Source organism: Neobacillus driksii, from assembly GCF_013409995.1.
In the GTDB taxonomy this organism is placed as follows: domain Bacteria; phylum Bacillota; class Bacilli; order Bacillales; family Cytobacillaceae; genus Neobacillus; species Neobacillus driksii.
Genome location: NZ_JACCBX010000021.1, coordinates 1 through 57,671 on the forward strand (window position 1 = coordinate 1; position 57,671 = coordinate 57,671).

Annotated in this window: 58 protein-coding genes, 1 tRNA gene and 1 rRNA gene (1 of these 60 running past the window's edge); 3 read left to right on the top strand and 57 right to left on the bottom strand. The window is 38.9% G+C overall.

All coding sequences use genetic code 11. The features are described 5' to 3' along the window. The 17 genes from F4694_RS29805 to spoIIE form a co-directional block, all read right to left on the bottom strand. Positions 1-78 (bottom strand): 16S ribosomal RNA (locus tag F4694_RS29805); the annotation flags it as partial. 345 nt (positions 79-423) lie between these two features. Next, positions 424-1,908, bottom strand: a complete 1,485-nt coding sequence (gene lysS / locus F4694_RS29810; protein WP_179603542.1) for a lysine--tRNA ligase — start codon at positions 1,906-1,908, stop codon at positions 424-426. Between the two features lie 208 nt (positions 1,909-2,116). Then, the gene (gene dusB / locus F4694_RS29815; protein ID WP_179603543.1) at positions 2,117-3,115 is read right to left on the bottom strand and encodes a tRNA dihydrouridine synthase DusB; all 999 of its coding nucleotides are present in this window, start codon (positions 3,113-3,115) and stop codon (positions 2,117-2,119) included. Between the two features lie 10 nt (positions 3,116-3,125). After that, positions 3,126-3,332 carry a helix-turn-helix domain-containing protein gene (locus F4694_RS29820; protein ID WP_179603544.1) on the bottom strand — a complete coding sequence of 69 codons (207 nt, stop codon included), beginning with the start codon at positions 3,330-3,332 and terminating at the stop codon, positions 3,126-3,128. Beyond that, positions 3,284-3,811: a 2-amino-4-hydroxy-6-hydroxymethyldihydropteridine diphosphokinase gene (gene folK / locus F4694_RS29825; RefSeq protein ID WP_179603545.1), complete on the bottom strand. Its 528-nt coding sequence runs from the start codon at positions 3,809-3,811 to the stop codon at positions 3,284-3,286. Before folK ends, F4694_RS29820 begins: the two co-directional genes overlap by 49 nt. 2 nt (positions 3,812-3,813) lie before the next feature. Beyond that, positions 3,814-4,173 (bottom strand): dihydroneopterin aldolase, encoded by a 360-nt coding sequence (gene folB / locus F4694_RS29830; protein WP_179603546.1) that lies wholly within the window; start codon positions 4,171-4,173, stop codon positions 3,814-3,816. Further along, positions 4,166-4,939 (bottom strand): dihydropteroate synthase, encoded by a 774-nt coding sequence (gene folP / locus F4694_RS29835; RefSeq protein ID WP_257029498.1) that lies wholly within the window; start codon positions 4,937-4,939, stop codon positions 4,166-4,168. Before folP ends, folB begins: the two co-directional genes overlap by 8 nt. Positions 4,940-5,122: 183 nt before the next feature. Next, positions 5,123-6,049, bottom strand: coding sequence for a cysteine synthase A (gene cysK / locus F4694_RS29840; protein WP_179603547.1), 927 nt, complete (start codon positions 6,047-6,049; stop codon positions 5,123-5,125). 164 nt (positions 6,050-6,213) lie between these two features. Continuing rightward, positions 6,214-7,110 carry a peptidyl-prolyl cis-trans isomerase gene (locus F4694_RS29845; RefSeq protein WP_179603548.1) on the bottom strand — a complete coding sequence of 299 codons (897 nt, stop codon included), beginning with the start codon at positions 7,108-7,110 and terminating at the stop codon, positions 6,214-6,216. A 21-nt stretch (positions 7,111-7,131) separates the two neighbouring features. Continuing rightward, the gene (gene hslO, locus F4694_RS29850; RefSeq protein WP_179603549.1) at positions 7,132-8,010 is read right to left on the bottom strand and encodes an Hsp33 family molecular chaperone HslO; all 879 of its coding nucleotides are present in this window, start codon (positions 8,008-8,010) and stop codon (positions 7,132-7,134) included. Between the two features lie 14 nt (positions 8,011-8,024). Continuing rightward, positions 8,025-8,810, bottom strand: coding sequence for a type III pantothenate kinase (locus F4694_RS29855; protein WP_179603550.1), 786 nt, complete (start codon positions 8,808-8,810; stop codon positions 8,025-8,027). A gap of 112 nt (positions 8,811-8,922) precedes the next feature. Beyond that, positions 8,923-10,869, bottom strand: coding sequence for an ATP-dependent zinc metalloprotease FtsH (ftsH, locus tag F4694_RS29860; protein ID WP_179603551.1), 1,947 nt, complete (start codon positions 10,867-10,869; stop codon positions 8,923-8,925). A 133-nt stretch (positions 10,870-11,002) separates the two neighbouring features. After that, on the bottom strand, positions 11,003-11,548 hold the full coding sequence (hpt, locus tag F4694_RS29865; RefSeq protein ID WP_218895895.1) for a hypoxanthine phosphoribosyltransferase: 546 nt from the start codon (positions 11,546-11,548) through the stop codon (positions 11,003-11,005). Between the two features lie 25 nt (positions 11,549-11,573). Beyond that, positions 11,574-12,962, bottom strand: coding sequence for a tRNA lysidine(34) synthetase TilS (gene tilS, locus F4694_RS29870; protein ID WP_179603552.1), 1,389 nt, complete (start codon positions 12,960-12,962; stop codon positions 11,574-11,576). 149 nt (positions 12,963-13,111) lie between these two features. After that, positions 13,112-14,128 (bottom strand): protein kinase domain-containing protein, encoded by a 1,017-nt coding sequence (locus F4694_RS29875; protein ID WP_179603606.1) that lies wholly within the window; start codon positions 14,126-14,128, stop codon positions 13,112-13,114. Then, on the bottom strand, positions 14,097-14,894 hold the full coding sequence (locus F4694_RS29880; RefSeq protein ID WP_307311682.1) for a vWA domain-containing protein: 798 nt from the start codon (positions 14,892-14,894) through the stop codon (positions 14,097-14,099). The genes F4694_RS29875 and F4694_RS29880 overlap by 32 nt, the downstream gene beginning before the upstream one ends. A 35-nt stretch (positions 14,895-14,929) precedes the next feature. Continuing rightward, positions 14,930-17,410: a stage II sporulation protein E gene (gene spoIIE / locus F4694_RS29885; protein WP_179603554.1), complete on the bottom strand. Its 2,481-nt coding sequence runs from the start codon at positions 17,408-17,410 to the stop codon at positions 14,930-14,932. A gap of 226 nt (positions 17,411-17,636) precedes the next feature. On the opposite strand from spoIIE, the gene F4694_RS29890 reads away from it, so the two are divergent. Next, positions 17,637-17,710, top strand: a tRNA-Met gene (locus F4694_RS29890). A 238-nt stretch (positions 17,711-17,948) separates the two neighbouring features. Here the strand turns inward: F4694_RS29890 and F4694_RS29895 are convergent. The 26 genes from F4694_RS29895 to metG form a co-directional block, all read right to left on the bottom strand. Beyond that, entirely contained in the window at positions 17,949-18,392 is a 444-nt protein-coding gene (locus F4694_RS29895; RefSeq protein WP_179603555.1) for a S1 domain-containing RNA-binding protein, read from the bottom strand. Positions 18,393-18,479: 87 nt separating this feature from the next. Next, on the bottom strand, positions 18,480-18,872 hold the full coding sequence (locus tag F4694_RS29900; RefSeq protein ID WP_179603556.1) for an FtsB family cell division protein: 393 nt from the start codon (positions 18,870-18,872) through the stop codon (positions 18,480-18,482). Between the two features lie 13 nt (positions 18,873-18,885). Then, positions 18,886-19,518, bottom strand: coding sequence for a spore cortex biosynthesis protein YabQ (gene yabQ, locus F4694_RS29905; RefSeq protein ID WP_179603557.1), 633 nt, complete (start codon positions 19,516-19,518; stop codon positions 18,886-18,888). Further along, positions 19,515-19,817, bottom strand: coding sequence for a sporulation protein YabP (gene yabP, locus F4694_RS29910; protein WP_095250671.1), 303 nt, complete (start codon positions 19,815-19,817; stop codon positions 19,515-19,517). Before yabP ends, yabQ begins: the two co-directional genes overlap by 4 nt. A 90-nt stretch (positions 19,818-19,907) precedes the next feature. Further along, on the bottom strand, positions 19,908-20,177 hold the full coding sequence (locus tag F4694_RS29915; RefSeq protein ID WP_090767940.1) for an RNA-binding S4 domain-containing protein: 270 nt from the start codon (positions 20,175-20,177) through the stop codon (positions 19,908-19,910). A 17-nt stretch (positions 20,178-20,194) separates the two neighbouring features. Beyond that, the gene (gene yabN / locus F4694_RS29920) at positions 20,195-21,655 is read right to left on the bottom strand and encodes a bifunctional methyltransferase/pyrophosphohydrolase YabN (RefSeq protein ID WP_179603558.1); all 1,461 of its coding nucleotides are present in this window, start codon (positions 21,653-21,655) and stop codon (positions 20,195-20,197) included. 6 nt (positions 21,656-21,661) lie between these two features. Next, on the bottom strand, positions 21,662-23,284 hold the full coding sequence (locus F4694_RS29925) for a putative polysaccharide biosynthesis protein (RefSeq protein WP_179603559.1): 1,623 nt from the start codon (positions 23,282-23,284) through the stop codon (positions 21,662-21,664). A 469-nt stretch (positions 23,285-23,753) separates the two neighbouring features. Further along, positions 23,754-24,290 (bottom strand): stage V sporulation protein T, encoded by a 537-nt coding sequence (gene spoVT / locus F4694_RS29930; protein WP_179603560.1) that lies wholly within the window; start codon positions 24,288-24,290, stop codon positions 23,754-23,756. Between the two features lie 192 nt (positions 24,291-24,482). Continuing rightward, a complete protein-coding gene (gene mfd / locus F4694_RS29935; protein WP_179603561.1) occupies positions 24,483-28,016 on the bottom strand; it encodes a transcription-repair coupling factor in 3,534 nt (1,177 codons plus the stop codon). 99 nt (positions 28,017-28,115) lie between these two features. Next, a complete protein-coding gene (locus tag F4694_RS29940; RefSeq protein ID WP_179603562.1) occupies positions 28,116-28,346 on the bottom strand; it encodes an anti-sigma-F factor Fin family protein in 231 nt (76 codons plus the stop codon). Between the two features lie 113 nt (positions 28,347-28,459). Further along, positions 28,460-29,020 carry an aminoacyl-tRNA hydrolase gene (pth, locus tag F4694_RS29945; protein WP_179603563.1) on the bottom strand — a complete coding sequence of 187 codons (561 nt, stop codon included), beginning with the start codon at positions 29,018-29,020 and terminating at the stop codon, positions 28,460-28,462. A gap of 137 nt (positions 29,021-29,157) precedes the next feature. Then, on the bottom strand, positions 29,158-29,793 hold the full coding sequence (locus tag F4694_RS29950) for a 50S ribosomal protein L25/general stress protein Ctc (protein ID WP_179603564.1): 636 nt from the start codon (positions 29,791-29,793) through the stop codon (positions 29,158-29,160). Between the two features lie 220 nt (positions 29,794-30,013). Then, positions 30,014-30,970 carry a ribose-phosphate diphosphokinase gene (locus F4694_RS29955; RefSeq protein WP_179603565.1) on the bottom strand — a complete coding sequence of 319 codons (957 nt, stop codon included), beginning with the start codon at positions 30,968-30,970 and terminating at the stop codon, positions 30,014-30,016. Between the two features lie 21 nt (positions 30,971-30,991). Next, positions 30,992-32,365 carry a bifunctional UDP-N-acetylglucosamine diphosphorylase/glucosamine-1-phosphate N-acetyltransferase GlmU gene (glmU, locus tag F4694_RS29960; RefSeq protein WP_179603566.1) on the bottom strand — a complete coding sequence of 458 codons (1,374 nt, stop codon included), beginning with the start codon at positions 32,363-32,365 and terminating at the stop codon, positions 30,992-30,994. Between the two features lie 190 nt (positions 32,366-32,555). Next, positions 32,556-32,846, bottom strand: coding sequence for a septation regulator SpoVG (spoVG, locus tag F4694_RS29965; RefSeq protein ID WP_003347151.1), 291 nt, complete (start codon positions 32,844-32,846; stop codon positions 32,556-32,558). 182 nt (positions 32,847-33,028) lie between these two features. Further along, positions 33,029-33,403, bottom strand: a complete 375-nt coding sequence (gene ridA, locus F4694_RS29970; protein WP_179603567.1) for a 2-iminobutanoate/2-iminopropanoate deaminase — start codon at positions 33,401-33,403, stop codon at positions 33,029-33,031. Between the two features lie 2 nt (positions 33,404-33,405). After that, positions 33,406-34,236 carry a pur operon repressor gene (gene purR, locus F4694_RS29975; protein WP_179603568.1) on the bottom strand — a complete coding sequence of 277 codons (831 nt, stop codon included), beginning with the start codon at positions 34,234-34,236 and terminating at the stop codon, positions 33,406-33,408. 57 nt (positions 34,237-34,293) lie between these two features. Next, positions 34,294-35,163, bottom strand: coding sequence for a 4-(cytidine 5'-diphospho)-2-C-methyl-D-erythritol kinase (gene ispE / locus F4694_RS29980; protein WP_179603569.1), 870 nt, complete (start codon positions 35,161-35,163; stop codon positions 34,294-34,296). A gap of 194 nt (positions 35,164-35,357) precedes the next feature. Next, entirely contained in the window at positions 35,358-35,543 is a 186-nt protein-coding gene (locus tag F4694_RS29985; RefSeq protein ID WP_179603570.1) for a small, acid-soluble spore protein, alpha/beta type, read from the bottom strand. Positions 35,544-35,667: 124 nt separating this feature from the next. Next, positions 35,668-35,931 (bottom strand): biofilm formation stimulator Veg, encoded by a 264-nt coding sequence (gene veg / locus F4694_RS29990; RefSeq protein ID WP_132097037.1) that lies wholly within the window; start codon positions 35,929-35,931, stop codon positions 35,668-35,670. Between the two features lie 204 nt (positions 35,932-36,135). Continuing rightward, complete coding sequence (yabG, locus tag F4694_RS29995; protein ID WP_179603571.1) at positions 36,136-37,020, bottom strand: sporulation peptidase YabG; 885 nt, start codon at positions 37,018-37,020, stop codon at positions 36,136-36,138. Positions 37,021-37,724: 704 nt separating this feature from the next. Continuing rightward, positions 37,725-38,603, bottom strand: a complete 879-nt coding sequence (gene rsmA / locus F4694_RS30000) for a 16S rRNA (adenine(1518)-N(6)/adenine(1519)-N(6))-dimethyltransferase RsmA (RefSeq protein ID WP_179603572.1) — start codon at positions 38,601-38,603, stop codon at positions 37,725-37,727. Beyond that, positions 38,596-39,156 carry a ribonuclease M5 gene (gene rnmV / locus F4694_RS30005; protein WP_179603573.1) on the bottom strand — a complete coding sequence of 187 codons (561 nt, stop codon included), beginning with the start codon at positions 39,154-39,156 and terminating at the stop codon, positions 38,596-38,598. Before rnmV ends, rsmA begins: the two co-directional genes overlap by 8 nt. A gap of 201 nt (positions 39,157-39,357) precedes the next feature. After that, positions 39,358-40,536, bottom strand: coding sequence for a G5 and 3D domain-containing protein (locus tag F4694_RS30010; protein ID WP_179603574.1), 1,179 nt, complete (start codon positions 40,534-40,536; stop codon positions 39,358-39,360). Positions 40,537-40,773: 237 nt separating this feature from the next. After that, complete coding sequence (locus tag F4694_RS30015) at positions 40,774-41,541, bottom strand: TatD family hydrolase (protein ID WP_179603575.1); 768 nt, start codon at positions 41,539-41,541, stop codon at positions 40,774-40,776. A 108-nt stretch (positions 41,542-41,649) separates the two neighbouring features. Beyond that, a complete protein-coding gene (gene metG / locus F4694_RS30020; protein ID WP_179603576.1) occupies positions 41,650-43,617 on the bottom strand; it encodes a methionine--tRNA ligase in 1,968 nt (655 codons plus the stop codon). A gap of 476 nt (positions 43,618-44,093) precedes the next feature. On the opposite strand from metG, the gene F4694_RS30025 reads away from it, so the two are divergent. Further along, entirely contained in the window at positions 44,094-44,384 is a 291-nt protein-coding gene (locus tag F4694_RS30025) for an AbrB/MazE/SpoVT family DNA-binding domain-containing protein (protein WP_174524443.1), read from the top strand. Between the two features lie 42 nt (positions 44,385-44,426). Here F4694_RS30025 and rsmI read toward each other — a convergent pair whose 3' ends face one another. From rsmI to F4694_RS30080, 11 genes are all read right to left on the bottom strand, one after another. Then, on the bottom strand, positions 44,427-45,308 hold the full coding sequence (gene rsmI, locus F4694_RS30030; protein WP_179603577.1) for a 16S rRNA (cytidine(1402)-2'-O)-methyltransferase: 882 nt from the start codon (positions 45,306-45,308) through the stop codon (positions 44,427-44,429). A gap of 12 nt (positions 45,309-45,320) precedes the next feature. After that, a complete protein-coding gene (locus F4694_RS30035; RefSeq protein WP_179603578.1) occupies positions 45,321-46,064 on the bottom strand; it encodes a tRNA1(Val) (adenine(37)-N6)-methyltransferase in 744 nt (247 codons plus the stop codon). A gap of 60 nt (positions 46,065-46,124) precedes the next feature. Beyond that, entirely contained in the window at positions 46,125-46,496 is a 372-nt protein-coding gene (gene yabA, locus F4694_RS30040) for a DNA replication initiation control protein YabA (RefSeq protein ID WP_179603579.1), read from the bottom strand. 12 nt (positions 46,497-46,508) lie between these two features. Continuing rightward, positions 46,509-47,336, bottom strand: a complete 828-nt coding sequence (locus F4694_RS30045; RefSeq protein WP_179603580.1) for a PSP1 domain-containing protein — start codon at positions 47,334-47,336, stop codon at positions 46,509-46,511. Then, the gene (gene holB, locus F4694_RS30050) at positions 47,329-48,336 is read right to left on the bottom strand and encodes a DNA polymerase III subunit delta' (protein ID WP_179603581.1); all 1,008 of its coding nucleotides are present in this window, start codon (positions 48,334-48,336) and stop codon (positions 47,329-47,331) included. The genes F4694_RS30045 and holB overlap by 8 nt, the downstream gene beginning before the upstream one ends. Positions 48,337-48,366: 30 nt before the next feature. Further along, the gene (locus tag F4694_RS30055) at positions 48,367-48,696 is read right to left on the bottom strand and encodes a cyclic-di-AMP receptor (RefSeq protein ID WP_179603582.1); all 330 of its coding nucleotides are present in this window, start codon (positions 48,694-48,696) and stop codon (positions 48,367-48,369) included. Between the two features lie 200 nt (positions 48,697-48,896). Further along, positions 48,897-49,790, bottom strand: a complete 894-nt coding sequence (locus F4694_RS30060) for a carbohydrate ABC transporter permease (RefSeq protein ID WP_179603583.1) — start codon at positions 49,788-49,790, stop codon at positions 48,897-48,899. A gap of 17 nt (positions 49,791-49,807) precedes the next feature. Next, complete coding sequence (locus F4694_RS30065; RefSeq protein ID WP_179603584.1) at positions 49,808-50,683, bottom strand: carbohydrate ABC transporter permease; 876 nt, start codon at positions 50,681-50,683, stop codon at positions 49,808-49,810. A 340-nt stretch (positions 50,684-51,023) separates the two neighbouring features. Further along, positions 51,024-52,316: an extracellular solute-binding protein gene (locus F4694_RS30070; RefSeq protein WP_179603607.1), complete on the bottom strand. Its 1,293-nt coding sequence runs from the start codon at positions 52,314-52,316 to the stop codon at positions 51,024-51,026. Between the two features lie 137 nt (positions 52,317-52,453). Then, positions 52,454-53,239, bottom strand: a complete 786-nt coding sequence (locus F4694_RS30075) for a response regulator transcription factor (protein WP_179603608.1) — start codon at positions 53,237-53,239, stop codon at positions 52,454-52,456. After that, positions 53,208-54,977, bottom strand: a complete 1,770-nt coding sequence (locus F4694_RS30080) for a sensor histidine kinase (protein WP_179603585.1) — start codon at positions 54,975-54,977, stop codon at positions 53,208-53,210. Before F4694_RS30080 ends, F4694_RS30075 begins: the two co-directional genes overlap by 32 nt. A gap of 171 nt (positions 54,978-55,148) precedes the next feature. Here F4694_RS30080 and F4694_RS30085 point away from each other — a divergent pair, with 171 nt between their 5' ends. Beyond that, positions 55,149-55,766 (top strand): YesL family protein, encoded by a 618-nt coding sequence (locus tag F4694_RS30085; RefSeq protein ID WP_179603586.1) that lies wholly within the window; start codon positions 55,149-55,151, stop codon positions 55,764-55,766. Between the two features lie 61 nt (positions 55,767-55,827). Here F4694_RS30085 and F4694_RS30090 read toward each other — a convergent pair whose 3' ends face one another. The 3 genes in view from F4694_RS30090 to F4694_RS30100 are tightly spaced (at most 51 nt apart) and all read right to left on the bottom strand, a layout consistent with a single transcriptional unit that may run on beyond the window. Continuing rightward, entirely contained in the window at positions 55,828-56,391 is a 564-nt protein-coding gene (locus F4694_RS30090; RefSeq protein ID WP_179603609.1) for a polysaccharide deacetylase family protein, read from the bottom strand. A gap of 51 nt (positions 56,392-56,442) precedes the next feature. After that, entirely contained in the window at positions 56,443-57,426 is a 984-nt protein-coding gene (locus tag F4694_RS30095) for an aldo/keto reductase (protein ID WP_179603587.1), read from the bottom strand. A 44-nt stretch (positions 57,427-57,470) separates the two neighbouring features. Continuing rightward, on the bottom strand, positions 57,471-57,671 hold the 3' portion of the coding sequence (locus F4694_RS30100; protein ID WP_179603588.1) for an SGNH/GDSL hydrolase family protein. Its footprint extends 456 nt past the window's final position; the window shows 201 of its 657 coding nt (coding positions 457-657); its start codon lies beyond the right edge, outside the window; its stop codon occupies positions 57,471-57,473.

Here is a 57,671-nt window from a genome sequence, read left to right on the forward strand (position 1 = left end):
CCTTAAGATTCGCTCGACTTGCATGTATTAGGCACGCCGCCAGCGTTCGTCCTGAGCCAGGATCAAACTCTCCAAGAAAGTTGATTAGCTCATTTTGTTACGTTGGCTTAGCTTTTAATAAAAGCTAAAAAATTGTTTGTTGACGTTCTTGTTTGTTTAGTTTTCAAAGAGCAATTATTTACATCGCTCAAAAGCGACTTTATTATCTTACCAAGTTATCAACTTAATGTCAATAACTTTTTCTAAAAACCTTTTTTAGAACTTGTTGTCTCGCAACAACAGATATTAATATACCACCATTAGGGAATGAGCGCAATAGCTTTTCCAAGATATTTATCAAATATACGAAAATAATAATTTTCAAACTATTTGTCTACTACAAACAACAAAGCACCAGTAACCTGGTGCTTTTCCAATTTTATATTAACGATGGCGCATTAACGGGAATAATAATACGTCGCGAATGGATGGCGAGTTGGTTAGCAGCATGACAAGACGATCAATACCGATTCCTAATCCACCTGTAGGCGGCATACCATATTCTAATGCCTCTACAAAGTCTTCATCCATTTCATGTGCTTCATCATTGCCCTGTTCACGCTCTTTTAATTGCGCTTCAAACCGTTCTCTTTGATCAATAGGATCATTTAACTCAGTAAATGCATTCGCATGTTCCCGTGCAACAATAAATAATTCAAACCGATCTGTAAACCTTGGATCTTCCTCGTTTTTCTTAGCAAGTGGAGAAATCTCAACCGGATGACCATAAATAAATGTTGGCTGTATTAACTTTTCTTCAACTTTTTGCTCGAAGAATTCATTCACGATATGCCCATAAAGCATATGTTCAGTGATTTCTACACCATGTTCTTTCGCAAGTGCCCGGGCTTCTTCAACACTCATTTCTTTCCAGAAGTCTACTCCGGTATATTCTTTAATTGCATCCACCATGTGTAATCTTTTCCACTCTGGCTTTAAGTTAACTTCATATTCACCGTATTGGACAGTAGTTGTACCTAGTACCTCTTGCGCAATGTGTGCAATTAAGTTTTCAGTCAGACTCATAATGTCCTGATAATCAGCATAAGCCTCATATAGCTCGATCATTGTAAATTCTGGATTGTGTCGTGTTGAAACACCCTCATTACGGAATACGCGGCCGATTTCATATACTTTTTCAAGTCCGCCAACAATTAGACGCTTTAAGTGGAGCTCAATAGCAATTCGCATATAAAGTTCCATATCAAGTGCATTATGGTGAGTAATAAACGGACGTGCAGACGCACCACCAGCGATAGAGTGCATCATCGGAGTTTCAACTTCTAGATATCCATTGTCATCAAGATAACGGCGCATAGCCTGAATAATTTTACTGCGTGTAATAAAGGTCTCTCTGCTCTCTTGGCTTACAATTAAATCTAGGTAACGCTGACGGTATCGCTGCTCCACATCTTTAAGTCCATGGAATTTATCCGGTAACGGTCGGAGTGCTTTTGTTAGGAACGTATAGTTTTGAACCTTAACGGATAATTCTCCTACCTTTGTTTTAAATAAGGTTCCTGTTACTCCGATGATATCTCCCAAATCAGATGAATCAAATACTTCGTATGCTTCCGCACCAATAGCGTCTACTCTAACGTACACTTGAATTTGCCCAGTTAGATCTTGGATATTAGCAAACCCCGCTTTACCTTTTCCACGCTTCGTCATCATTCGACCTGCAATTGTTACTTCAACATTTTTTGTCTCAAGGTCTTCCTTCTCTAACTCTCCATACTGTTCTACTAGTTCAACAATACTATGACTACGTTCAAAGCGTTTTCCAAATGGGTCTAGTCCATTATCACGCATCGTATTCATTTTTTCCCGTCTGACCCTCAGCTGGTCATTTAATTCTTCTTGACTCATGCTTAATCAACTCCAATTACTTCTTTTTATGTAAACTAACATCTAATCCCTTAAATAGTTCACTTTTTATGCATACTTTATTATTTTACACAATCTCGACAATTCAGACATCAAAAAAGATTAATATAAAAGAAAACTGCCAGTTATTTCACTGGCAGTGCTCATTAAATAAAAACAATTATAGAAAAGCTTATAGTTAAAGTCAAATTTATCCTACGATTACTTGCCTTTCTTCCTCTTCTACTTCTACTGCTAAACTATTTAACACTCCTACTAATTCATCACGAGTATTACATTCGTTAATCGCATTTCTGACACGTGCATTTCCTCGTACACCTTTTAAATACCACGCAGCATGCTTACGCATTTCACGTACAGCAATATACTCATTCTTAAGGGCAATTAGACGATCAAGATGTAAAATACATACATCCATTTTTTCACGAACTGTTGGTTCATCCATCAATCTTCCTGTCTCAAGATATTGTACAGTACGGTAGATCATCCACGGATTTCCCAGAGCAGCTCTTCCTATCATAACTCCATCACAACCGGTTTCTTCAAGCATTCTTTTTGCGTCGTGTGGAGTTTGTACATCACCATTACCGATTAATGGGATGTTTATTGACTGCTTTACCTCTCGGATAATGTCCCAGTTTGCTTTTCCTTCATACATCTGAACGCGGGTACGTCCATGAAGCGCAACTGCCTTACCGCCAGCTCTTTCTACAGCCTGTGCATTTTTGACAGCAAAAATATGATCGTCATCCCAGCCCATACGCATTTTAACCGTTACAGGCTTCTCAACTGCTTCAACAACCGCTGCTACCATTTCATAGATTTTATCTGGGTCTAACAGCCATTTCGCTCCAGCGTCACATTTAGTGATTTTCGGAACAGGACAGCCCATATTGATATCAATAATATCTGCATTTGTATTTTTATCTACAAATTGAGCTGCCTCTACCAGTGTTTTCTTTTCTCCGCCAAATATCTGAAGGCTGAGAGGTTTTTCACGTTCGTCGATATAAAGCATATTCATTGTTTTTTCATTTTTAAGTACAATTCCTTTATCACTAACCATTTCTGCACAAACTAAACCAGCTCCGAACTCTTTAACCGTTAAACGGAAGGCAGAGTTACATACACCAGCCATAGGTGCTAAAACGACCTGATTTTTAATTTCAATGTCGCCGATTTTCAACAATCATACCCCCCTATTCATTAGGTGATAGTTCTTCTATGGTTATATTTAAGGTTTGACCAATTTTCTTTAGCAACTCACCTGTAGGCATACGGTTACCTCTTTCAATCTCACCTATAATTGATACTGATACACCAAGCTCTTTCGAAAAGCTCTCCTGTGTGTAGCCCTTTAGTTTCCGATAGGCTCGAATACGTCTTCCCCATTTTTCCGCTTCCATATTCGGACTCCTTCTTTGTTAGCTAATTCTTTGATCCATGCTTTAAGTGGTTTTTCTATATTTGGTATGATTATGTCAGGTCTTATCTCTGACAATGGAATCATGACAAAATTCCGCTCTAGCATCCGTGGATGCGGTATAATAAGTTTCTCTGATTGTATATTTTCTTGGTTATAGAGAAGAATGTCAAGGTCAATTGTTCTTGGGCCCCATACGATTTCCCTTTTTCTTCCAAGTTCAAGTTCAACTTCCAAGCAAAAGTCTAATAATTCTAACGCGCTCCATTCAGTCTGGATTTCAACCACCATATTTAAAAATAAATCTTGTTCCTCGTAGCCGACAGGATCTGTTTCATAAACAGAGGAGGTTTTTACCAGCTGAATTTTGGGATGTTTTGCTAGGTTTTCAATCGCCTTTGCTAAATAATCATACCTGTTTCCGATATTAGATCCAAGGGCAATAAATGCTGTATTTTCCATATTTATCTTCCCCTCGTAATTTCTACTGCGACGGATTGATAGTGCCCAGGAATTGGCGGATCTGGTTTGATTACCTTTATTGTTACTTCAGAAACAAGAGTAAATTGCCCCAAAACAGTCTCTGCAATTTTTTCAGCAACAACTTCAACAAGCTTATAAGGTTTTCCTTCCACAATTTCTTTACATACCTGAAATAATTCACCATAGTTTACCGAATACTCTAGTTCATCCGTTTGACCAGCTTTTTTTAAATCGACAATCACCATTAAATCTACGACAAAACGTTGTCCAAGTTTCGTTTCTTCAGGAAAAACACCATGATACCCATAGAATTCCATTTGATTGACGAATATCTTATCCACGGCTGACACCCTTCCCCATTAGAATATCCATCATTTTTGCCATTCTGCTCATTTCTTTAACATCGTGTATACGAATGATTTGGCAACCCTTTTGGATACCATAACAAACCGTGGCACCTGTCCCTTCCATTCTTTCCTCTACCGGAAGATTTAAGGCTTGTCCAATCATTGATTTTTTCGAGGTTCCTAAAAGGACGGGGTAGCCGAGTGCAGCCAATGTATCTAAGTTCTGCATCATCAAAATGTTCTCATTCAAGTCTTTAGCAAAACCAATACCTGGGTCAAGAATAATCTGCTCGTTTCGAACACCCGCTTGCTTTACAATGTTAATACTCTCGTAAAGATCATTTAACACATCCCTTATAAAAAAGGAGTAGTTTCGATCATGTCGATTATGCATTAGGATAATAGGAACATTATATTCTGCCGCAACAGCTGCCATTTTGTCATCTGCCTTAGCTCCCCAAATATCATTTATGATATGAGCCCCCGCTTCTATCGCACGTTGTGCAACCTTTGCTTTATATGTATCAATAGAAATAGGAACACTTACATGCTTGGATATGGCTTCTATAACTGGAACAACACGCTCAATTTCTTCGTCTTCAGAAATAACTGTATATCCAGGACGAGTGGACTCACCGCCAATATCAATGATATCAGCTCCATTTTCAACCATTTCTTTTGCATGTTCAATGGCATGTTCCATATTATTATACTTTCCCCCATCTGAGAAAGAATCAGGGGTAGCATTTAAAATACCCATAATATAGGTTTTCTTGCTAAAATCTAACTGATATGGTCCGCATTTAATACTGTATTTCCCAGTTGTATGCACTCTAAATACCTCCCGCGTATTTTTCACTCCTTCTATCATACAAGAAGAATGTTTTTCAAAGCAAAAAAAAAAGAGGCTTAGCACTATGCCAAAACCTCTCCTTAGTATTAATTAGCCTTCATATTGGTATAGAGGTGTACTTAAATAACGTTCTCCATTATCAGGAATAATTGCAAGTACCTTTTTACCTTTTCCAAGTTTCTTCGCAACTTCTAATGCGGCATGGATAGCTGCACCTGAGGAAATTCCACCTAGGATTCCTTCTTCTTTTGCTGCACGGCGTGAAGCAGCAAATGCCTCTTCTGCTTGGACCTGAATTACTTCATCATATACTTCTGTATTTAAAACTGCAGGAACAAATCCTGCTCCAATTCCTTGAATCTTGTGTGGACCTGGGTTACCGCCAGATAATACTGGAGAATCAGTAGGCTCTACCGCGAAAATCTTAACATTTGGGAACTTTTCACGAAGAACTTCACCAGCCCCTGTGATTGTTCCACCAGTACCGATACCAGAAACGAAGGCATCAAGTTGATCCATTTGTTCGACAATTTCCTTACCAGTAGTTCTACGGTGTACTTCAGGATTTGCTTCATTTTCAAATTGCTGTGGAACGAAGTAGCCATTCTCAGCAGCTAGGGCATTCGCTTTCGCAATTGCACCTTTCATTCCTTCAGGTCCTGGAGTAAGTACTAGTTCTGCTCCGTATGCACGAAGTAAGTTTCTTCTTTCCAAGCTCATCGTTTCAGGCATAACAAAAATTGCCTTGTACCCTTTTGCTGCTGCAACCATAGCTAAACCGATACCCGTATTTCCACTAGTAGGCTCAATAATCGTATCCACACCAGGCTTAATTAAACCCTTCTCTTCCGCTGCTTCAATCATTGCTAAAGCAATACGGTCTTTTACACTACTGCCTGGGTTAAAATATTCGAGCTTTAAATAAACCTCTGCACTGTTTTCATCTACTAATCTGTTTAATTTAACAATAGGAGTCTGACCAACTAATTCTGCAACTGAATTTGCTACACGTACCATTTGAGCACCTCTTTCTTAATTCCGAGTAATTTTATTGGTATTACAATAAATTTATCAGCTTTCCACTAGTTTTGTCAACCACTTTGCAGTACAAATTTCCTAAATTTATCAATTACATTATTCTAAATATAAAATAAAAACACAGAAATAATTCTGTGCCTCTCTTAGTTTGCCGACGTTTTCCCATAAAACCATTCTACCTTCGCTTCTTCCCAAAAGGTTGTCGCAGACGCTGATGTTTTCATTTGTTCAAGTGCAATTTCTCGACGAATTTGCTGTTTAACATCGTCATAGTTATACGTTTTACCCTTTATTTTTTCTTCAAGTTTAACAATAGCAAAACCCTGTTCCACTTGGATAGGATCACTCCATGCTCCTTCTTTTAACTTCTTTGCCACTTCTAAATATTCAGAAGGATAGCGTTCTTCCCCTTCTATGAGAAAACCTATATCTCCGCCCACATTTGCAGAAAATTCTTCAATGGATCGTTCCATCGCCAATACCGAGAAACTGGAACCTTGCTCTAGTTCCTTGATGGCATTTTCTGCTTCATTGCTTGATTTCACAATAATATGTGAAACATGGTAAGCGTCAGGAATGGAAAAGAGTTCTTTATTTTTCTCGAAATAGGCTTGCATCTCTTTTTTGGAGACTTTTACATCTCTTGTAAGAATTTCTTCTTGCAAGAGACTGTTTCGAATATGCTCTTTCCATTTCCTCTCGGATGTTTTTTTATTCTCACTTGGTGAGCTATATGTAGTTTGAAGAGTTCTATATTCACGTTCCACATCTTTTTCGGAAACCTCAATGTGGTATTTATCAGCCATTTCCTTAATGACTTTTTGGTCAATCATATCCTTAAGTACATCTTTTCCGTATCTTGCCTCTAATTCATTGAGCCATTGTTGCCTTGTAATGTCACTTTTCCCCACTGATGCGACGACTTCTTCACTGAAAGCAGTCCCGCTTACCTCTTTCACTTTTGCTAGGAAAAAGATAAGCGTTAGACAGTTCAACAGAATAAGCCCTGCAATCACAATCCATAGCTGCTTTCGCCTCAACTACTCCTCCCCCCGAACTGTTTATTTTGCCTGATTCTTTAATTCCTCTAGCTCTTCCCTAGTGAATAGATACTTTTCATTACAAAAATGGCAGTGTGCTTCAGCCTGTCCGTCTTCCGTAATCATATCGTCTATTTCACCTTTGCCTAAACCAACAATCGCATCTGCAAAACGATTCTTTGAGCAGACACACTTAAATTGAACTGGCATTGTCTCTAAAACATTTACCTCATCCTTCCCAAAGAGCTCCTGCAAGATTTCTTCTGGCGTAAGGCCTTGCTTTACTAAAGTTGAAATAGGTGAGATTGTTTTTAAACGTTCCTCTACCGTAGTAATCGTCTCATCCTTAATTCCAGGCATTAGTTGAAAAATAAATCCTCCTGCTGCAAGAATGGTATCATCAGGATTTACCAAGACACCTACTCCAACTGAGGAAGGCACCTGTTCTGAAGTAGCAAAGTAATAAGTGAAGTCCTCACCTAATTCACCAGACACAATTGGTACTAGACCCGAAAAGAAGTCACGAAGACCGGTATCTTTAACCACAGACAGAGTACCCTCAGTGCCAACCGCGCGGCGTACATCTAACTTCCCATGCTCATTCGCCTCAAAGTCAACTTGGGGATTTGATACATACCCACGAACATCACCCTTGGCATTGCTATCTACTAGGATGACGCCAATCGGGCCGCCTCCATCAATTTTAATTGTTAATTTGTCCTCACCCTTCAACATTGCCCCCATCATTACACCAGCTGTCAGGGAACGCCCTAAAGCCGCAGAAGCAGTGCGCCATGTTTGATGACGACGCTGTGCCTCCGAAACCACCTCGGTAGTACGTACTGCATACGCTCTAATTTGACCATCATAGGCCAACGCTTTTACTAAGTAATCACTCATTATGTAACTCCTTTCTAGTTGCTACTTCTTATATTCTCCATATTTCTCTTATAGATTAACTGTAAACCCTTTAAAGTTAAAAATGGATCGACAATATCAATAATCTTTGATTCTTGGGCAATTAGAGAGGATAATCCGCCCGTCGCAATGACAGTAGGCTTTTGGTCACTCTGGTCAATCATCCTTTTAACGATCCCCTCAACTTGACCTACATATCCGTAGACAATTCCTGCCTGCATGGCCGCAACTGTATTTTTACCAATTACACCCTCAGGACGAGCAATTTCAATTCTAGGAAGCTTTGCCGCCTTGGAATACAGCGCTTCTGTTGAGATACCAATCCCAGGTGCAATCGCACCACCCATATATTGACGCTGTTCATTGACATAGCAATAAGTGGTCGCAGTACCAAAATCGACAATAATCAAAGGACTGCCATATTCATGTATGGCTGCAACTGCATTAACAATTCGATCAGCGCCTACTTCTCTAGGGTTTTCATACTTAATATTTAGCCCCGTTTTTATCCCTGGTCCAACTACCAATGGAGTAAGGTTAAAGTATTTTTTACACATTCTTTCTAAAGCAAACATGATTGGTGGAACAACAGACGAAATGATAATTCCATCAATTTGCGAAAACGAGAGGCCTGAAGCATCAAAAAGGGATTTAATTATCATTCCGAACTCATCCTCTGTTCGGTTTCTGTTCGTTTCTACACGCCAGTGATATTTAAGTTCTTCCCCTTTATAAACACCTAAAACAGTATTGGTATTCCCTACATCGAATACAAAGATCAAAAGAATCACTCACTTTTCTGAATTAACTTGTGTCATACTGCAAACATCATATCATAATTACTTTTTATCGTGAAAAAAAGAGTGCTTTTTTGTAAGCACTCTCTTTAAAAAATTACTTGTCTTCTGATTCAGAATTCTGGCTGGAAGGATCTTCATCCTTCTTTTTATTTATAGTTACTTTGACATCATCTGACTTTTTAGGATCAGCTTGAAAGCCTTCTAACTCTGAAGCAGATTCAGGCATACGCCCATTTTTAATTAAGTATTCAATTTGTTCTGCGTTCAATGTTTCAACTTCAAGAAGCGTCTTCGCAATCAGATCCAGTTTATCTCGATTCTCAGTAAGAATGGTTTTAGCTCTTTCATAACATTCTTTAAGAATGCGTTGAATCTCAAGGTCAATTTCAAAGGCAATGGCATCAGAATAGTTTTGCTCATTATGAATGTCACGTCCTAAGAATACCTGACCGCCTGAAGCTTGACCGAACTGTCCAACTCCCAGCTTGTCACTCATACCAAATTCAGTAACCATTTTACGAGCAATTCCAGTTGCACGTTGGAAGTCGTTGTGAGCTCCAGTACTTACCTCACCAAAGACAATCTCTTCTGCAACACGTCCGCCCAATAAACCAACAATTTTATCAAGTAATTCAGGTTTCGTCATAAAATAGCGGTCTTCCCTTGGAAGCATCACTGCATAACCACCTGCTTGACCACGAGGGACAATTGTAACCTTATGAACCATGTCGGCTTCATTTAGGATTAATCCTATTACTGTATGCCCACTTTCATGGAAAGCAACAATATTGCGTTCTTTCTTTGAGATAACACGAGTCTTTTTAGCAGGACCAGCAATTACCCTGTCCGTTGCTTCATCAATATCTTCCATGTCGACTTTTTTCTTATTCTGACGTGCCGCCACTAAGGCCGCCTCATTTAATAAGTTTTCTAAGTCAGCACCTGAAAAACCAGGTGTTCTCATAGCGATATTTTTTAAGTTTACAGATTCATCTAACGGTTTGTTCTTTGCATGCACTTTTAGAACTGCTTCACGACCATTTACATCAGGGCGGTCAACAGTAATTTGACGGTCAAAACGTCCAGGACGTAATAAAGCAGGATCCAGGATATCAGGACGGTTTGTTGCGGCAATAATAATGATTCCTTCATTGGCGCCAAATCCATCCATTTCAACTAATAATTGATTTAAGGTTTGCTCTCTTTCATCGTGACCGCCGCCTAAACCAGCACCACGTTGACGGCCTACTGCGTCAATTTCGTCGATAAAAATAATACACGGAGCATTTTTCTTAGCATTTTCAAATAAATCACGTACACGGGATGCACCGACCCCAACAAACATTTCGACGAAATCAGAACCACTAATTGAGAAGAAAGGAACGCCAGCTTCTCCGGCTACTGCACGTGCTAATAATGTTTTACCTGTTCCTGGAGGCCCTACAAGCAGGACTCCTTTTGGAATACGCGCACCAAGTTCAGCAAACTTCCTCGGATCTTTTAGGAATTCTACCACTTCGACTAATTCTTGTTTCTCTTCATCTGCACCTGCAACATCCTTAAATCGTGCTTTCTTCTTGTCGTCATTATAAAGCTTTGCTTTACTCTTACCGAAGTTCATCACACGGCTGCCGCCGCCTTGAGCTTGGTTTAATAAGAAGAAGAATAAGATAAAGATAATCACAAATGGAATAATGGAGGTGAAGAATGTCACCCAGCCGCTTGTTTCCTTAGCCGGCATTACTTCTACCTTTGAACCAGCTGCATCAATACGCTCTAGAATTTTCTCGCTATTCGGGACATACGTTAAAAAGTTCTTACCGTCTTTTACCCCTTTTTCAAACTGCCCCCGAACTTCAAAGACACCACGTTCAGGCTGCATAGAAAATGAATCCACTTCATTTTTTTCTAAGCTGTCAACAAACTGATTGTAGGAAATGTTATCCGTAGGTTCGTTACTGCCATTAAAGAAACTTACCACGCCAATAATGACTAAAAATATCAATAAATAAAAGATGGTATTACGGAAAATCCGATTCATCTCTTACCTCCTCCCGCGATAAAAACTTTTTTAGATAGTATCATAGAAAATCATTCCAATTCTTAAATTACTGTCTTTAACTGGGTTACACATGTTGACAAATAACTCTTGCAATAGCCTTATTAGTTTACACTTAAAGATTATCGCTATATACTTCTGGTTTTAAAACACCAATATATGGAAGGTTTCGGTATTTTTCGATATAATCTAATCCGTACCCAACCACAAATTCATCTGGGACAATAAAACCAACATAATCTGCTTTTATTGCGCTCTTCCTTCCTGTTGGTTTGTCAAGTAAGGTGACAATCTTAATGGATTTTGCTTTTCGGTAACGGAACAAATCAACAAGATAGCTTAGAGTTAAGCCACTATCGATTATATCCTCAATGATTAAGATGTCTCTTCCTTCAACTGAAGTATCTAAATCCTTTAGGATTTTTACTTCTCCTGAAGAAACCATCGCAGTACCATAACTTGAGACATCCATAAAATCCATTTCCAAATAGCAATCCACACGTTTAAGTAAATCAGCCATAAATGGCATTGCACCTTTTAAAACACCAATTGCGAGAGGGAAGCGATCTTGATACTCTTCTGATAATTGAGCCCCTAACTCCTTGATTTTCTCCTGAATCTCTTCTTCAGAAAATAAGACCTCTTTAATATCCTGTTTCATAATAATTATGCCTCCTAGAAGATCATTACTTATGGTATGTGAGTAGTATATGCTGACTTGTTGAGTGATTAATGCCTTCAAAAGCTGATTTCTTAATTCCAGGAAGCCAAAGAATACAACCATCTTTGTCAGTAATTACAGGCCAAGCATCGCGATCCTGGATTGGAATTTTACTATCAATAAAGATATCTTTTAGCTTTTTTGAGCCTGACATTCCTTTTAGGTTCATGCGATCACCTATTTTTCTGGTTCGAATCTGAATGGGCAGTTTAATCTTGTCAGCAGGAAATAATGCATAAAATCCATTTGTTTCAACGTTTTCCTTATCATCAATGACATCCATTTTTATACTAGCCCCGTTAGGTAATTCAATCTCGCCAGGGTCCATCATTTCGAGAAAATAGGTGTGAGATTCACTAACTTCAAATTGGAAAGAAAGTAGTGAATACGACCGAATAACCTTTAAACCGTTAGGGAAATCAAGTGTTCCAGATGGATGATGATGTCGAATTAAAGATAGAACATGATCAATATGTAAAGCGGAAAGTGACACTGGTATTACTTTGTATAGATAGCTTAATATTAGTTGAATACCTCTTCTTTGTAAAGAAATTGGCATTTCTAAAAAAGGAATTATGTCAATGGTAATTTCATTCTTTTCTCTCTTTTTCATTACTTTATTCATTCTTTGGACAGTTAATTCCTGAAGAAGTATTTCATCATTCTGCAATTCTTCACTAAACCGTTGAAAATGTTCATGAACATGTTGATTCTCCGCTTTTAAAAAGGGAAGAACTTCGTTGCGAAAACGATTCCTGCTATAAATACTTTTTTTATTACTAGGATCAATTCTAGGCACCAAATTTTGTTTCTGACAATATTCCGCAAGCTCTGCCTTCGTTAAAGATAAAAAGGGACGAAAAATGTATCCATTACCGAATGGTCTCATAAACGGAATACCGGCTCTCGCAGCACCGGAACTGCCTCTTGTCAGACGCATTAATATGGTCTCAACCTGGTCATCTCCATGGTGACCTAGGGCTAAATAGTCGTAACCATAATTATTCATTGTTTTTTCAAAAAACTCATATCTGGCATGTCTCGATGCCACTTGCGAGTTTTTCTTTGTTTTCTTAATAATCTCTGGAACATTTATTCGTGCCATTTCAAAAGGAATGCCCTTTTGTTCACAATAGTCTTTCACGAACAAAGCATCTTCCAGTGACTCTTGACCACGAAACATATGATCAACGTGTGCTACAACAATGGATAGATTTTTCTTTTCCTGCTGCGCCCACAAATAGTGAAGCAATGCGAGTGAATCCGGACCGCCCGATACACCTACCACCATTTTTTTATTTTCAATTTCGAATGAGTGGCGATTAAGCAGTGCTGCTACCTTTGCTTCTAACATTCTGCATTCTTCCTTAATAAAGTTTCTATTTATTTGAATATACCTAGCTTACCACTTTTAAGACAAAAGTATCAAAAACAAAGACCTAATTGAATAGGTCTTTTTTTCCTTCCCTCTTATACGTTATAAATGACCATTAGTTTCAAAAATCAAAGAAGTTTTTGAAAAATATACAAAAAGTATAAAAGTGCAATAGACATCGCAATGATGAATGTTTCCGCCAAGCGGCCTTTTTTCTTTTTCTTTCTATAGTTTTGCCGGGTTTTTGGCGGACTTCCTGTATAATTTATCTTTTGTGATTGATTAGTGTCTTTGGGATTTGCTGTGGTTGGTGGTGATTTAGGGACTGATCCGGGATTTTGTCTGCTCAGGGCCAACGACATAAGTTCGGTTCTCATTTGAACTGCATTTGTGTAATGTCCTTCGAGTGCTTTTACGATGACCTTTTCGAAAGGGTGTAAATCTTTTTGTTTTCTAATTGCTTCTCTAAGCTGCAGAATACCACCTGTTGTTTTGTTAAAGCGGTTTGGATAGGCAGTGTTAATCATAATCATAGCAACAGCAAATAAATCATAGGCAGGGTCCGCCTTTCTCGTTCCTAACCCCCAATATCCACGATCATAGAACTCGGTGAATTCTTTAATTGCTCTCCCTTTAATCGTCGTACCGCCAACATCAATGCACCTAATCTTTGGCGATGGACCGGTAACGATTAAGTTTTCTGGCTTTAAATCGCCAAATACCCATCCGTTTTCATGCAGGGTATTCAAGTCATTTAATAATTGAAGAAAGAGGACAGTGGTCCACGACTTCCCCTTATTTTGAATAAAAGAGAGCAAGTCTGCTCCTTGAATATACTCCATCGTATAAAAAGAAATCTGCCCTGTTTTAGTATTCCAATCATCGACATCAAGTAAAGAAGGTCCGAGGGTAGACCCTTGGACCTTTGCAAACGACCTTAATACATTTACCTCTGAGGTAATGGACATCCCGTTATCGCTCATCTTTAGGGCTACTTGCGAATTTTTAAACTTTGCAAGGTAGACAATGCCGTTTGCACCATATCCTAGTTCCTTTAAAACGGTATATTTATTCGAATGCCATTTCCCTGTGATTACAGTGCCCGGAGCTACTTTACATCGACTCTTCAAGGAATGATTCATCATCACCGGTCATAAGACTCCTTAATGAACGTTTTGAATGAAATGACGATAAAGCGGTACGGATTGCAGGTCCAGTTGGAGTTATTCCTCCTGTTGTAAGTTGAGAGAAGATACTTGTCAAAGATTGTAACTTTGGCGTCCAATCTAGGATTTTTTCGACATCATTCTTTTTCCCGGGAAATACAAACACCGCAAATTGATTGTCACCTGTACGTGCGTTTAAACTAAGGGAAAGGTCAAGCAGGGCTTCTTTAACGGTTGGAAGCTTATGTTTCATACTTGCACTTGTATCGACAAGAATCAACACCTCTAATTCGACAGTTTCTCCAAGTTCATCGACTACTTCCATTACTTCCCCTCTCTTTTCAGGAGGAAGATCTTCAATTGTCTGTGAACGACCAAGAATTTGTTGAAGCTCCCGGTTTACTACACCTTGGATTGTCTGTGTCATTGCTTTCCTTGTAACCATTTGAACAGTTTGGGAGAGCGCTTGAGCATAGACAATCTGACTGACCCCGCCTCCGGACATTGCTATTCCTTCTATTTCTATCATTCCCTTTTCATCAATCACATCTTGCTCCATTACACCGATAACATTAACAGATATCCCTTGTTCTTTCGCAAGAGCAGCCATGGCAATAGGATCTTCCCCTTGATTTGAACAGCCGTCCGTTATTAATAAAATCTGACGAATTTTCCCTGTATACATATGCGTTCTCCCTCCACTTTTCGAGTTACTCTCATTTTCGACACGGCAGAGGGGATTTATACATATTTAAAGGATAAACCGGACAAAATAATTGATTACGCTCGTTTCTTCATCCTTGTAACAGGAATACTAGCCCATTTAGGTGTATTGTGCTTTATCTTCGCCACAGCAATTGTCATATCATCACCAATCAAGTTATCCCTTGAACGAATCACTTCTTCCAATATTAAATCAGATATTTCCTGAGGATCATCAGTTTGTAATTCTTGTATTTTTCGTTTCATCCACAAGTCATAATTTTCTACATGCTTGGGCCCTTCAAAGATACCGTCACTCATCATGATGAGTAAATCCCCGGCTTTTAACTGCTCACTCACTACATCCACTTCAAATTCCTCTAAAATTCCTATCGGCAAATTACTAGCTTGGATTTTGATTACTTTATTTCCCCTTTTTATAAAACTAGGAGTTGAACCTATCTTTAGGAATTTTGCTGAAGCGTTTTGAAGATCAATCATCGCTAAGTCTAATGTTGCAAAGATTTCATCTGTCGTTCGAAGTGATAGAATAGAGTTGACTGACTTTATGGCAACCTTTTCGTCAATACCAGATTGCAGTATTTTTTGTAAAAGCTGCAGCGTCTCTTTGCTCTCATAATGGGCTCTTTCTCCGTTCCCCATTCCATCACTGATGGCAATCGCAAATTTCCCTAACCCCAGTTCCATGGTTGAATAGCTGTCTCCTGAAACAAACCCGCCATCCATAGCTGCATGGGCCATTCCTGTTTCAACTGTATAGGCCTTTGACGATTGAAACACTACATGACAGAAACCGTTGGGGTATGCAGCACATTCTTCAGAGGTAACAATAATTTGTTCCCCAAGGATGTCGGATAACATTGGTGCAATTAACTTTTCACACTCCCCATGGCCATTACAAAATGGAACGGACATTTCAATATCCACATTTCCTGACTCAAGACTATAGATTTCAACATGCTCCACCTGAACACCAAATGCCTGAATGGACTCCAGGATTTGTTCCTCCTGCTTATGATGATTCTCACGTTCTCGCTGGATTTCTTTGGCGAAGTTATCCATCACCTCGGAAACACCAAGAAGTTGATCTGCTACTAGTCTCCTGCTTTCCTGAACCTGTTTCTTTAACTTTTGGTTGGCTTGGTAAAAGGTCAGCTCCTGCCCTACCGCCTCATATACTCTTTTTGAACGAGTACAGTGTTTATCCCATTCACGAGATAATTTTGGCGAAACTGCGCCGTCATTTTGATCCATCTCGTGAATAATTTCTTCTAAATATCCATAGGTTGTATTAAAATTCTTCGCCCAACACTGCTCCTTTTTAAAGCAAGTATTACATGTTTTTTCCGTTACATGGCTCATAAAATAATCCATTTCCCGTTCATCTTCTTTATCAATAGGCTTTGTTTCCATCTGCGAAAAACTATTTGAAAGCGCATGGAAGACACTAGAAAATTGGGCCACTCTTTGTGCTGTCACATCACGCATTTTTCTCATGTATTTTTGTTGTTCTGATGTATATTCCGGTGTACCAGGAATATATTTTGCCAATTTAGAGGTAAATAGCTGCGGTGTTAAGAGGAAAAGTACAATGGCTGCTGCGGACTCCAATAGTGTAGTAGTTAAAGAGCCTGAACCGCCCTCCTGACCATACATACCAATTAAAAGTGTTGCAATAAACAAACCAATTGCTACCCCTATTTTCTTTCCTTCTTTTAATAAACCGCCTAGTACACCTGAAAAAGCAAGCAGGCTCATATGATAAAAGCTTGAAACACTTGCAAGACTAAAAATTAAACCCGTTACGACACCGACTGTCGAACCAACTGTGGCACCCGCAATAAATGAAAATACCAAAACAAGATAACGGGACATAATATGCTCAAGTGATAAATCGTAAATTTTCCAGCCGATTGTTCCGGTCATGATTGAAGCAAGCATTATGATTAAGCAAACAATTTCCTCGGTTTTTAACAATTGTCTGCGCTTGTTTAAGATTAATAAAGGGATGCTCTGTAAGAAGATAAGCGTTAGTATAAACGATAAACTAGCCTGAACACCCACCATCATCGCATCATAAAGTGTCAGTTGCCTAGAAATAATAAAGGCCTCGGCCAATTTTCCCGCCCCTAGAATGATTGCAACCAAAAGCGGAATCATTCTCATTTCATTTTTAATCCATCTCTCACTAATCCGATATATAACTAGAAAAAGAATGGAAACCAAAAAGGTAAATGCTGCATTCTTCAAGGAGACAGTTGCTGCGCCCGCAACCAATCCTACTAAGACAAGCGGAGATCGATCTCTTTTTATTAAAAAGACCGCTGCGAAAAAAGGCAGACTAAAGGGAGCAAGCGTGGATAATATCAAAGCTCTTCCTAATAAGAAACCTACAATAAGTAATAGGTAACCCTTTATAAGAAAGAAGGATTCAACTTTTAATTGGATTTTTTTCAAAACGCTGTCCCAAGACCATTTAGAGGATCGAAAGTTAACCTCTCCGACCGGTTCTAGTAAACTCCGTTCTAGCTTTTCCATAAGTCACACTCCTCTATTAATTCTTGTTAAAGACTATTATAAAATTAATAGATTTAAAATTTTGTCAAATTAGTGAACGTATGCAAAGTTTCGTTCGACGGTTTCCACTATATTTATTCAAATAATTTTGACAAATTGAAAGGATGTCGGAATACGGAATAACTAAAAAAACTATTTGACACTATTAGTTTTCACCTGTATTATATTCATTGTGTCTTGGATACTTGGCGGTGTAGCTCAGCTGGCTAGAGCGTACGGTTCATACCCGTAAGGTCGGGGGTTCGATCCCCTCCGCCGCTATACAGAAAAGCGGAAGCGCCTTGTCCAGGGGCGACAGGCATAAGACGAGCCGGCAGAAAGGTTGCTCTTTAACCTTTTTGACGGATTGGCTTATGACCCGAGCCCCTAGGCGCTGCAGCTAGACAATCAGAAAAGCGAAAGCGTCGAATAATTCGACGCTTTTTTTGCAAACAAAAAAGACAAGTCGCTAGACCTGTCTTGAATAGGCAATATATGATTTTTTTAAATAAGCAACAAGTTAACCCCTTCTAGCTCCTCTACCGCCACGCTTAGATTCCGTATGACGTTTTAAAGAAGTTAAACGATCCTCACTATCTTTTAAAAACTTCGCCATTTTTGACTCAAACGTTTCTACTTTTGGAGCATTCCGATCATTTTGTCTGCCCTGACGAGGACGTTGCGAATGTGAGTTCGAGTGTGAATGGGATCTTTGCGGGGCCTGTGGTCTATCTTTTGCCTTTTTTATGGATAGCCCAATTTTCCCATCTTTCTCTACATTGATGACTTTAACCTCTACTTGGTCACCAACCTTAAGATGATCATTGATATCTTTCACATAATTGTCAGCAACCTCACTGATGTGTACGAGTCCAGTTGAGCCATCAGGCAGCTCCACAAAAGCTCCGAAATTTGTAATCCCTGTTACCTTTCCTTGTAACTTGCTGCCTACTTCGATTGACATAAAAAGAATTTTCCTCCTTAAGAAATAAAAAAATGATACCTACTTTATATTATACAAAATGGGAAAAATAAGTGTCAATAAGACTAGTTATTGGTTGTTTTTACCTTTATTTTCTTCTGGAATATTAAAGATAATTTCACCATTTTCTGAGAAAAAGTATTCTTTTCTAGCAAGCTTAGCAAGGTAATCATCATCGTTTAATTTTACAATATCTTCTTTTAGCATTTGTTGTTGTTTTTTTAATTGTGTCAGCTCTTGTTCCAACTGCCTCTTTTGTGCCACTTTTTTATCTAAAGTTGAGGATTGGGAAATAAAGCTAGTAATCATTAAATATGACATGACAGCAGCAAATACTAAAAACAAGGAAAGTCTTCTATATAATAATTTCCTTTTCCTAGCTGAAGCAATTTCTGCTACTTCTTGCTGGTGGACGTACGTTGATTGGATTTTGGCTATATTCTTTTCTTTTACTGAACTCAATTCCCATCCCTCCTTACTCTTTTGGTCTTTTCCACTTTTTAATCCACTTACTTAAATAGTTCTTGATTTCCATAAAAATTCCTGCCGTTCTATTATATAACTTCTCGACGGATTTTTTAATACTTTTCGGCAAAAGTTTCCAAAGTATTAATACAATCTTGACGAGTGGCACCCATAGTACCTTAAGAATAAACAATAAAATCTTTAAAATAAATTTGACAAGGGAAAGAGTCCCCCTGCCAAGTAGAATAACAATAGAAATTAGCAACTGAATAATGCCTACGACAGGTTTATAGATAAGGAGCTGGAAAGCCCTTCTAAAAAATTGATAAAGGGCTATTACGCTTCTTATCGTGGCTTCAAGTAATCTTAAATAAATACCTTTAAATAAACTTTGATAGGCCGCAAAGCCACAAAGAAGTGCCACGAAAATGTAGAAACGTAACTCCCCATTGTTAACAAGGAAAAGAATGTAAAAGATAATTAGAGCTTGAATGACCCAAAACAACAAGTCATTAATAAAAACAATCCATGACTTTCGGTTCGGACGGTCTAAGAAACGCTGATAGGTATCAAACATAACCCCAAACAGCGAACCCATTCCGATCATTGAAAGCATGGTAAGGAATTGAGTGGAAAGTGTCATCGGAACAACTTACTAAAGAACCCTTTAGCTTTCTCCCCATGCTGTTCATCTAAGTACACTAAGTCAAATATCTTTCCCTTAATGGAGACAATCCCCTTTTCTACATCGAGGTTTTTCATTTGCAGGTTTTGCCCTTTAATGGCTAAAAAACCCATAGAAGTTTCTAATAAGAACTCCTCATTATCAAAGCTCTCTACTTGTTTAACACCTGTTATATCGAGAAGTTTTCTTCCCCTCATGATGACATCATGCTCTGGAACAGTACTTTTGACAGGATTTGTTTCATAATATTGGCTCATCATTCATCCCTCACAATCATTTGTACAACCATTTATTACATTTTTATGTAAGGGATAAATGAATTAGAACAAGCCTTTTAAGGGCATCGATTAGAACTGTGATTCTCCAATTCTTTCGTCTTTAATAATCGTATACATTTCAGCCGCTGCTTCTTTGCGCGTTGTATCTTGAATTTGATCAATTCTTGCTGTAACTAGTCTTTGTCCAAGACGGATCGTGAGTTCGTCACCGACTTTTACTGTGGAACTTGCTTTAGCCTCTTTTCCGTTTATGAGAATTCTCCCTTGATCGGAAACCTCTTTTGCCAGAGTCCTTCTTTTTATTAGTCTTGATACCTTTAAATACTTATCTAATCTCATTAAATGATCCCCCGTTTCTAAAGTCCTTTTGATTTTGCCTCATCCCAGAATTGATCAAGTTCCTCGAGTGAATGCTCCTCAACAGACTTTCCGCTTTTCTTTACACGTTCTTCTATAAATTGAAATCTGCGAATAAACTTTTCATTAGTTCCAAATAACGCCTCTTCAGGATTGATATCTAGAAACCTTGCGATATTCACAATAGCAAACAGGATGTCGCCAAATTCTTTTTTAGCGTCAACAAAATTTGCCTGCTTTATCTCATACTCGAATTCCTCCAGCTCTTCTTTCACTTTCTCCAGAGCTGGTGTTATCTCCTGCCAATCAAAGCCAACTTTTGCCGCTTTCTTCTGAATCTCAAAGGCTCTTAGTAAGTTCGGCATCGATTTTGAAATGCCCTCAAGCAAAGAGGATTCCCTTTCGCCCTTTTCCTGCTTCTTAATTTCCTGCCAGTTACGAAGAACTTCTTTAGAATTCTCTGCTTTCTTATCTCCAAAAACATGTGGGTGCCTGCGAATCATCTTCTCTGATAGTACCTCAATAACATCCTCAATCGCAAAATAGCCTTCATCCTCGCCGATTTGTGCGTGAAGCATAACCTGCAGCAAGACATCACCGAGCTCTTCTATTAAATGGTCAATATCGCCGCTATCAATGGCTTCGATTACTTCGTAGGTTTCTTCAATCAAGTACTTTTTTAATGACTCGTGTGTTTGTTCTTTATCCCATGGACAGCCATTTGGTCCTCTTAAAACAGCAATAATCTCACGCAGCTTAGAGAAGTTTTTCAGCATGATTTGTTCATCCTGTACAGGAGGTACATAAACAGATGTGAGATTATCAAGGGTTACTTTACGGTCTAACTCATACAAAGGAACCCTCTCTATACGTTCATTCCTGCTTCCCGCGGCAGTAACAATGACAACTTCATAATCATCAGGAAGTCTTTCCATAAGAGTTAGCTTAATATTTGAAGCGACAAATTGGTCATAAACTTGACTTATAAAAATATGCTGATCAATTTGCAGCTGACTAGATTTGAGAAGGGTTCCATCTAAAAGCTGGAAACCATCTACAGGATCTATTTTTAGTGATTGAAAAATGGCGTCGATAAAGCTTTGGCCACCGCCAATAGTGATATCTATATCCTCTTTTGGACCATATTCCAAAAGCAATTGAACAGTTCGTTCGGCAACAAGAGGATGACCAGGTACTGCATAAATCACCTGTTCTGCCTTTGCTTTTTCCAACAGTTTTTGGACAATTTCTTGATATACCTCTTCAAACTGGTCATGCTTTTCATAAATGGAATCAAATGATGTAAAGCCAAGTCCTTCTTGAACTAGTTCTGTAATAACGGGATGTTCCTTTGTTCTTAAGTATACATGATCTGCCTTCATTAACTTCTTATAAACGCCAAAGGGGAGCTGTTCGAGATCTCCCGCTCCTAAACCGAGAACTTCAATTGTTTTGCCCATATATTTCTAACTCCTATTCTTATTAGGTAATAAAAGGCTTAATTTGCTGCCGAAAGGAAATAATGATAATTCTTTTTCCAAAAAGACGCCACCTCTAATGATAATAAACAAGAAAAGGAATCCTCCGGAAACGGCACCTCCGAGCGCCTGAATGGCTGCCATTATCCTCTCAGTCCCAACCGGTATCGTAATCATATCCGTTAAGGCTAGATAGCCTTTTAAAAGGATTACCATCATAAAGGCTGCTGTCAAAAGGGTTCGTAGAAAGTGAAACGATAGCAGCGGAATGTTCTGCATTTTTATAAATTTTAAGTAAAGAATGCCGCATGCAAAAATTAACGTAATAAGGGTTGCATAAGCGGCGCCCATGGTCCCAAATGCCGGGACGAAAAAATTATTTAACATGTATTTTAATGGAAAGATTGCGAGAACGATAACTGCAGGAAAAAGTAATGAACCTAGCCCCTGCATTATAGCAATGATCGTCGTAATGATTGAGCTAAGGAGAATAACAAAGCTAAGAATTCCTAATACCGAAGACCCTGAGTTATTTTCAAATAGCATAATATTAGCTGGCTCAATAATTGCCCATAGACCTACAGATGCCCCGACACCAATGACGATAGCTATTCGAATAGCCAGCTGAATTTTATCACGCAAGAAAGAAATATCCTTTTTAATTCTTGCACTCGTAATTAAGGGTACAAGTGATAAGGACATGGATACAGCAACAATCGTCCCTAATTGAATTATTGGCTGCCCACGGTCAAATATTCCCTTTATCCCCTTTGCCTTTTCAATCCCATATCCATTCTCAGTAAGTAAAGAGTACAGGTTCAAAGCATCAGCCATTTGTATAAAGATCATGAGCATTCCACTAATACAGATTGTTAAACCTTGATAGACAAGCGTCTTAAAAATAATGCCAACCTCTCGATAATAGCCCGCCAGCATTCCTTTTCGAGGAGCAATTATTCCCCATTCTTTACGAATCCAAAGGAATGTAAACAAGATAACTGCTGATACCATACTTCCGGTAATCGATCCAAACATGGCACCTCCGCCAATCAGATACAGCGAATATCCCAACTTTGTCAGCACGTAGGCAGAAAAGAGAATGGTGAATGCCCTTATTAATTGTTCACCCACCTGTGAAAGAGCCGTTGGCACCATATCCCCTTTCCCCTGATAATACCCTCTCAAAATAGCAGCAAACGGAAATAATAAAAAGACAATTGAGACAACCCTAAGTAAAATCGCTAACTTCTCATCATTCATCCATATCGCTATAGGATTGGCACCAAAATAGAGAATAAAAAAACAAATAAGTCCAAATAACTGTAAAAGGATATAGGAGACAAATAAAAGCCGTCTTATTTTCTCATGTTCACCCTTTTCCTTTTGTTCCGCATATAACTTTGAAATAACAACCGGGAAACCTGTGGTCGATAGGACCATGGCTAGACCATAAAACGGGTATACCTGCTGATAGATATAAAAGCCAACATCACCAACAATATTTTGAAACGGAACCCGATAAACAGCACTTAGGACTTTCGTTACTAATGCTGCAATGGCTAAAATAAAAGCCCCCCTAAAAAGAGCCTTTGACTGGTTTACATGCTTCATTTCTTATCTCCTAACTAACCTAACTCGTGTGTATTATAGCATATTATAAAGCGGCAAGCGCCTCGGACCCCATGTTGACGGCGGCTTATTCCAGTAAACTCTTGTCTTTTGATTTATCGGCACTATATGCCTCTTTTAATTTCCGTAAACTCTGCTCTCTTGATTTATCGGCACTATATGCCTCTTATAGTTTCCGTAAACCCTCTTCTCTCAATTTATCGGCACTATATGCCTCTTATAATTTCCGTAAATCCTCTTCTCTCGATTTATCGGCACTATATGCCTCTTATAGTTTCCGTAAACCCTCTGCTCTCGATTTATCGGCACTACATGCCTTATAGTTTCCGTAAACTCTGCTCTCTTGATTTATCGGCACTATCCACCTCTAATACTCTAGTGGAGCTGGATTTCAAGACAAATAAAAAAGACAGCGAAGGCTGTCTCTTTTATTTTGAGAATAATATTAGTTCTAGGACTCCATTTGTCTTGCTAAAAATCCAGCAGCAGTTTCAACAGCCTTTTTCTCTACCTCGCCAAGAGTTCCCTCTTTTGAATAGATAATAACAGCACCAATTGGATCGCCGTTTGCAATGATTGGTCCAATTGTATAAGATGAAATGGTTTCATCGTTGCCATCGGCTAACGCAATATCACCTTGCTGCGTTACAAGGACAGAATTACGGTCTTCCATTGTTTTTTCAACTAAATCACTTATATTTTTATTTAGATAATCTTTTTTAGAACTGCCTGCTAATGCAATATAACTGTCCCTATCACAAATTAATACCGGATTTCCGAGGCTGTCAAAAAGGGCTTCTGCATATTCTTTGGCAAAATCGCTTAACTCGCTGATTGGTGAATATTTCTTTAAAATAACTTCTCCATCTCGATCTACAAAGATCTCTAACGGATCCCCCTCACGGATACGCAGCGTTCTGCGTATTTCTTTGGGAATGACAACACGACCCAAATCATCGATTCGACGAACTATTCCAGTTGCTTTCATCCAATGTTGCCTCACTTTCATCTGATGATTTTACTAACTTGGTTTTGATAATCCTTCCTGTAGATGGAATCATCACCAACTTTGAACTTAGTATCTTTCATCTGGAAAGTTCTATACACATTCGTAATATTTTTTCACAAACAGGAAAATTATACCACAAAAAAGGAATATTACCCCTGCTGATTTACACAGTTATACAGGATTTTCCTGACCCTTTTTTGCAGCTTGAAGCCCTTTAATCATCTCGAAAGCTATATTTAGCCAGTGTGCCGTTTCTGTACCCTTAATCTGAAGGGTCATTTTTAACTTCTGACCTTCCATTCCAAGCCCAATCATTCGTGGATATTTACTGCTGATCGCAAAGACCTTTTGTCCATCGATTGTGCTGCTCGCTCGTTCATTAACTAACATGGTTACTTCCTGTTTTGCTTGCTTAATGCTATCCACACCTGCTAGAAGCGCGTAAACCTTCATTTCTGCCACCTGGAATAGATAATCAACTTCTTCAGGATATTCACCAAAACGATCGATCATTTCTGCCTGAAGTTCTTCAATATCTTCCAGTGTTTGTAAGGCTCTAAAACGCTTATACATTTCAATTTTTTGATGGCCATCTTTAATGTAGGTATCAGGGATATAGGCATCTATCTCTAAATCAATTTCTACAGTCGCCTTTTGCTCTGCTTTCAAATCCCCTCTTCTTTCCTCAATAGCTTCTTTCAGCATTTGAGAATACAGATCAAATCCAACTGAATCAATGAATCCATGCTGCTGTGCCCCAAGTAAATTACCTGCGCCTCTAATCGATAAGTCGCGCATCGCAATTTTAAACCCAGAGCCAAGCTCAGTAAATTCCTTTATGGCCTGTAGGCGTTTTTCCGCTACCTCAGTCAATACCTTATCCTTGCGGTGCGTGAAATAAGCATATGCGACACGATTAGATCTTCCCACACGACCGCGAAGCTGATAAAGCTGTGATAGCCCCATTCGATCGGCATCATAGACAATCAACGTGTTCACATTAGGAATATCTACCCCGGTTTCAATGATAGTCGTGCTGACTAGTACATCAAACTCACCAGACAAAAAGCTAAGCATAACAGATTCCAATTCATTTTCTGACATCTGTCCATGGGCGAATGTTACCCTGGCATCTGGAACAAGCATCGATATTTCTTCGGATTTTCGTTCAATATCTTCCACTCTGTTATATAGAAAATATACTTGTCCGTCACGTGCCAGTTCCCTCTCGATCGCCTCTCTAACAAGCGATCCATTGTACTCCATTACATAGGTTTGAACTGGGAAACGGTTCTCTGGCGGTGTTTCAATAACCGATAAATCCCGAACACCGAGCATCGACATATGAAGTGTTCTCGGAATCGGTGTTGCCGTTAATGTTAAAACATCGATATTTGTTTTTAACCTTTTTATCTTTTCCTTGTGGGTTACCCCGAATCTTTGCTCTTCATCAATGATTAATAAACCTAAATCACGATAAATAATATCTTTTGAAAGGATACGATGTGTTCCAATTACGACATCGACTGTACCTGCTTTTAATCCTTTTATCGTTTCCGTTTGTTGCTTTTTAGAACGAAAGCGGCTTAACAGGCCAATGTTGATTGGATAATCTTGAAATCTTTCTCTCATTGTCTCAAAATGCTGCTGGGCCAAAATCGTTGTTGGTACAAGCAGTGCCACTTGTTTACCATCTGCAATGGCTTTAAATGCCGCTCGAATTGCGACCTCTGTTTTCCCATAACCAACATCACCACAAAGCAAACGGTCCATTGGTCTAGGTCGTTCCATATCCTTTTTAATCTCATGGATGGACCGAAGTTGATCTTCTGTTTCCTGGTACGCAAAAGCCGTTTCAAACTCTCTCTGCATATCCCCATCCGGAGAAAAGGCATAACCAACCGCTGCTTCGCGTTCTGCATAAAGCTTAATTAAATCGTCTGCAATGTCCTGAACGGAAGATTGAACTTTCTTTTTAACCTTTTTCCAATCACTGCCGCCAAGCTTGTATATTTTGGGCTCTTTTCCTTCTGAAGCGACATACTTCTGAACAAGGTCAATTTGTTCCACTGGAACATAAAGCTTATCTGTCCCATGATAGCGAATATGGAGATAATCCTTATGAACACCATTTATAACAAGGGTTTCAATTCCTAAGTATTTTCCGATCCCGTGATTAACATGGACGACATAATCCCCAACTTTAAGTTCAGAATAACTCTTGATTCTTTCTGCATTAGAAAGCTTTTGTCTGTTAGTAGACTTTTTGACCCGTTTCGTAAAAAGCTCTTCCTCTGTAATGACAGCAAGCTTTTGAATCGACAACTCAAACCCAGTTTGCAGGTTTCCCTTCATAATTTGAACTTTTCCAGGTAAGAGCTGCTGACCGCTCTTTGCGATTGAGGCCTCTATTTCATAATCCTCTAAAACTCGTTCTAATTTTTTTACTCTTTCATCGTCTGGTCCTAAAAAGAGGATCGAATAATTTCCTTTTTTCCATCTGTCAACTTCTGCCTTCAATAAGTGCATTTGTCCATGGAAATTTTGCATTTGTTTACAAGAAACATTGATAATATTTTGCGGACTCGTATTCGCAACATGGCGAAGAAACAAACTCATATAAAGAATCGGAAAGTCACTCTTATGAAGCAGCCCGGGTAAATCATGGGAAATAGCCAAATCATGAATAATTTGACCTTCACTAAGGAGTGCCGTATACCATTCTGCCTCTTCTTTTATTAATGACTCATTCATTTCTTGGACCCGGCTTATCTCATCAATAAATACCATTCCGTTAGAGGGAAGATAGTCTAGTAAACTAGTACCGCCATCGTATGCTAGTGAAAGATATTTAAAAACGTGATCTGGTTTGTGGCTATTTTTTAATTGTTCCAGCTCATAACTAATATTTTGTGAGAGCTGAATCTTTGCTTTATCGTCCTTTAATTTTCGCAGACTCTTAGCTAAACCATCTTCAAGGTTACCGATTAACCGGCTAAAGTTCTCTGCCTCAAAAAGAACCTCCGTAGCAGGCCCAATTAAAACTTCACCAGTTTTCTCGATGGAACGCTGGTCTTCTAAGGAAAAATAACGAATCGAATCAATCTCTGTATCAAATAACTCAATCCTGATAGGATTGCTGACTGTAAGCGGATAAATATCAATAATCCCGCCCCTTATACTAAACTCTCCAGGGGTTGAGACCATATCCACCCGAACATAGCCCATTTTAACAAAGGTAGTTAGTACCTCTGTAACATCAAGGTCATCACCTGTTTTATAAGACAACTGGTACTTCTTCCAGATGTTTTTTGGAGGAATGACTTTTCTTAGTCCAGCAATAGGAACAATCATAATACCTTTGTTTTTCTTACTGAAGTGATTTAAGGCTTCAATCCTTTGTGCCTTTAACTCTGGACTCGCTATACTCATCTCAGCTGCTATTAGTTCATTTGCTGGAAAAAGAAAAACTTCATCCTCACTTAATAGATTTACAATATCGTCATAGAGTTTTTGTGCTTGCAAGAGATTATGGGTAATAAATAGAATTGGTCTGTTCATCTGCTCGTAAATGGCAGCAGTCAGGACTGTTCTTGATGAGCCCGATAATCCAGCAATCAGCTGTTCTTTCAAGCCTTCTTGGACTCCAGATATGATAGAGTGAATATCTTCTTGGTCTAGAAATAGTGATTTTAAACCTTTCAAAAGTCCGTTCCTCCTCTCTCCTGAATCTTCTTCGTATTTTTAATTTGACATTAGTATTTTAAAAAATAGAAAAATGCTTTGGAGTGCTTCCAAAGCTGTTTAATGAATGAGGAAATCATATTGGTGATAATCTGGATTTCTTTCTAATGCTTCCTGACAATCCTCACATATAGCAGTTATGTGTATATTACCAGACACATCATACGCAACCATCTCTTGTCTTTCCTGCTCCGTTAATTTATGAAGCCCGAGTGTTTCGCTGTGTATCGATGATTGTTCAATGGAACCAATGTTTGTGCCACAATGACGGCAGTGATAATGAATGGCCATTAACAAGCCCTCCCTATTCTACTATTACTACTAGTATTTACGAAGAATAGCGAGTTTATTCAAAAGAAATGTGTTCTTTATTCTATGAAAGAAAGGGTTATCTAATGAATAATTTACTGATTAAATTCATTCATTACCTGTAAGAATGGCTTTTCTAACCAAGCCTTACAAGCTTCAGCACTCTTTTTTACAGCTTCCTTTGTTGTTGGAAGATCTTCTTCGCTGAAACGTCCCAACACGTAATCAGGTACCTTCATACCGTTTCTTGGCCGGTCGATTCCAATCCGTATTCTGTTAAATTCTTGGGTCCCAAGATGTGCCACAGTAGATTTTATTCCGTTATGCCCGCCAGCACTTCCTTTTTGACGAAGCCTGATTTTTCCGACTGGCAAGTCAAGATCATCATAGATGACCACAAAATCTTCTAACTCAATCTGGTAATAGTCCATGATTGCTCTAATGGATTCCCCAGAGAGATTCATATAAGTCAGCGGTTTTAATAAAACCACTTTTTCACCTTTATGAGAACCCATTCCAAATAGTCCTTTGAATTTTGATTGATTTAAAGGAATATCTAATTGATCCGCAAGCTCATCAATGACTTCAAATCCAATATTATGTCTTGTCTTATCATACTGTTTCCCAGGGTTTCCTAAACCAACTATTAATTTCATTCTTACCCTCTCTTTCGGCCCAGTCCACCTGTTAAATAATTTTCGGAGCATTATAATCTCTCCCACTTAATAATACGTCAATTTTACGACAAATGCGACAAAAGACGTAACCCTATTCAGGTTACGTCATATAAACACTATTCACCAACTGGATCTGTTTCTCTGCCTTCTTCATTATCAGGGTGGCCGCCTTCTTGCTGCTCACCTGCATTGATTTCCTCTTCTTGACGAGGAGGCAGAATGCTGGCAATTACCTCGTCTTCCTCATGATTAATCGTAAATGACCCTTGATAGAGGATATCGGAAACCTTCATTGTTTCGCCCACTTGCAGGTTACTTATATCCAATTCAATTTGCTGTGGAATTTCTGATGGAGTAGAGGTAATCGATAATTCATGAACAGACTGCTGAAGAACACCGCCATCCTTTACCCCAGCCGCCTCGCCAGTTAGGACAAGTCTCACCGTTACGTTTATCTTAGAGGATTTATCAACTGCTAGAAAATCAACATGGATGATTTCCTTTTTAATAAAATCCTCTTGATAGTCAGTTAACACTACATCATGCTTATCGCCGTCTATATCAAGTGAAATAACTCCATTCCTGCCTACGTTTCGAATGGTTTTTGTTAAATCAGCAGAGCTTACAGAAACAGGTTTACTATCAAGCTTCCGCCCATATATTACAGCAGGAATGTTACCAGTTTCTCTTATCCTTCTTAACTCCGAACTACGCAGTTCCTTACGTTCCTTTGCTTGTAAAACTGTACTCATGAGTTTAGTCACCTTCCTAGTTTTGTTCTAACTGTCTCTATAAAAATTCCCCAAAACAGGAAGGTCTAAACCATTTTTTTAAATAAAAAGCGGAAGCGCCTTGTCCAGCCCCGACAGGCATAAGACGAGCCGGCAGGAAGGTTGTTCTTTAACCTTCTTGACGGATTGGCTTATGACCCCGAGGGGCTAGGCGCTGGAGCTGGATTCAAAAAATAAAGAATCAATCAAATAAAGTACTTACAGATTGCTCTTCATGTACGCGGATAATTGCTTCGCCCATTAAAGGTGCTACTGAAAGCTGAATGATTTTATCTGTCTTTTTCTCTTCTGGCATAGCGATAGAGTTTGTAATAACTAATTCTTTAATTTTTGAATTTTGAATTCTATCCATGGCTGGTCCAGATAAAACAGGGTGTGTACAGCAAGCATATACTTCTTTTGCACCATTCTCCACGAGCGCATTTGCAGCAAGTGTGATAGTTCCTGCTGTGTCAATGATGTCATCAATTAAGATTGCAATTTTTCCTTCGATATTCCCGACAATATTCATTACCTCTGCAACATTCGGCCGTGGACGACGTTTGTCAATAATCGCAATCGGTGCTTTTAATCGTTCAGCTAACTTCCGGGCTCTTGTTACACCGCCATGGTCAGGAGAAACGATAACGATGTCACCGTTAAATTCTCTTTTTAAAAAGTAATCGGCTAAGATCGGTACGCCCATTAAATGATCTGTTGGAATTTCAAAGAAGCCTTGAATCTGTGGTGCATGTAAGTCTAAGCAGATTACACGAGACGCACCTGCAGTTTCAAGAAGGTTTGCTACTAATTTAGCGGTAATCGGCTCACGAGCACGTGCTTTACGGTCCTGACGCGCATAGCCATAGTATGGCATAACAATATTAATCGTCTTAGCAGAGGCTCTTTTCAAAGCGTCTATCATGATTAGTAATTCCATGATGTTTTCATTAACAGGTGAGCTTGTCGATTGAATGACATATACATCACAGCCACGGATACTCTCTTCGATATTAATTTGAATTTCTCCATCGCTAAATCTTGTGACAGAGCTTTTTCCTAATTCAACACCAATAACCTTGGCAATCTCTCTCGCTAAAGGTAGATTTGAATTTAGACTAAATACCTTTAAGTTTGGATCTAAGTATTGATTTGACATAATGCCCTCCAATATTCTTGCTTATTTTTTCTTATTAAGCTTCTCGACATAGTTTTCCTTATTTACCTGCTGTGCACGTGCAATCGATAATGCATTTCCAGGAACATCCTTCGTAATCGTTGAACCTGCAGCTACATACGCTCCTTTGCCAACAGTAACAGGCGCAACAAGATTAGAGTTACAGCCAATAAAGACTCCATCCTCAATCCTCGTTAAGAACTTATTTTTACCATCATAATTAACCGTTATCGATCCACAACCGATATTAACATCACTGCCAACCTCAGCATCACCAATATAGCTCAGATGAGAAGCTTTACTTCCTTTTCCGAAAACCGCCTTCTTAATCTCAACAAAGTTGCCAATCTTCACTTCATCATGAATGTCGGAATCTGGTCTAATATGTGCAAATGGACCTATATTAACAAGAGACCCAATCGAACTATTATAGGCGGCAGATTGGCGGATTACCGTTTCATCTCCTACCTCACATGTATCAATTTCGGAGTTTGGCCCGATTTGACAGTCAGATCCAATTCGCGTCTTGCCTTTTAAGATTGTACCCGGAAGAATAATTGTATCCTGGCCAATTACAACATCTGATTCAATGTATGTATTCCGAGGGTCGATAATCGTGACTCCATTACGCATATGGCCTTCATTTATTCGGCTGCGCATAATTCTTTCCGCTTCTGCTAATGCAACTCTATCATTAACGCCTAACGTTTCTTCAAGATCTGTGGTTTGAAAAGCAGTAACAACTTCACCTTGATTTTTTAGGATTTCTACTACGTCCGGCAGGTAAAACTCGCCTTGAACATTGTCATTTGAAACCTTTTTCAGTGCTTCAAACAAAGCAGCATTATCAAAACAATAGGTACCTGTATTAATTTCATTTATTTCACGCTCTGTCTCAGTTGCATCTTTATGCTCAACAATTTTTTCTACAAAGCCATTTTCATTTCGAATAATCCGTCCATATCCTGTCGGGTCATCAATTCTTGCTGTAAGAATTGTAGCCTTTGCAGATACTTCCTCATGATGTTTAAATAAAGACTCCATCGTTTCAGCTTTAATTAGAGGTGTATCACCACAAACTACAATGGTAACCCCTTCTTTACCTTCTAAACTCTGCTGCGCCTGCATTACAGCATGCGCTGTTCCAAGCTGCTCTTCTTGAAGGGCATAGTGACTTTCTTCCCCTAATTGAGCCTTTACCAATTCAGCTCCATGACCAATCACGGTAACCAATTCTTGAATATTTAGCATTTTCACTTGGTCCACAACATGTTGGACCATCGGCTTCCCACATACAGGATGTAAGACTTTATATAGCTTTGACTTCATCCGGGTGCCTTGTCCTGCGGCCAAAATCACAGCATAACGATTAGACATGAACAGTCCTCCAATTTACCTTTTTATCCATTAAAAATATTAACGTAATTAGTCAGTCATTTCAAGGAATGTAAGAAAAGTGTCCGAATTTGTTATTTTGAAAAAATTAGAAGGAAACAATTGGAGGATGTTGGGGGACAAATAAAAAAAGAGCACTACTTTGTAGTAGGCTCTAGTTGAATACTACTTTCTAGGAAGCTCCTGCTTCTTCAAATTCTACTTCTAATTCACCTAAGCGGTGGTACTCAGCCAAGACAGCTTCTTGAATCTTACCACGCGTCCCAGAGTTGATTGGATGCGCAATATCACGAAATTCTCCGTCTGGAGTACGTTTACTTGGCATAGCCACAAATAAACCATTGTTGCCGTCGATAACGCGGATGTCGTGAACAACGAATTCATTGTCTAATGTAATTGATGCAATCGCTCTCATTCGGCCATCCGTGTTAACACGGCGTAATCTTACGTCTGTTACTTCCATGTGCTCACACCCTTTTCTTATGTTAAAAAGCTAGTGTTATTAATTCAACATGGTTTCTAGTAAATCCTTCTTAATCTATTAAATATTTTAAAAATATTTAAGACAAAATGGTGAACATTTTTAAAAGTCTGATTTTTATGTGTTAAAAAAAGGTGATTATAGAATAAAATAAAAACGCTCGATTATTTCACGAGCGCAATGACCTCAATTTCAACCAATGCATCTTTAGGTAATCTTGCTACCTCTACACAAGAACGCGCCGGTTTATTCGTTGAGAAATATTCACCATATACTTCATTAATTACTGCAAAGTCATCCATACTTTTAATAAAAACAGTAGCCTTTACAACTGTCTCAAATGAAGCGCCTGCAGCTGTAAGGACCGCTTCCAAATTTTTAAAAACCTGATGAGTCTGTTCTTTTATACCGCCCTCTATCATAACTCCCTCTGCTGTCAACGGAATTTGACCAGAACTGTAAAAAAGATTATTTACGATGATTCCTTGGGAATAGGGCCCAATCGCAGCAGGCGCTTGGTTGGTTTGTACAACTTTCATACTTATTCCTCCGTTCTTCTCTTGAAATAGTTTCCTTCTGTAACCTGAATCCTCTTTTCCTTTACATCAACATCGGTCAATTTAACTAGTGATTTGTATTCATCAACGAGTCGTTCTTCAATTTTTTCAGCTTCAACCAAAACGGCAATACCAGCGACGGTAGCATTAAATTCTTCTAGTAAGCTGATCATTCCCATCACTGTTCCGCCTGCTTTCATAAAGTCATCGACTACCAAGACCCTAGAGCCTTGAGCCAAACTCCTTTTTGAAAGAACCATCGTTTGAATTCTTTTTGCTGACCCAGATACATAATTAATGCTGACCGTTGGACCTTCTGTTACTTTACTATCTCGTCTAACGATTACAACAGGCGTATTTAGCTGGCTTGCGACAGCATAAGCAAGGGGTATCCCCTTTGTAGCTACTGTCATGACCACATCGATTTTAGTATTCACATAGGCAGAAGCAATAATCCGTCCAGCCTTTTGGACAACGGATGGATCACCCAAAATATCGGTTAAATACAAGTATCCCCCTGGTAAAAGGCGGTCAGGGTGGGCAATTAACGAACATAACTCATTCACAAAAGGTCTTGCCTCTTCATCACTTACACTTACAAAAAATTTAACTCCGCCCGCTGCACCAGGTACAGTTTGCAGCGTTCCGATACCTCTTTGTTCGAAGGTCTCCTTAACTATGGCTAAGTCTTCACTGATAGAAGATTTCGCAGAAGAATAACGTTCAGCAAAGAAGGTAAGCGGTACCAACTGGCGCGGATGGTCTAGTAAATAGCTCGTCATATCGATCAATCGTTCACTGCGGCGAAACTTCATAGCAATCCTCCAAAAAAGACGAATATTCTATAAATAGGATATCATTAATGTACGTTTTTAATCAAGGGTATGTCGTTCACCGAGCATCCGGACAGCAAATACTTGGTCACAAAACCCTCTGAGCCCATTATAAATCCTGTGCATTCTTGAATCATGTTGGACAATTCCAAAGACAGTTGGTCCGCTTCCGCTCATCAAAACGGCATCGGCACCAAAACGCTTCATTTGCTCCTTGATTTGCGCTACCTCTGGATGAAGTTTTAATGTAACATCTTCTAGGACATTTCCGACATTTTCACATACACTTTGATAGTCATTGTTTTTTATTGCTTTTACCATTTCGTCAATTTCGGGGTGCTTCATCCCATTTAAATCCAACCGGCGATAAACTTCCGCTGTCGAGACTCCAATAAACGGTTTTGCTAAAATGACCCAGCACGTGGGCGGAGCTGGAAGGTCTGTAATCATTTCACCTCTGCCCTTCGCCAAGGCCGTGCCGCCATACACACAAAATGATACATCCGAGCCTATTTCTGAACCAATCTCAGCTAATTCGTCCAATGTTAATCCGAGTCCCCATAGTTTATTTAGACCCCTTAGGGTTGCCGCGGCATCACTGCTGCCCCCAGCCAGTCCAGCCGCAACAGGAATTGTTTTTTCAATTGTTATTTGGACCCCTTTTTTTACTTGATAGCGGTCCTTTAACAATTGTGCTGCTTGAAAAGCCAAGTTTCTTTGGTCATCAGGAACATATCGGTTATGGGAGAGAATATGTATTTTATCCTGTTCTAATAATGTTAGTTCAACACGATCCGCCAAATCAATCGTTGTCATGATCATCTCAACTTCATGAAAACCATCCGGACGCTTATATAAAACATCCAGGGATAGATTAATTTTAGCCGGTGCTTTTACTAAAAGCTTCAATATGCACACCTACACTTCTATCGTTCATATATTTTTTCCTATTTTACCATAAAACTACTGATAGGAAAAAAAGTCTATGAATAATATTTAAAGACCAGGGTTTTCATCCTCCCTGGTCTCGCCGTGGTGCCTGTTTTGTTTAAATATTGAGAAGCTAATACCTGACTAAAATTGTGGCTGTTACCGCCCTAATTTTAAGAATTCCTGTTGTTTTTCATCAGCTGTTCGGAAGCCAATTCAACGGCTCTTTTCACCATGTTGCCTGCGTCCTTAGCCCGGATGCCGCCCCATCCCTCTTTTTGAACGACATCATAAAAGCCCAGGTCTTTTGCAAGTTCTTCTTTAAATTGGCTAGACATGATTCCTCTTCTTCTTGCCATCTAAACAACCCCTTTTATAACACTCACGGCACTATTAGTATGTTATTTAAAATTCTTTTTTATTTTATGCAAAGCAAAAGGCAGAAAATCGGATGATTTTCTGCCCTAAAAATTGCCCTATATTCTAACTTAAAGCTATGTTTCCTGCTGCGTCTTCGTAGAAGGTTATTTGAACCGTTTCAGTAAGTACATCTGCATAGCTGTATGAAACTCGTTCAAATGAATTCTCTTCTTGATCTAACTCGATTACAAAAACCGAAGGGTACGTTTCGGCTAATACGCCTGATCGTTCGATTGTCTTTCTACGTCCTCCGTTTGCCTTGAGCAACAATCTTTTCCCTAAATTTGAATCAAGAGCCTTTTTAATATCGGCTAAGGTTTTTGGCATTCGGTCCACCTCACTGTGTAAAGTATATCACACTGACATAGTCCCTGTCAAATAAAAACATAAAATTATATCAGTCCGACAAAAAGATTGTCAATATGTTTTCTTCTACTTTTTCTCCTAATTTTCAACAATCATTATAGTTTCCTTAACAAGGGCGGATTATGTGCATATAAAAAAATAAGCCTTTATTTTTTTCCAAAAGGCTTAGGATTCTTCTTCCTGGACAGGATTATAAGGCATTCCTGTTCGTAAGACGCCTTTCGTTTCAATGCCTCCCAGTCCTTTTTCTCCTGTAAGTGTGTTTCTTAGTACATCCCAAACATTGATACTTTCCATAAATGGCGTGAAGCTAATTTTTGCAACGATATAAACAGGGTCTAAAGCATGTATATTGATTCGTGATGGGGAACTAGCGAAATTTGCTCCTGCATGTATCAAGGATTCAAAGTGAGACTGACATGCCCCTGCAAAAATGACGAGTTGATCTAAGTGTGGTATCTTTCTGCGTGCTTCCTTAACGGTTTGGACAAAATGCTTCGAGTGGCGGTATGCATTAATATCTGTTATTTTTCCCTTCGACTTTGAGTAGGCATCATGGCCAGTAATGACTAAAATATCAGGACGGTATTGATCAATTAATCCGCCAATTTTATTTGGCATTTCCTTTTCGTTACAATGAATGCCATAGACAGGAATACCAATTTTTTCGTATAAAGTCATGCACTTTTGTAAGTAATCAGGATCTCCATCCAAGTGAAGAACCCTTCCTGGCATTTGAAAATAATTGGCTGGCTGAACATAACCGCCGGTCGCTTCATAATCCTGCCTTTGCTTTAGTAAATCCACTTCCTGTGCAAATAAACGGAAGGATTGCTCTTCAAGGGTTTTATATTCCTGTACTATTTTTGACCTTACATTAGGGTTAATCACTACTAAATCGTCGTAAGGTGCATCTGCCATCAAACGAATATCCTCACCATATAGGATTACAAATTTCTGGCCATTTAATGTTTGAATATCAATAACCCGGAATAGAATATCACAGTTATAGGACCGTCTGCCGACAATATCCATCATCTTTATATTCACTGCTGTCACTCCAATTAGACCAGCGTATAGGCCTTCCAAATAAAGTTTCTCTGTGATAGGCTATGCAACTACACACCATGATGTGAATGGACTACCTTTAGAAAAAAGATGGATCCTTTTATAGATATTGTTGCTTCTTGTACTAATCAGATAGATAGTTTATGGGAGCTGTTCGAATAAGGGGTTCATTTTTTCGATTTGTCCTCAAGATCCTCGATTAAGGACTAATCCTCCTGGCAGCTTTTGCGATTAGTCCTCAAGAACCCCGTTTGAGGACTAATCCTCCTGACAACTCCTGCGATTTGTCCTCAAGAACCCCGTTTGAGGACTAATCCTCCTGACAGTTCTTGTCATTTGTCCTCAAGACCCCCGTTTGAGGACTAATCCTCCTGACAGCTCTTGCGATTAGTTCTCAACACCTTCGATTGAGGACTAATCTTCCTGACGACTCTTGCGATTTGTCCTCAAGACCCCCGATTGAAGACTAATCCTCCTGACAGCTTTTGCGATTTGTCCTCAAGACCCTCGATTAAAGACTAATCCTCCTGACAGCTCTTGCGATTTGTCCTCAAGACCCTCGATTAAAGACTAATCCTCCTAACAGATCTTATGATTTGTCCTCAAAACCCTCAATTAAAAGACTTATCTTTACGATCATATTCAACCCGTCCAGGAAGCCGCAAAAAAAAATAGACCAAATAGGTCTATTGGAAATAAGTAAGCAATTCGTCACTTAACCGGCCGAATTCCTCAACAGATAGTGTTTCCCCTCTTCTTGTCGGCTCAATACCAGCTGCGTTTAGTGCACCTATGATTTCTTCCTTCTTTTGTTTTCCATCCGGGAGCTGGCTGGTTAAATTATTTAGCAGCGTTTTTCTTCTTTGGGCAAAACTTGCCCGTGTAATTTGAAAAAAGAACTTTTCATCCTTTACGATAACAGCTGGTTCTTCCCTTCTTGTTAAGCGAATGACAGCAGAATCTACATTTGGCTGCGGGACGAAGACTGTTTTTGGAACAATCATAACCGTCTCAGCCTTTGTATAGTACTGTACAGCGATAGAAAGGGACCCGTACTCCTTTGTCCCCGGTTTTGCTGAAATGCGATCTGCGACCTCTTTTTGAAGCATACACACGATACCTCGTATTGGGATTTGATCCTCCAACAGTTTCATAATAATCGGAGTCGTCACGTAATAAGGAAGATTCGCCACAACCATCAAATCATCGGTCTGAGTAAATTCTGTATCTATGACTTCCTGAACATCTGCCTCCAGTATATCTTTATGTATCACTTTTACATTTTCATATGGTGAAAGTGTGTCCGCCAATATCGGTAATAATCTTTGGTCGATTTCAAATGCAACAACTTTTTTACTCCTGCGTGCAAGCTGTTCTGTCAGAGCTCCAATGCCGGGGCCTATTTCAATCGCACCTGAATTTTCACCCATATCGGCGAAATCAACAATTCTATGTAAGATATTGGTATCTATTAAAAAGTTCTGACCCAGACTTTTCTTAAAAGAAAAGCCGTATTTTTCAAGTATCGCTCGTGTTCGAATTGGGGTAGCAATATCTTTATTCATTTTCTTCCTCCTGTATGACCAGTGCAAGGGCATCTGCAAATTCCTTCTTGCTGATTTGGAACATCATTAACCTTTTATGTAATTGTTTCCCATTGGTATAACCGATTTTCAAAAATTTTCCCAACAAGATCCTCCGTTCCTTTGAACCTGTCCCACCAATCAGTCCTGCCACAATTAAATCTTCTTGTGTAATTTGCTCTTGGATAGTCTCTGACATGGTTTGTGCGTCTCTTAACGCGTTCCTTATGGCATCTAGAGGGGCATGTTCCACACCAAGACCTTTTCCGTTTTTTGCAATAGCAACTTCTTTTGGTAAAAAGGCATGCTTTGCGCCCGGTACTTTTTCTGCGATTGTTTTCCTGATTTTCTCACCTGGAAAGTCGGGATCTGTAAAGATAATAACCCCTCTTGTTTCTTGTGCTCTTTTTATTTTTTCAATGGTATCTTCATTAATTGCAGAACCATTGGTTTCAATTGTATCTGCGTCAACTGCTCGTTTGATTGTGGTGGTATCGTCTTTTCCTTCCACCACAATGAATTCCTTAATCTTCATTATTTCCTCCGCACATGAATGATAAAAAGATAAAATAAATTGAAAAATAAATGAAACATTTTTGTAATGTCCATCGTCTATATTAGCAAATGCATTCATATTATTTAATAAATAACCTAATGTATCCAATGATGTAAGTATAAAGAATATTAGAGAAAAAGCAAAATGCAGAGGCTAAATTAAACCTCTGCAATGGCAAGCTTATTGTAATATCTTAATCTTTACCTTTCGGACTCCCCAGCGGAAAGCCTCGGCCTTTGTTGGGAAAAAAACATCAATCTTGTGCCCCTTTATGGCACCGCCAGTATCAGCTGCTACAGCATAACCGTACCCTTCCACATAAACCTTGGTTCCTAATGGAATAACTCGCGGGTCAACGGCAATTACCTTTGCACCTGGGTTCGCACGCAGATCAAATCCCGTAGCTGTTCTTCCTGAACAGCCGTTACAATATGCCGTATAGGCAGTAGTATTCACATAAAACTCAGTACCAGTTTCTGCTCCACGGGAAACTTGAATATCTAATTCCTTCGTTCCGACAGCCACAACTTTATCGAGTTTTTCTCTTAGTTTCTGCTCACCAATTATTTTTCTTGAAACTTCTTTACCATTTTCCAAGATGACTTCATATTCTTTCGAAACAATTCCCTGTTTACCTTCTGTAACAGTTACTTGTTTTCCCTTTTCTAAGCCCTCATCCTTCTTGGTGATAACGGCAAATTGAATTGGTTCTTCCACTACATCGGTGACTTTTTCTACGCGAATGACATTAATAACGCCATCCTTTTGCAATGTCTCTGATAATGACGGTTCAACTCGGTCAAATTCATTAAGTTTAATACCCTGTTGTGTTAAAAAGTCAGCGACCGTAGCCGAAGTGGACCATACCTGTTGCTCTTTCCCACCGTCAACTAGTGTAAGATGAAGAGCTAATTTGATGCGAATATCCATCTTGCTTTTGATCTTTTCCTCCGGTTTTGGAGAAATTTCATCCTGTTCGTTCAATACAATTTGTTGCTCTTTTAGTAGCTCAGCGACTGTACCTGCTGTTGTCCATATCGTTTTTTTCTCGTTGTCTTGGACAATTTGAACCTGCTTTGCTTGTTTCCAGACAATGTTTTGATTGTCTTTCACCTTGGCGTTAGCCGAAGGTGACAAGTAGTCTTTTGAGTTGAGTGGTATTTCCAGTTGAGCGAATACTTCCTTAACTGTATTGGCATGCGTTTTTATTACTTTTTGCTGTCCGTTAAGAGTCAGTGCAACGGTATACTTAGATCCTTCATAGTATGAAAAACCAAGAAGTGCTGCTAAAACTACAAAACTAGCAAAAGCGATCGCCAACCTTTTACTACTCAAAGACTTGGAAAACAGGTTTTTCATGTTTTTGAATACGATGAAAAACGCCTCCTTCTCTCGGAGAGATTATTGAGAACCATGCTGTCGGCTGTCAACCCTTGCATTTGTTGTGAACGTATTTCCTATTATGCATATAGTTGGGAAATTTGCAAAGGGAAACTTATCGACACGGTTATCCTATGAGGAAAAGGAGACGTGTAGAACTTTAAGTTATAGTAAAAAATTCGGACAAGCTTCTATATACTTCGACACGCTTGTCTATCAGTTTATGTCGAATATTTTTTTTGCGTTAGCAGTTGTTATTACTGCCACTTCTTCAAAGGATATCCCTTTAATCTCAGCGATTTGCTCTGCAACTAACTTTACATATCCTGGTTCATTGCGTTTTCCACGATACGGATGAGGAGCAAGATACGGACAATCGGTCTCAATCAGCAGTTTTTCTATTGGAACCACCGCTGCCACTTCCTTGGGTTTTTTGGCATTTTTAAATGTAACGGGACCTCCAAGTGAAATGTAAAAATTCATTTTTAGACATTCTACTGCAACCTCAGGACTTCCACTAAAGCAATGCATGATTCCCCCGACTTCAGCTGCTCCCTCCTCCTGTAGAATTTCTACGATGTCAGCGGTTGCCTCCCGATTATGAATGACGATTGGAAGTTTGACTCTTTTAGCCAACTGAATTTGCTTTCGAAATACCTCTTTTTGAATATCCTTTGGAGATTTGTCCCAATGGTAGTCTAGCCCCATTTCCCCTATCGCTACTACTTTTGGATGAGAGGCAAGCTCTTCTATCCATAGCAAATCATCATCAGTCATATCAATCGCATCAACAGGGTGCCAGCCAACGCATGCGTAAATAAAATCGTATTTCTCAGCAAGCTCCATTGCCCTTTTTATAGTTGGTCTGTCAAAACCAACACAAACCATTTTTGATACTCCGGACTCTTGAGCCCTTATGATTACTTCTTCTAAGTCTTCCTCAAATTGTTCTGCATTTAAATGGACATGCGTGTCAAATAGCATAAGTCAAACTCCTTTGTTGAATTTCATCACTATTTCCTGTCGAACCTATAAAGAAAAAATGGAAATGCCACGAAATTTGTTTCACGTGGAACATTTCCATTCAAAAATCTACTTTACTTTCGAACCGTTCGGTAATGTTTGGTCAACTGTGGCTAACGATAAAGAGCCGTCTTTCGAACCAGCCAGTATCATTCCTTGTGATAATTCACCACGCAGTTTCACCGGCTTTAGGTTTGTAATACAAATTACTTTTCTGCCAACTAGCTCCTCAGGCTTATAATATTGGGCAATTCCAGAGACCACTTGACGCTTTTCATAGCCTAAATCCAATTGAAGCTTTAAAAGCTTATCTGCCTTTTTAACTGGTTCAGCTTGAATAACTTCTGCTACTCTTAAATCAATTTTCATAAAATCGTCTATAGCAATTTCTGCAATTTCTTCCGGTTTTTCTTCCTGTTTAATTTCTTGTTTTTCTTCCACCACAGGAGTTGAACCTCCCATTTTGCCACGAATAAATTCAACCTCGTCTGCAATTTCAAGACGTGGGAACAATGGATTTCCTTTTGTGACCTTTGTTCCATTTGGAATAGTACCAAAGGAAGCTAGACTCTCCCATGTTTTAAGTTCCTCATCCTGAATGCCAAGTTGTTGAAAAATACCACTAGGTGTCACAGTCAAGAAAGGCTGAAGTAGAATAGCTGTTCTTCTTAAAGATTCAGCTAAATGTACCATTACACTAGCCAGTTCGTCTTTTCGTTCTTCTGATTTTGCCAAGGTCCATGGCTGTGTTTCATCTATATACTTATTGGTACGACTTACCAATTGCCAAATCGATGTTAATGCCACTGAAAACTCCATTTTCTCCATTGCTTCCTCGTATTTAGCGACTGTTTCACGATTTATTTGAAGTAACGCTTCATCGAATTCACCCGTAGAACCAGTATACGAAGGAACAACACCATTGAAATATTTCTCAATCATTGCCACTGTTCGATTTAATAGGTTGCCAAGGTCATTAGCTAAATCGAAATTGATTCGTTCAACAAATCCCTCTGGTGTAAATACCCCGTCAGCACCAAATGGCACTTCTCGGAGTAAATAATAACGAAGGGCGTCTAGACCATAGCGGTCAATTAATGTAACAGGATCCACTACATTTCCTTTTGATTTGGACATTTTTCCGTCTTTCATTAAAAGCCAGCCATGAGCAAAAACCTTTTTAGGAAGTGGCAGATCTAAAGCCATTAACATGATCGGCCAATAAATCGTATGGAAACGAACAATTTCTTTCCCAACAAGGTGAACATCTGCAGGCCAGTAATTTAAATATTTACTATCATTATCTGTTCCATAGCCAAGGGCTGTGATGTAGTTTGATAACGCGTCAATCCAAACATAAATGACGTGCTTCGGATTTCCAGGTACTTTTACTCCCCAATCAAAGGTCGTTCTAGAAACTGCTAAATCCTCTAAACCAGGCTTGATAAAATTGTTTATCATTTCATTTTTACGTGATTCCGGCTGGATAAACTCTGGATTTTCTTCATAGTATTGAAGCAATCGATCGACATATTTACTCATTTTAAAGAAGTAGGATTCTTCTTTAACTATCTCTACGCCTCTGCCACAATCAGGGCAATTTCCTTCAACTAACTGGCGGTCTGTATAAAAGGACTCGCACGGAGTACAATACCATCCCTCATACTTATCCAGGTAGATATCCCCTTGTTCAAGTAGTCTAGCAAAAATCTTTTCGACAACTTGCTTATGTCTCTCTTCCGTTGTTCGAATAAAGTCATCATAAGAAATATCAAGCTTTTTCCATAAATCCTTAATTCCATCAACAATTTCATCCACATACTGCTGCGGGGATATCCCCTTTTCCTCCGCTTTGCGCTGTATCTTTTGCCCGTGCTCGTCTGTTCCTGTTAAATACATTACATCAAATCCGCGCATCCTTTTATAGCGTGCCATTGCATCTCCAGCTACAGTAGTATAAGCATGGCCAATATGTAAATTTCCGCTCGGATAATAAATCGGAGTGGTGAGATAAAAGGTTTTTAATTTTTCTTGCATTTGATACCCTCCTAGTAGTAAACAATCGACATTTCTATTAAAACATTATTACCTTTTTTCATCCTCTTATATCATCAAAATATACCCAAAAATCAATAAATGTGCAATAAAGCCTAAAAATAAGCTTTAGATTTATTTTACCATTTTTCTTATCTCCCCCCAAAAAAATGGAACCTCAGTCGAAACTTATATTATTAAAATAGAAGATTATTGTAGTTTTTTGTCGAATTTTACAACGGTGTTAAGAATGTAATTTTAAAAAAACAATAATGTTAAAAACCCTTTTCACCTGAATGACCATTCATTATAGATTGATATATCAACATTCCTATGAAATGATAATATTTGCCATTATTTTTCACCATAAAATAATTGACGGAAATGGGAATGGCTGGTATCATAAATTTATAAAAATAATGTCGAATAATGACGAATTGATAGAGAAATAAATTAATAGGTTAAATACGAGAGGAGCTATTAAAATGAAATCTACAGGTATTGTCCGTAAAGTTGATGAATTAGGTCGTGTAGTTATTCCTATCGAATTGAGAAGAACACTTGGTATCGCTGAAAAAGACGCACTTGAAATCTACGTTGATGATGAGCGCATTATCTTAAAGAAATACAAGCCTAATATGACTTGCCAAGTTACTGGTGAAGTTTCTGATGACAACTTAGCACTTGCTGGCGGAAAGTTAATCCTTAGCCGTGAAGGTGCCGAACAGTTAGTAAATGAGATCAAAAGCCAATTTGAATTAGTAAAATAATATAAATGAAGCTTCTCCTAAATCAGGAGAAGCTTTTTTATATTATTGGTCGATATGGTAGGCCTGATATACTTCACGTTTGTTTATGCTGCGATCTTTCGCCGTCTGTTTAATTGCCTCTTTTGACGAAATATCTTTTACATTTATGTAGTGATTTACATGTTCTTCAATCGACAAGGTTTCCCACCAGGAACTTTCTTCTTCCTTTAGTGTATTTTCATCCGCACCTTCAATAATCAAACAAAATTCCCCGCGAATTTCATCCTGATGTACCCACTCCAATAACTCAGATAAGTTTCCTCTTATAAATTCCTCGAATTTTTTGGTTAATTCCCTACAAATAGCCGCTTTACGATTACCGAGAATTTCATACATTACGGTTAATGTTTCCTTCAGTCGATGAGGCGACTCATAGAAAACAAGAGTTCCTGTTTGCCTCTTTAAACACTCTAACTCTGTCCTCTTTTCCTTTTTACTTCGGTTTAAGAATCCATAAAAATAAAAGGGCTGACAGGTAAGTCCTGAGGCAATTAATGCTGGCAGTGCTGCATTAGCTCCTGGTAACGGCACCACCGTTACTTTCTCACTTATCGCCGCCTCTACAAGCTCATATCCTGGGTCTGAAATAGCCGGCATACCAGCATCACTCACCAAAGCAATTTTCAACCCTTCCTTAATTTTATGGATAAGCTTTTCTCCGCTTGATTCTTTATTATGTTCATGATAACTGACAACTGGAGTTTGAATTTCAAAGTAATTGCATAACTTCTTTGTATTTCTTGTATCCTCTGCTGCAATCAAATCTGCTTCCTTTAATATCCTTACAGCACGAAAGCTCATGTCCTCAAGGTTGCCAATTGGTGTTGGGACAAGATACAGTATTCCTTTTTGCGCCTCATTTTCAAAGCTCTTTTGCTGCCACATTTAAACAACCCCTTATTTTTCTCCATATAAAATCTTTCTGACTTCTGCTGTATATTCCCCCAGTTCATTATAAACAAATAAAGGTGGGAGTATTTTTAAATCAGGACTACCATCCTTGATCGCTTCAATTAGTAATGTATTTGCCTCTTTTCCCTGCTTTGGATAGACAAACTGAATGCGCTTCGGTTCAAGGCGATACTGCCGCATGACCGTAATGATATCCATCAGCCTTCCTGGACGATGAACAAACGCCACCTTCCCGCCCTGTCTCACCAATTGGCTTGAAGCCTTTACAGCGTCTTCAAGAGTACACAGGATCTCATGACGGGCAATCGCTAAATGTTCATTCGGATTTATCTCTTCTTTTGATGGTGTTAGAAAATAGGGAGGATTGCAGGTAACTACATCATATTTTCCATACCCCAATTGTTTTGGCATTTCTTTTATATCACCATGAATCATCTGAAGGCGTTCCTGAAGATTGTTATATTCAATACTTCTGACTGCCATGTCATAAAGACGTTCTTGTATCTCTACACCGATAATATTCCCCTTTGTACGAGCGCTTAAAAATAATGGAATAACACCATTTCCACTGCAAAGATCAATAATATTCCCTCTTTGTATCGGGACATACACAAATCGAGCGAGTAAAACCGCATCGAGCGAAAAAGCAAAAACTGACGGACTTTGGATAACCCTTAGATTCTCAGCAAGCAAGTAATCCAGCCGTTCATCACCCTTTAACATAACCATCCTATACACCTCTAAATATTATGTAAAAAAATAAGGTTGACCTGTGTCAACCTCTTGATGTTATTTCTTATTAAGAAAGGAGAGACAAAATAAGCAATCGCCTTCCTTACGTAAGCTTCCAAAATGAAGATTACAAATGTGAAATCCTTCTTGGTATAGACGAGCAAGATTATCATAACCTTCTCCGATATCTAAAGTCCGATCTCCGGCAGATACACGAGAAGTTGTCCCTTTTTTAACTTTCTCATCCTTTTTTTCTTTGTCCGTGGTTACATCTAAACGGCGTCTTAGATGTTCGTTTTCTAGCTTTAAATAGTGATTCTCTTCTAGTATTTCGGCTAAATGCTGCTTTAATTCCCCGAGCTGTTGGTAAAGATGGCCAATTTGTGTTTCCATATTACTTACTGATTCAAATATCTCTTTTTTATCCACGTCGCACACCTCTTAATCTGTGGATTGTATAGACAAGGCACCTTCTTTAATGATTTCGTCCAATGTATACTCCAGAACTCGATCCTGTTCCTTTAGTTCCACCTGAAGTACCCGCTCTAATATATTTAATCCTACCACTTTTCCTCGACCTTGAGGAGTTTCAATCATTTCACCCAAATCCGGAAGTTGTTCCTTAGCAGCTTCATATTCATCATTTTCATATTTTAGACAGCACATAAGTCTACCGCATAAACCGGATATCTTAGTAGGATTCAATGAGAGATTTTGGTCCTTCGCCATCTTAATGGACACAGGATCAAAATCACCTAAAAATGTGGAACAACATAGCATCCTTCCACATGGGCCAATTCCTCCAAGCATTTTTGCTTCGTCCCTGACACCGATTTGGCGCAATTCGATTCTTGTCCGAAAAATGGACGCTAAATCTTTTACTAGCTCACGAAAATCTACTCTTCCGTCAGCAGTAAAATAGAAAATTATTTTATTTCGGTCAAATGTATATTCAACATCGACTAGTTTCATATCTAATTGATGTCCATTTACTTTTTCATTACAAACATCATATGCTTCCTGGGCAGCTTGTTTATTTTCTTCAACAATCATTCGATCCTTGTGATCTGCAATTCTCACTACCTTTTTTAAAGGTAAAACGACATCATGGTCTTCAACCTGTTTACGTGGAACCACGGCCCTGCCATATTCTACGCCGCGCACCGTTTCGACAATTACAAAGTCGTCCTTTTGAATTGAGAGGTCTCCAGGATCAAAATAATAGATTTTACCCGCTTTTTTAAAGCGTACTCCTACAACATCATACAAATGAAGATCCCTCCTGCAAATTCAACACAAGCTCTTCCATCATTAGCTGCGGATTCATATTAGCCGCAAGCTTCCTTTTTGCCTCGAGAATAGCCGACATTTGATCCGATAACCGCCGTCCGGATGTTTCAAGAGCGTACTGTCTTAACCGTTCACTTTCAGCTTTAAAGACGATTTGCTCCTGTTTATCTAGTTGTATATATAATAAATCCTTAAAAATAAGAAGTAAAAGATCTAAACCACGATTAATCTGTTCTTTCTCTTTAAAGTGTGAGAACCAATCTCCTTGAAGAGTTACCATTGCTTCTAAAGGATTTTTTCTCAACACCTCATATAATTTTAACACTATTTTTTGAGCTTGTGCAAACCAATCATCGACATTTAATTCATAAGCCTCATCAAGGTTATTTGTCAGCTGTGCTAATAAGGGCGCTTTCATTGGATTTACGCCGTTTTCAGTCAGTTGATTAATCATCGCTAATGGAGATAATGGTTTAAATGATAAAATTTGGCACCGTGAAAGGATGGTTGGCAGCAATTGTTGTGGCTGCTCTGATAATAGAAAGGCTGTTGTTTGTGAGTTGGGTTCCTCTAGAAACTTTAACAAACTATTTGCTGCACTCACACTCATTTTATCAGCATCACTAATCATATAAACCTTTCTAGACGATTCCACACCTTTTTTCGAGAACTCCTCCTGGAGATCTTGAATCTGTTGTTTCTTAATCGATAACCCATCAGGCTCAACCTTATGGACATCTGGGTGATTACCACTATTAATACGGCGGCAATTATGACAGTTCTCACATGGTTTAAATCCTTCTATTAAAGAATCACAAAATAATGCTTTTGTGATTAATAAGGTAATTTCTTTTTTTCCAGTCCCTCTGATTCCTTCAAGTAAGTAGGCGTGGGCGACTCGCTGTTTCAACAAACTGTTCTTTAACATTTTTAGCACGGCAGGCTGAAGCTCTTCTAGTTGATCCCATGTTTTTACCAAGTTCATCACCCACTTAGATTTAAGTTAGATTTAAAAATGCATAAATTGTTCGATTGGAAGTACAAAGACTGTGGCTCCGCCAACTTCCACTTCAACTGGATAAGGTACAAAAGAGTCTGCATTTCCTCCCATTGGGGAAACTGGTGCAACTAATTGGTCCCGAGCTCTACAGTTATCTTTTATGATTTGCAAGGCTCGATCTACACGAATATCTTCTGTTCCAATCATAAAGGTGGTGTTGCCAGATTTCAAAAAGCCGCCTGTAGTGGCAAGCTTTGTCGCTCTAAAATTATTATCAACCAGCGCTTTTGATAACCGATTGCTATCCTGGTCCTGAACAACAGCGATGATAAGTTTCATCTCTACCAACCCCTTCGTCAACATTCATATATCTTTCCTATATTATAACAGGTATTTGTCCTCGTTACATTGATATTCGACAGAGGTTGTATTCGAAAGTTGTCTGAAATTTTATTATGGGCTGCCTAGCAAAATTAACTTATATGTCTTATATGCAAAAAAGCTGACCCATTTTAAGTCAGCTTTTTTCTCAACACCAATCAACCTTTTACAGATCCTGCTGCAATACCTTCTACAATACGATCACTTAAAATAAAGTATGCTATTAATACCGGGATAATACTAATCATCAATGTCGCACCTATTGCGCCCCAATCCGTCAAATACTGTCCTACGAAGTTGTTTACCCCAACAGTAATGGTTTTCCATTTGTCTGAGCTTAGGAATGTATTAACGAATACGAATTCGTTCCAGTTATAAATCATGTTGATGATGACAGTGGTCGAAAGCACTGGTACTGTCATCGGAAGTGTAATTTGGAAGAAAATCCGGTGGATCGAACAGCCATCCACAACGGCTGCTTCTTCAATCTCCCGTGGAATGGTTTTGTAAAATCCTGTTAAAATCATAATCGTAATCGGCAAGTTAAATGCTACATACGATAAGATAACGGACATTGGATTATCAATCATATTTGCTGTTTTAAAGAAATTAAATAATGGTATTAAGGTTGAATGAAGCGGGATCATATATCCAGCCATAAACAAGCCTAGGACCAATCCACTTAACTTCCATTCCATTCTCGTAATAGCAAATGTTACAAAGCTGGCAAGGATAACAGTAATTACAACTGCAGCCACCGTGTACAACACACTATTAAAGAAGTAAACATCGATATGACCTGCTGTCCAGGCCTTCGCGTAGTTGCCCCACTGTGGATCTTGCGGGAGCGCAAACGGGGACATCCCGAAAACTTCCTGATTTGTTTTTAAGGAGAACAGGAATAACCATATGAGCGGGTACACCTGTATGATTGCAATTACTCCTAGGATAAAATAAAGAATTCCATATCCAATTTTGTTTCCTAGTGTTTTACTCGTTTTATAAGAAGCTGATAGGGTCGTTTTTTGTGTTTCTAGTGCAACTCTACTCATCCTTTTCACTCCCCTTTTTAATAGTCGACATCTTTTGTATTAAGTAACTTTTGAATTACCCATGTTGCAACAATACAAATGACCAATAAACCGAATCCAATAGCGCTTCCGTAACCGAAGTTATACTTACTGAACGCTTCTGTATACATGTATGATGCCATAACCTCAGAGGCTCCGTTAGGTCCGCCGCCAGTTAAGACGAAGATCAAGTCAAAGTACTTTAACGAACCGACAATCGCCAGGATGACCATGACTTTGATTACACCTGCGATTAAAGGAACCTTAATTTTATAAGCAATTTGAATGGAAGTGGCTCCATCAATTTTTGCAGCCTCAATCAATTCTTCCGGAACATTTTTTAATGCTGCATAGAAAATAATGATATAGAAACCTGCATATTGCCATACGATTGGAAAGAAGAGCGCATATAATACGATATTAGAATCCGCTAACCATAGCGGAGGATTGTCAACGCCAATCAACACTAGTATTCTGTTAAGCATACCGTTCGTAGGGTCAAAAATTTTCGCCCAAAGCTGTCCGATAGCGACAGAAGATAATAACATTGGGATTAAGTAAATTTTTCTTAAAAAGTTAGCACCTTTGATCTTACTCGCTAATATCAGCGATAAAATCAAATAACCTACCAAGCTTAAAGTGGAAAAAAGACCTAGTAAAAGGGAATGCCATGCACTTTGCCAAAACTTTGTGTCCTTTGCTAATTCAATGTAATTCTCTAAACCGATGAATTTCATCTTACCGATGCCGTTCCAGTCCATTAGACCGTAATATCCAGTTAAGACAATCGGGATATAGATTAATAGCAGAATAAGAAGTAACGATGGAAGTACGTAAAGGCTGATTACCCATTTGTTTGACATTACACTTTTCATGTTTATACTCCCTTCTTATTTGGAAGGCTGTGTTAAACTAGGCTGTTGATTTGCGCTCCACTAAGGAAAGCTTCTTTGAATACTCACCGCAGGGACAGGCGGTCTTTGCCTGTCACGAGGCGCTATGCTTTCCGCGGGCTCGCCCGTGAGCCTCCTCGGTCGTTCCGACCTGCGGGGTCTAACTCAGCTCGTGCATCCCGCAGGAGTCAAGCGCCTTCCGCTCCAATCAACAGGTTTTAAAGTCAACAGTCTCCTTTAACACAGCCATTTGAAAAAGCGGCTAAAATGATAGAGGGCATAACCTGTATGCCCTCTATACTGAGATTTTGATTAGGCCATTTTACTTTTTCTCTTCAGCAAGTTCATCTTTGTGTTGTTTCACAAAATCTTCCGGTGTCACTTGTTTTCCAAAGAGAGCAGTTACTAAATCATGATGTAATTCAGATACAGCCGGGCTGGATTGAGTATCAAAGTATGTTGTAACGTTTGATGCTTCGCTTAAATCCTTTAAGATTTCAATGTACATTGGAGCAAGATCCAGGCTTGCTGTGTCTACTTTCGTTGCTGGAATAACGCCAGCGTCGATTACTGATTTTTCTCCCCATCTCTTTACAAGGTATCCAACGAAGTCTTTTGCTTCTTCTTGTACTTTAGACTCTTTAGCTACGAATAAACCAACACCTGGTCCGCCTACGTAGCTGTCGATGCTTTCCCCTTTTCCGCCTTCATATGTTGGGAACTTGAAATAGCCAATCTTATCTTTGAATTCTTGTGCCACGTCAGGGCTTGTTGTGTAGTTTGGTAATTCCCAAGTAGCTGTTAAGAACATCGCTGCCTGTTCATTCATGAAGTAACCTTTTGCATCGTCGTTTGATAAGGCACTTGAACCTTTAACGAATCCACCCATATCAACTAGGTTTTGTACTTCCTCAGCTGCTTTTACAATCGCTGGGTCGTCCATTTTTGCTTTACCTTTAATAACGTCTGTTAAAATAGTAGATCCGCCAATACGGTCTGCTAGATACATGAACCAGAATGATGCTGGCCAGCCGTCTTTCGCACCCACTGTCGCAGGAACAACGCCGTTGTCAGCTAAAGTTTTTATAACATTCTTATACTCTTCGAAAGTCTTTGGAACTTCTAAATTATATTTCTCAAAAATTTCTTTGTTGTAGAAAACGTAAGAAATATTCAACTCAAGTGGAAGACCATATGTTTTTCCATCTACTGCATATGATTCCTTTACACCAGGGATAAATGCGTCTTTAAGGTCCGCATCGTTTTCAACGATATCATCTAGTGGAGCTAACATGTCACCTTCAACGTAAGGCTTGATAAAACCATCTGACCAAGTCATACCGATATCTGGCAGTTCATTTGATGAAGCTAGTACTTTCAGCTTTTCGCGGTATTGATCAGGGTTTAGGATTTCAGTTTCAATTTTAATATCTTTGTGCTCTTTTTCATACTCTGCAATCACATCTTTTACAATAGAGAACTGAGCATTTGAGCTGCCTTCCGGCCATAAATGCATGAATTTAATAACCTTTTTACCATCGGCACTGCTTTCTTCTGAAGAACTTGAAGAAGAACATCCTGCAAGTGCTAGAGAGAGTAGCATAATGACTGACATGAAGATTGCAACCGTTTTCTTATTAAACAATCGTGATTCCCCCTATGACCTTTTGTTTGTTTTCTCTTACATTTATATCTTACATTCTGATAGTTCTGAAAAATAGGTCACAACGATTAGGAAAAATGCCACTATTTTTAGAAAGCCCTTTCATTATTGTTTTTTCGGTAAGCGCTTGGTGTCACACCTTCTAATTCCCTAAAGATTTTAATAAAGTATTTTGCCGTTTTATAGCCGGATTCTTCAGCAATATCATTAATTGGGAGGTTTGTTGTCATCAACAATTCCTTTGCCCGCTGAATTCTGCGGCGGGTTACATATTCACTGAAGGTTAATTTTACATGTTCTTTAAAAAGCGAGCTTAGATAGCTTGGATTTAAATGAACATGGTCCGCAACTTCTTTCTGGGTTAACTCATTTTTGAGATTGTTGTTGATATAGTCAATTGCTTCTCTGATTGGTTCACGATTCGATGGGTTTTGGGTATTGGCATCCACGAGCTTCGTATCAACTACTTTTTCGATCAAGCCCGCCCGGTGTTTTTTCTCAACCTCTTTAAGCGCTTCTTCTACAGCCTCAATTAATGCCTTTTTGCTGATTGGTTTTAGGAGATAGTTTATAACCCCTAGACGAAGGGCTTCCTGGGCATACTCAAACTCAGAGTATGCTGAAATCACGATGATTACAGGAAAAATATTAAGTTCTTTTGCGATTTTTAATAATTCTAATCCTGTTATTTCCGGCATCCGGATGTCGGTGATGAGGATATGAACTTTATTCTCTTTCATCAGTTGGATGGCTTCTTCTCCATTTGAAGCGGTGATAATTTGGAAATTCCCATTCGCCCATGTATCTAAGTTTTTTTTCAGCCCTTGGCGGGTTCTTGGTTCATCATCCACGATTAATATCGTCTTTGTATTCAGCATGGTCTTCCTCCCCCTTCACAGGTATGACAAACGAGACCTTTGTCCCTCTTTTTTCTTCGCTTATAATGGTCAAACCACTTTTTTGATAATATAATTCTAGGCGTTTGTGTACATTCGAGATTGCCATTCCATTTCCGCTTTTCGAAATGACCCCTCCTGAATGTAAGGCCTGTTTAATAGAGTCTAATTTTTCCCGATTCATCCCCGGTCCATCATCTTTAACGACAATTTCAAGGTATTCCTGATTTTCCGTAGGTTGTATCGATACAGATATGGTACATGGCTGTGATGTATTCCCAGCCCCATGCAGAATGGCATTTTCGACTAACGGCTGAATTAATAGTTTAGGGATTCTGACATGCCCTAATTCACACTGCATGTCGAGATGCCACTTTAAGTGATCACCAAAGCGCATTTTCATAATCTCCATATAGTCTTCGATGTGTTTGATTTCAGCCTTGATTGGAACCCAATCCCCATCACTTTGCTTCGTGATTGTATAACGGAATAAGTTCGACATCGCTACTACAAGCTCCGCTAGTTCATCCTCATCTTTATCTTCAAGCGACCATTTAAGCGCATCCAATGTATTAAAAAGAAAATGTGGATTAATTTGTGCTTGTAATGCTTTTAATTCACTCCGACTTCGGGTAATTTCCTTTTGGTAAACCATTTTGATTAAGTGGTTTGTTTCTTTTACTAGTTGGTTATAGGTACTATTTAACTCATTGATCTCATTAACAGCGGTAACACTAGGGTTTAAGGTTAGCGAGCCTGCACTCGCCTGCTGCATCGTTTTTGTCAATTTAACAATCGGTCTTGTAATAAAACTCGATAGCCCCAGCGTACTGATTAAAAAGATAATAAATCCGATAATCCCAGCGATAATGATACCCGACCGTAATACACTAATTCCTTCCGTAAGGGCTTTAATCGGAGTTAAGATTATCAGTGTCCACCTTGTTTCATCCGACGTTTGTCTTGTCACCATATACTCCTGGTTGTCCAACGTCAACGTAGGAGAAGGATCTAAAATAATCGGTTCAAGCGGGTCATTATAATTTGATAGAATCGGCTCAGAGTACTGGTCTAGTAAAATCGAATACTGATTTTCAATATTGGATGTATCCGGATCCACAAACTGAAGGTAATCTCGATAAATACTAATGAGCAGATATCCGCCATTCTCAAAGCCGTGGTTTAATAGATTGACCCGCCTGAGTGCAAGGATGTTATCAGAGTTACGCGGGTCGTCACCAATCCAGACTAGGCTTCCATTTGCATAATCAGCCTGTTGAATCCAATTACTGTCAATTCTTGTGAGTAAATTTGTGTCATCTAACGGGATTAAGCGATCCATTGTATCTGTATAAAGTTCAAACGAAAAAATCCCATCTGTATTTGCTTGAATTGTGGTTACGATGCCGTCTAACTGCTGCCGCTCAGTAAAACTAATATTCTCTCCTTGAAATGCTTTTGTTAAGGTTCTTTGAATTGCGTCATTTGTCATGACTAGCTTAGACGAGGTGCTAATTTGTTTATATAAAGATTCTAATCTTCCATTTGCCTCTACTGCCGTCTGGTGTATCTGTTTTTCGGCATTATTTTTCAACAGGGTTGATACTCTATTAAATGTGATTAAGCTGACAATAGCTAAAACAATCAGCATGACCACTAAAAATACCACAAGTATTTGATTTCGCAACGTGTTCCATTTGTGTAATCTAGCGAACATAATATCGCCCTTCTAAAATAGTTTTTTTTTACTATAACGCATTTTGTCGAATTACGTAATATTATTTTAAAATATCAAAAATCTGTCAATTTAGAAATTAACCGTTTTCAACATGTACCTATTGTTCTATAATGTGTATAAACGGTAAGCACCGTAAGAAGGGGAATGATTATGAATAAGCTATCAATGAGCGGTCTGTATACTCTTACCGAATGGATCACTAGGTTTGCCTATGTAAATTTATTATGGATTGGCTTCTCACTTCTTGGTCTTGTGGTCTTTGGAATCAGCCCTGCGACTGTTGCCATGTTTACGATTATACGTAAATGGATCATGGGTGATAATGAAATTCCCGTATTTCAAACATTTTGGGATTCCTATAAAAAAGAGTTCCTTAGAGGTAATAGATTAGGACTCATCATAGCTTTATTGGCTTATATTATTTTTATCGATTTGAACTATATAAAACTAGATACGATTATTCAAATTCCTTTATACCTCATCATTTTTGCAATCGTTATGACAATTTTGTATATATTTCCTGTCTACGTTCACTATAACGTTACATTCATTCAGCTGTTTAAGAACTCGTTCTTTATCATGATGGTGAATCCACTCTCAAGTATAATGATGCTAATAGGTTTTGTGGCTTTATTCTTTGTAATGAAGTTTTTACCAGCACTGTTATTTTTCTTCGGCGGAAGCCTCTCGGCAGGAATTATTATGTCATCCTGTTATCTTGCCTTTCAAAAAATCGAGAAGAAACTTCAAAAAGCGAAAGCCGCTTAAACATCCGCTGGAGCTAGATTAAAAAAGGAAGCACAAACGTTTTAGTTGTGCTTCCTCTTTTTTATGCTAAATCTAATAATTCGCTGACAGTTACAAGTTGATATCCTTGTAATGTTAATTCGGAAACAAGCATTCGGACGGCTTCTATCGTTTGTGAGCGGTCGCCATAACCATCATGAAAAATTAAAATACTACCATTTTTCACCACATCTCTTGATTTCCCCAAGATATGCCTCACACCGGGCTGCTCCCAGTCCTGAGCCTCTAAATTTAGCGCACCAATCATTGGGTATCTCTTCTTCTGGAGTAAAGATACTGTATCCTGATTATAATCAAGGTATGGAGGACGAAAGACAACAGGTTTTCTTCCCGCCATTTCCTCTATTAATTTTTCCGTTTCTTCAATTTCCTTCAAACAATCTTGTACGCTTAGCTCAGATAGTTTTGGGTGAGTGAAAGTATGATTTCCAATTTCATGTCCCTGGTCTGCAACCTGCTTTACAACATCAGGATGATTTCGCATCTGTTCACCTATCATAAAGAAAGTTGCTTTGCCTTTTGCTTCCGAGAAAATCTCTAAAACTTGCGGGGTGTAAACTGGATTTGGTCCATCATCAAATGTAATGGCAACTACCCTTTGCGATGAGGAATTTCATTAATCATCATCCACACTCCCTTAATAAGGACCTCTTACATAATCCCTTACTTTTTCCCGATAGAAACGTTGAATCTCTTTCTGTTCTTCTGCTGAGAATGGCTTCGTATCAAGAGCAGAGAGATTATCCTCTACCTGTTTAACATTTTTAAATCCTGGAATGATACAAGTAATTTCTTTTTGATCGAGAATCCAGCGCAATGCTGCACTAGCCATTGATTTACGGCCTTCTGCTATCCACTTTAACTCGTCAGCTAATTCGACACCCTTACGGAATCCAAGACCGGCAAAAGTTTCCCCTACATTAAAAGCCTCTCCATTTTCATTAAAGCGGCGATGGTCATCGGCCTCAAAAACATGCTCAGTGGTGAATTTACCAGTCAGCAGTCCGCTCGCCAGCGGTAATCGAACAAGAAGACCAACGCCTTTTTGATAAGCCTCAGGTATTAAGTTTTCTAATGGCTTTTGACGAAACATGTTAAATATGATTTGCAGGCTCTTAACATTGGGATGTTCCAAACAAAGTAGTCCTTCTTCGACAGTTTCCACACTGACACCATAGTGACGAATTTTCCCTTCTTTCTTCAGACGATCTAGTACATCAAAGACACTGCCATCTTTCAAGATCTCTGTTGCTGGGCAATGAATTTGATACAAATCTATCGCTTCCCTGTTTAAACGGCGCAAGCTGTCTTCACAATAAGAGCTTACCTTTTCATAACTGTAATTTTTTGGATCAAAAATATCACCCTGACGGCAGAACTTCGTTGCTATATGTATCTGGTCTTCCTTTCCCTTCGTTGCTTTGGCCAATAACTCTTCACTATGTCCATCACCATATACATCGGCAGTATCAAAAAAGTTAACACCTTTATCCATCGCATATTCTAAAGATTTCAGGGCTTCTGAATCACTCGTCCTGCCCCATGAACCGCCTATTGCCCACGTTCCAAAGCTGACCTCACTGATCATGATTCCTGTATTACCTAGTTCACGATAATTCATCACGACAACTCCTTTACCTACCATTTTTTCTATTTAGAAACTACTTAAGCACGGTTCCAATCAAAGTCAATTGAATTCAGAAAGGCACGAGCGAGCACCATATGTCCCGCAGTAGAAGGATGAACACGATCCCAAGCTATGGTTGCAGGGTACAAATCCTTTAATAATCTATTAAATGCTGCCTGTGTATCCACAAATAAACAATTGGTTTCTTCCGCTATTTTTTTGACAATCTTCCCGTACTG

Bases quoted from the DNA above. Each gene is read 5' to 3' on its own strand.
- lysS (WP_179603542.1), bottom strand. From the start codon at position 1,908: ATGAGTCAAGAAGAATTAAATGACCAGCTGAGGGTCAGACGGGAAAAA.
- F4694_RS29820 (WP_179603544.1), bottom strand. From the start codon at position 3,332: ATGGAAGCGGAAAAATGGGGAAGACGTATTCGAGCCTATCGGAAACTA.
- folK (WP_179603545.1), bottom strand. From the start codon at position 3,811: ATGGAAAATACAGCATTTATTGCCCTTGGATCTAATATCGGAAACAGG.
- folP (WP_257029498.1), bottom strand. From the start codon at position 4,939: ATGGGTATTTTAAATGCTACCCCTGATTCTTTCTCAGATGGGGGAAAG.
- cysK (WP_179603547.1), bottom strand. From the start codon at position 6,049: ATGGTACGTGTAGCAAATTCAGTTGCAGAATTAGTTGGTCAGACTCCT.
- hslO (WP_179603549.1), bottom strand. From the start codon at position 8,010: ATGAGTGATTACTTAGTAAAAGCGTTGGCCTATGATGGTCAAATTAGA.
- ftsH (WP_179603551.1), bottom strand. From the start codon at position 10,869: ATGAATCGGATTTTCCGTAATACCATCTTTTATTTATTGATATTTTTA.
- hpt (WP_218895895.1), bottom strand. From the start codon at position 11,548: ATGAAACAGGATATTAAAGAGGTCTTATTTTCTGAAGAAGAGATTCAG.
- tilS (WP_179603552.1), bottom strand. From the start codon at position 12,962: ATGTTAGAAGCAAAGGTAGCAGCACTGCTTAATCGCCACTCATTCGAA.
- F4694_RS29875 (WP_179603606.1), bottom strand. From the start codon at position 14,128: ATGATGAATCATTCCTTGAAGAGTCGATGTAAAGTAGCTCCGGGCACT.
- spoIIE (WP_179603554.1), bottom strand. From the start codon at position 17,410: ATGGAAAAGCTAGAACGGAGTTTACTAGAACCGGTCGGAGAGGTTAAC.
- F4694_RS29895 (WP_179603555.1), bottom strand. From the start codon at position 18,392: ATGTCAATCGAAGTAGGCAGCAAGTTACAAGGAAAGGTAACAGGGATT.
- yabQ (WP_179603557.1), bottom strand. From the start codon at position 19,518: ATGACACTTTCCACTCAATTCCTTACCATGCTTTCAATGATCGGAATG.
- yabP (WP_095250671.1), bottom strand. From the start codon at position 19,817: ATGAGCCAATATTATGAAACAAATCCTGTCAAAAGTACTGTTCCAGAG.
- F4694_RS29915 (WP_090767940.1), bottom strand. From the start codon at position 20,177: ATGAGATTAGATAAGTATTTAAAGGTATCAAGACTAATAAAAAGAAGG.
- yabN (WP_179603558.1), bottom strand. From the start codon at position 21,655: ATGGGCAAAACAATTGAAGTTCTCGGTTTAGGAGCGGGAGATCTCGAA.
- F4694_RS29925 (WP_179603559.1), bottom strand. From the start codon at position 23,284: ATGAAGCATGTAAACCAGTCAAAGGCTCTTTTTAGGGGGGCTTTTATT.
- spoVT (WP_179603560.1), bottom strand. From the start codon at position 24,290: ATGAAAGCAACTGGAATAGTTCGTCGAATCGATGATTTGGGTCGTGTT.
- F4694_RS29940 (WP_179603562.1), bottom strand. From the start codon at position 28,346: ATGGCCATTCATTATCACTGCCGTCATTGTGGCACAAACATTGGTTCC.
- pth (WP_179603563.1), bottom strand. From the start codon at position 29,020: ATGAAATTAATAGTTGGTTTAGGAAACCCTGGGAAACAGTATGATAAG.
- F4694_RS29950 (WP_179603564.1), bottom strand. From the start codon at position 29,793: ATGAGTACAGTTTTACAAGCAAAGGAACGTAAGGAACTGCGTAGTTCG.
- F4694_RS29955 (WP_179603565.1), bottom strand. From the start codon at position 30,970: ATGTCAAATCAATACTTAGATCCAAACTTAAAGGTATTTAGTCTAAAT.
- glmU (WP_179603566.1), bottom strand. From the start codon at position 32,365: ATGTCTAATCGTTATGCTGTGATTTTGGCCGCAGGACAAGGCACCCGG.
- spoVG (WP_003347151.1), bottom strand. From the start codon at position 32,846: ATGGAAGTAACAGACGTAAGATTACGCCGTGTTAACACGGATGGCCGA.
- ridA (WP_179603567.1), bottom strand. From the start codon at position 33,403: ATGAAAGTTGTACAAACCAACCAAGCGCCTGCTGCGATTGGGCCCTAT.
- purR (WP_179603568.1), bottom strand. From the start codon at position 34,236: ATGAAGTTTCGCCGCAGTGAACGATTGATCGATATGACGAGCTATTTA.
- F4694_RS29985 (WP_179603570.1), bottom strand. From the start codon at position 35,543: ATGGCAAGAAGAAGAGGAATCATGTCTAGCCAATTTAAAGAAGAACTT.
- veg (WP_132097037.1), bottom strand. From the start codon at position 35,931: ATGCCAAAAACCTTAGCCGATATTAAAAAGGCTCTTGATTCAAATTTA.
- rsmA (WP_179603572.1), bottom strand. From the start codon at position 38,603: ATGAATAAAGATATTGCTACCCCAATTCGAACACGAGCGATACTTGAA.
- rnmV (WP_179603573.1), bottom strand. From the start codon at position 39,156: ATGAAGATTAAGGAATTCATTGTGGTGGAAGGAAAAGACGATACCACC.
- F4694_RS30010 (WP_179603574.1), bottom strand. From the start codon at position 40,536: ATGAAAAACCTGTTTTCCAAGTCTTTGAGTAGTAAAAGGTTGGCGATC.
- F4694_RS30015 (WP_179603575.1), bottom strand. From the start codon at position 41,541: ATGCTATTTGACACGCATGTCCATTTAAATGCAGAACAATTTGAGGAA.
- metG (WP_179603576.1), bottom strand. From the start codon at position 43,617: ATGCAAGAAAAATTAAAAACCTTTTATCTCACCACTCCGATTTATTAT.
- rsmI (WP_179603577.1), bottom strand. From the start codon at position 45,308: ATGTGGCAGCAAAAGAGCTTTGAAAATGAGGCGCAAAAAGGAATACTG.
- F4694_RS30035 (WP_179603578.1), bottom strand. From the start codon at position 46,064: ATGGTTATGTTAAAGGGTGATGAACGGCTGGATTACTTGCTTGCTGAG.
- F4694_RS30055 (WP_179603582.1), bottom strand. From the start codon at position 48,696: ATGAAACTTATCATCGCTGTTGTTCAGGACCAGGATAGCAATCGGTTA.
- F4694_RS30060 (WP_179603583.1), bottom strand. From the start codon at position 49,790: ATGAGTAGAGTTGCACTAGAAACACAAAAAACGACCCTATCAGCTTCT.
- F4694_RS30065 (WP_179603584.1), bottom strand. From the start codon at position 50,683: ATGAAAAGTGTAATGTCAAACAAATGGGTAATCAGCCTTTACGTACTT.
- F4694_RS30070 (WP_179603607.1), bottom strand. From the start codon at position 52,316: ATGTCAGTCATTATGCTACTCTCTCTAGCACTTGCAGGATGTTCTTCT.
- F4694_RS30080 (WP_179603585.1), bottom strand. From the start codon at position 54,977: ATGTTCGCTAGATTACACAAATGGAACACGTTGCGAAATCAAATACTT.
- F4694_RS30085 (WP_179603586.1), top strand. From the start codon at position 55,149: ATGAATAAGCTATCAATGAGCGGTCTGTATACTCTTACCGAATGGATC.
- F4694_RS30095 (WP_179603587.1), bottom strand. From the start codon at position 57,426: ATGAATTATCGTGAACTAGGTAATACAGGAATCATGATCAGTGAGGTC.